53 protein-coding genes and 1 pseudogene (2 of these 54 cut by a window edge) are annotated in these 57671 nt (G+C 63.9%); 22 read left to right on the top strand and 32 right to left on the bottom strand.

Features of this window, described 5'->3' with window-relative positions; genetic code table 11:
• On the top strand, positions 1 to 484 hold the 3' end of the coding sequence (locus tag B5F74_RS07245) for an MFS transporter (protein ID WP_087201230.1). The gene continues 713 nt to the left of window position 1, outside the view; the window shows 484 of its 1197 coding nt (coding positions 714-1197); the start codon falls outside the window, past its left edge; its stop codon occupies positions 482 to 484.
• A 70-nt stretch (positions 485 to 554) separates the two neighbouring features.
• On the opposite strand, the gene B5F74_RS07240 is transcribed toward B5F74_RS07245, so the two are convergent.
• The 5 genes from B5F74_RS07240 to B5F74_RS07225 all read right to left on the bottom strand — a co-directional run bounded on the left by B5F74_RS07240 (position 555) and on the right by B5F74_RS07225 (position 6215).
• Positions 555 to 1178 carry a CatB-related O-acetyltransferase gene (locus B5F74_RS07240; RefSeq protein ID WP_087201228.1) on the bottom strand — a complete coding sequence of 208 codons (624 nt, stop codon included), beginning with the start codon at positions 1176 to 1178 and terminating at the stop codon, positions 555 to 557.
• Positions 1179 to 1313: 135 nt separating this feature from the next.
• Positions 1314 to 1577 carry a CD3324 family protein gene (locus B5F74_RS07235; protein WP_087201226.1) on the bottom strand — a complete coding sequence of 88 codons (264 nt, stop codon included), beginning with the start codon at positions 1575 to 1577 and terminating at the stop codon, positions 1314 to 1316.
• 209 nt (positions 1578 to 1786) lie between these two features.
• A complete protein-coding gene (locus tag B5F74_RS07230; protein ID WP_087201224.1) occupies positions 1787 to 3100 on the bottom strand; it encodes an MATE family efflux transporter in 1314 nt (437 codons plus the stop codon).
• 384 nt (positions 3101 to 3484) lie between these two features.
• Positions 3485 to 3820 (bottom strand): hypothetical protein, encoded by a 336-nt coding sequence (locus B5F74_RS12220; protein WP_143753823.1) that lies wholly within the window; start codon positions 3818 to 3820, stop codon positions 3485 to 3487.
• The gene (locus tag B5F74_RS07225) at positions 3741 to 6215 is read right to left on the bottom strand and encodes a PHP domain-containing protein (protein ID WP_143753822.1); all 2475 of its coding nucleotides are present in this window, start codon (positions 6213 to 6215) and stop codon (positions 3741 to 3743) included. Before B5F74_RS07225 ends, B5F74_RS12220 begins: the two co-directional genes overlap by 80 nt.
• A gap of 133 nt (positions 6216 to 6348) precedes the next feature.
• Between B5F74_RS07225 and B5F74_RS07220 the strand changes: the two genes are divergently transcribed.
• The 6 genes from B5F74_RS07220 to B5F74_RS07195 all read left to right on the top strand — a co-directional run bounded on the left by B5F74_RS07220 (position 6349) and on the right by B5F74_RS07195 (position 11913).
• A complete protein-coding gene (locus B5F74_RS07220) occupies positions 6349 to 6585 on the top strand; it encodes an AbrB/MazE/SpoVT family DNA-binding domain-containing protein (protein ID WP_087201220.1) in 237 nt (78 codons plus the stop codon).
• Between the two features lie 135 nt (positions 6586 to 6720).
• Entirely contained in the window at positions 6721 to 7569 is an 849-nt protein-coding gene (locus B5F74_RS07215) for an ABC transporter ATP-binding protein (protein WP_158095721.1), read from the top strand.
• Positions 7566 to 8225: an ABC-2 transporter permease gene (locus B5F74_RS07210; protein WP_087201216.1), complete on the top strand. Its 660-nt coding sequence runs from the start codon at positions 7566 to 7568 to the stop codon at positions 8223 to 8225. Before B5F74_RS07215 ends, B5F74_RS07210 begins: the two co-directional genes overlap by 4 nt.
• 280 nt (positions 8226 to 8505) lie before the next feature.
• Positions 8506 to 8823: a hypothetical protein gene (locus B5F74_RS07205; RefSeq protein WP_087201214.1), complete on the top strand. Its 318-nt coding sequence runs from the start codon at positions 8506 to 8508 to the stop codon at positions 8821 to 8823.
• Position 8824: 1 nt separating this feature from the next.
• A complete protein-coding gene (locus B5F74_RS07200) occupies positions 8825 to 10531 on the top strand; it encodes a BppU family phage baseplate upper protein (protein WP_087201212.1) in 1707 nt (568 codons plus the stop codon).
• Entirely contained in the window at positions 10531 to 11913 is a 1383-nt protein-coding gene (locus tag B5F74_RS07195; protein WP_087201210.1) for a hypothetical protein, read from the top strand. Before B5F74_RS07200 ends, B5F74_RS07195 begins: the two co-directional genes overlap by 1 nt.
• A gap of 374 nt (positions 11914 to 12287) precedes the next feature.
• Here B5F74_RS07195 and B5F74_RS07185 read toward each other — a convergent pair whose 3' ends face one another.
• Entirely contained in the window at positions 12288 to 12476 is a 189-nt protein-coding gene (locus tag B5F74_RS07185; RefSeq protein WP_143753821.1) for a hypothetical protein, read from the bottom strand.
• Between the two features lie 164 nt (positions 12477 to 12640).
• Here B5F74_RS07185 and B5F74_RS07180 point away from each other — a divergent pair, with 164 nt between their 5' ends.
• From B5F74_RS07180 to B5F74_RS07145, 8 genes and pseudogenes are all read left to right on the top strand, one after another.
• Positions 12641 to 12856 (top strand): hypothetical protein, encoded by a 216-nt coding sequence (locus B5F74_RS07180; RefSeq protein ID WP_087201204.1) that lies wholly within the window; start codon positions 12641 to 12643, stop codon positions 12854 to 12856.
• Positions 12857 to 13084: an alanine racemase gene (locus B5F74_RS07175; protein ID WP_087201202.1), complete on the top strand. Its 228-nt coding sequence runs from the start codon at positions 12857 to 12859 to the stop codon at positions 13082 to 13084.
• Positions 13085 to 13183: 99 nt separating this feature from the next.
• Entirely contained in the window at positions 13184 to 14134 is a 951-nt protein-coding gene (locus tag B5F74_RS07170; RefSeq protein ID WP_087201200.1) for an N-acetylmuramoyl-L-alanine amidase, read from the top strand.
• A 360-nt stretch (positions 14135 to 14494) separates the two neighbouring features.
• Positions 14495 to 17692, top strand: a complete 3198-nt coding sequence (locus B5F74_RS07165) for an S-layer homology domain-containing protein (protein WP_087201198.1) — start codon at positions 14495 to 14497, stop codon at positions 17690 to 17692.
• A gap of 718 nt (positions 17693 to 18410) precedes the next feature.
• Entirely contained in the window at positions 18411 to 18806 is a 396-nt protein-coding gene (gene ssb, locus B5F74_RS07160) for a single-stranded DNA-binding protein (RefSeq protein WP_087201196.1), read from the top strand.
• Positions 18807 to 18965: 159 nt separating this feature from the next.
• Complete coding sequence (locus B5F74_RS07155; RefSeq protein WP_087201194.1) at positions 18966 to 19511, top strand: transposase; 546 nt, start codon at positions 18966 to 18968, stop codon at positions 19509 to 19511.
• 80 nt (positions 19512 to 19591) lie between these two features.
• A pseudogene (locus tag B5F74_RS12650) lies at positions 19592 to 19819 on the top strand (transposase); the annotation flags it as partial.
• Positions 19723 to 20796 (top strand): IS3 family transposase, encoded by a 1074-nt coding sequence (locus B5F74_RS07145; RefSeq protein ID WP_158095720.1) that lies wholly within the window; start codon positions 19723 to 19725, stop codon positions 20794 to 20796. The pseudogene B5F74_RS12650 and the gene B5F74_RS07145, both read left to right, overlap by 97 nt.
• 218 nt (positions 20797 to 21014) lie before the next feature.
• Here B5F74_RS07145 and B5F74_RS12645 read toward each other — a convergent pair whose 3' ends face one another.
• The gene (locus tag B5F74_RS12645; RefSeq protein WP_239283406.1) at positions 21015 to 21368 is read right to left on the bottom strand and encodes a hypothetical protein; all 354 of its coding nucleotides are present in this window, start codon (positions 21366 to 21368) and stop codon (positions 21015 to 21017) included.
• Here B5F74_RS12645 and B5F74_RS12640 point away from each other — a divergent pair.
• Complete coding sequence (locus B5F74_RS12640) at positions 21267 to 21881, top strand: transposase (protein WP_239283404.1); 615 nt, start codon at positions 21267 to 21269, stop codon at positions 21879 to 21881. The genes B5F74_RS12645 and B5F74_RS12640 overlap by 102 nt on opposite strands.
• A gap of 106 nt (positions 21882 to 21987) precedes the next feature.
• Here B5F74_RS12640 and B5F74_RS07135 read toward each other — a convergent pair whose 3' ends face one another.
• Positions 21988 to 22290 carry a hypothetical protein gene (locus tag B5F74_RS07135; RefSeq protein WP_087201188.1) on the bottom strand — a complete coding sequence of 101 codons (303 nt, stop codon included), beginning with the start codon at positions 22288 to 22290 and terminating at the stop codon, positions 21988 to 21990.
• A gap of 209 nt (positions 22291 to 22499) precedes the next feature.
• Positions 22500 to 24098, bottom strand: coding sequence for a glutamine-hydrolyzing GMP synthase (gene guaA, locus B5F74_RS07130; RefSeq protein WP_066830382.1), 1599 nt, complete (start codon positions 24096 to 24098; stop codon positions 22500 to 22502).
• Between the two features lie 354 nt (positions 24099 to 24452).
• Between guaA and B5F74_RS07125 the strand changes: the two genes are divergently transcribed.
• Positions 24453 to 25502, top strand: coding sequence for an asparaginase (locus B5F74_RS07125; RefSeq protein WP_087201186.1), 1050 nt, complete (start codon positions 24453 to 24455; stop codon positions 25500 to 25502).
• A 450-nt stretch (positions 25503 to 25952) separates the two neighbouring features.
• Here the strand turns inward: B5F74_RS07125 and B5F74_RS07120 are convergent, their stop codons facing one another.
• From B5F74_RS07120 to groES, 6 genes are all read right to left on the bottom strand, one after another.
• Positions 25953 to 26351 carry a DUF1648 domain-containing protein gene (locus B5F74_RS07120; protein ID WP_229254176.1) on the bottom strand — a complete coding sequence of 133 codons (399 nt, stop codon included), beginning with the start codon at positions 26349 to 26351 and terminating at the stop codon, positions 25953 to 25955.
• A 63-nt stretch (positions 26352 to 26414) separates the two neighbouring features.
• The gene (gene ychF, locus B5F74_RS07115; RefSeq protein WP_087201184.1) at positions 26415 to 27491 is read right to left on the bottom strand and encodes a redox-regulated ATPase YchF; all 1077 of its coding nucleotides are present in this window, start codon (positions 27489 to 27491) and stop codon (positions 26415 to 26417) included.
• A 144-nt stretch (positions 27492 to 27635) separates the two neighbouring features.
• Positions 27636 to 28901 carry a 4Fe-4S binding protein gene (locus B5F74_RS07110; RefSeq protein ID WP_087201182.1) on the bottom strand — a complete coding sequence of 422 codons (1266 nt, stop codon included), beginning with the start codon at positions 28899 to 28901 and terminating at the stop codon, positions 27636 to 27638.
• A 209-nt stretch (positions 28902 to 29110) separates the two neighbouring features.
• Entirely contained in the window at positions 29111 to 30142 is a 1032-nt protein-coding gene (locus B5F74_RS07105) for a YitT family protein (RefSeq protein ID WP_239283399.1), read from the bottom strand.
• Between the two features lie 261 nt (positions 30143 to 30403).
• Positions 30404 to 32041, bottom strand: a complete 1638-nt coding sequence (gene groL / locus B5F74_RS07100; RefSeq protein WP_066829205.1) for a chaperonin GroEL — start codon at positions 32039 to 32041, stop codon at positions 30404 to 30406.
• Between the two features lie 51 nt (positions 32042 to 32092).
• A complete protein-coding gene (gene groES / locus B5F74_RS07095; protein WP_066829208.1) occupies positions 32093 to 32380 on the bottom strand; it encodes a co-chaperone GroES in 288 nt (95 codons plus the stop codon).
• A gap of 235 nt (positions 32381 to 32615) precedes the next feature.
• Here groES and B5F74_RS07090 point away from each other — a divergent pair, with 235 nt between their 5' ends.
• Positions 32616 to 33848: an amidohydrolase gene (locus B5F74_RS07090; RefSeq protein ID WP_087201180.1), complete on the top strand. Its 1233-nt coding sequence runs from the start codon at positions 32616 to 32618 to the stop codon at positions 33846 to 33848.
• Positions 33849 to 33929: 81 nt separating this feature from the next.
• Here B5F74_RS07090 and B5F74_RS07085 read toward each other — a convergent pair whose 3' ends face one another.
• The 10 genes from B5F74_RS07085 to B5F74_RS07040 form a co-directional block, all read right to left on the bottom strand.
• The gene (locus B5F74_RS07085; RefSeq protein ID WP_087201178.1) at positions 33930 to 34421 is read right to left on the bottom strand and encodes a DUF2752 domain-containing protein; all 492 of its coding nucleotides are present in this window, start codon (positions 34419 to 34421) and stop codon (positions 33930 to 33932) included.
• A gap of 26 nt (positions 34422 to 34447) precedes the next feature.
• Positions 34448 to 35134 (bottom strand): DUF4234 domain-containing protein, encoded by a 687-nt coding sequence (locus B5F74_RS07080; protein WP_087201176.1) that lies wholly within the window; start codon positions 35132 to 35134, stop codon positions 34448 to 34450.
• Between the two features lie 22 nt (positions 35135 to 35156).
• Entirely contained in the window at positions 35157 to 36353 is a 1197-nt protein-coding gene (locus B5F74_RS07075) for a DUF4013 domain-containing protein (protein ID WP_087201175.1), read from the bottom strand.
• Positions 36354 to 36624: 271 nt separating this feature from the next.
• A complete protein-coding gene (locus B5F74_RS07070; protein WP_204212492.1) occupies positions 36625 to 37494 on the bottom strand; it encodes a MetQ/NlpA family ABC transporter substrate-binding protein in 870 nt (289 codons plus the stop codon).
• Between the two features lie 45 nt (positions 37495 to 37539).
• Positions 37540 to 38220, bottom strand: coding sequence for a methionine ABC transporter permease (locus B5F74_RS07065; RefSeq protein ID WP_087201173.1), 681 nt, complete (start codon positions 38218 to 38220; stop codon positions 37540 to 37542).
• Entirely contained in the window at positions 38213 to 38962 is a 750-nt protein-coding gene (locus B5F74_RS07060) for an ATP-binding cassette domain-containing protein (RefSeq protein WP_087201171.1), read from the bottom strand. Before B5F74_RS07060 ends, B5F74_RS07065 begins: the two co-directional genes overlap by 8 nt.
• Positions 38963 to 39288: 326 nt before the next feature.
• Positions 39289 to 39708 carry an Asp23/Gls24 family envelope stress response protein gene (locus tag B5F74_RS07055; RefSeq protein ID WP_239283403.1) on the bottom strand — a complete coding sequence of 140 codons (420 nt, stop codon included), beginning with the start codon at positions 39706 to 39708 and terminating at the stop codon, positions 39289 to 39291.
• A gap of 185 nt (positions 39709 to 39893) precedes the next feature.
• Positions 39894 to 40280 (bottom strand): DUF2273 domain-containing protein, encoded by a 387-nt coding sequence (locus tag B5F74_RS07050; protein WP_239283397.1) that lies wholly within the window; start codon positions 40278 to 40280, stop codon positions 39894 to 39896.
• Between the two features lies 1 nt (position 40281).
• Positions 40282 to 40818 carry a hypothetical protein gene (locus B5F74_RS07045; RefSeq protein ID WP_087201168.1) on the bottom strand — a complete coding sequence of 179 codons (537 nt, stop codon included), beginning with the start codon at positions 40816 to 40818 and terminating at the stop codon, positions 40282 to 40284.
• Positions 40819 to 41032: 214 nt separating this feature from the next.
• Complete coding sequence (locus tag B5F74_RS07040) at positions 41033 to 41839, bottom strand: YebC/PmpR family DNA-binding transcriptional regulator (RefSeq protein WP_066829240.1); 807 nt, start codon at positions 41837 to 41839, stop codon at positions 41033 to 41035.
• 726 nt (positions 41840 to 42565) lie between these two features.
• On the opposite strand from B5F74_RS07040, the gene B5F74_RS07035 reads away from it, so the two are divergent.
• The 3 genes from B5F74_RS07035 (at position 42566) to B5F74_RS07025 (ending at position 46886) form a co-directional block, all read left to right on the top strand.
• The gene (locus B5F74_RS07035; protein WP_087201167.1) at positions 42566 to 45487 is read left to right on the top strand and encodes a cation-transporting P-type ATPase; all 2922 of its coding nucleotides are present in this window, start codon (positions 42566 to 42568) and stop codon (positions 45485 to 45487) included.
• Between the two features lie 77 nt (positions 45488 to 45564).
• Positions 45565 to 46218 carry an NAD-binding protein gene (locus B5F74_RS07030; RefSeq protein ID WP_087201165.1) on the top strand — a complete coding sequence of 218 codons (654 nt, stop codon included), beginning with the start codon at positions 45565 to 45567 and terminating at the stop codon, positions 46216 to 46218.
• Between the two features lie 8 nt (positions 46219 to 46226).
• Positions 46227 to 46886 carry a TrkA family potassium uptake protein gene (locus B5F74_RS07025; RefSeq protein ID WP_087201164.1) on the top strand — a complete coding sequence of 220 codons (660 nt, stop codon included), beginning with the start codon at positions 46227 to 46229 and terminating at the stop codon, positions 46884 to 46886.
• Positions 46887 to 47019: 133 nt separating this feature from the next.
• Here the strand turns inward: B5F74_RS07025 and lgt are convergent, their stop codons facing one another.
• The 3 genes from lgt to B5F74_RS07010 all read right to left on the bottom strand — a co-directional run bounded on the left by lgt (position 47020) and on the right by B5F74_RS07010 (position 50051).
• Positions 47020 to 47832, bottom strand: a complete 813-nt coding sequence (gene lgt, locus B5F74_RS07020; protein ID WP_087201161.1) for a prolipoprotein diacylglyceryl transferase — start codon at positions 47830 to 47832, stop codon at positions 47020 to 47022.
• 117 nt (positions 47833 to 47949) lie between these two features.
• Positions 47950 to 48228, bottom strand: coding sequence for a NifU family protein (locus B5F74_RS07015; protein ID WP_087201160.1), 279 nt, complete (start codon positions 48226 to 48228; stop codon positions 47950 to 47952).
• A gap of 155 nt (positions 48229 to 48383) precedes the next feature.
• Positions 48384 to 50051 carry an OPT/YSL family transporter gene (locus tag B5F74_RS07010; protein ID WP_087201158.1) on the bottom strand — a complete coding sequence of 556 codons (1668 nt, stop codon included), beginning with the start codon at positions 50049 to 50051 and terminating at the stop codon, positions 48384 to 48386.
• A 144-nt stretch (positions 50052 to 50195) separates the two neighbouring features.
• Between B5F74_RS07010 and B5F74_RS07005 the strand changes: the two genes are divergently transcribed.
• Entirely contained in the window at positions 50196 to 50987 is a 792-nt protein-coding gene (locus B5F74_RS07005; protein WP_087201156.1) for a type III pantothenate kinase, read from the top strand.
• 136 nt (positions 50988 to 51123) lie between these two features.
• Here the strand turns inward: B5F74_RS07005 and B5F74_RS07000 are convergent, their stop codons facing one another.
• From B5F74_RS07000 to B5F74_RS06985, 4 genes are all read right to left on the bottom strand, one after another.
• On the bottom strand, positions 51124 to 54489 hold the full coding sequence (locus B5F74_RS07000) for a DEAD/DEAH box helicase family protein (RefSeq protein ID WP_087201258.1): 3366 nt from the start codon (positions 54487 to 54489) through the stop codon (positions 51124 to 51126).
• On the bottom strand, positions 54486 to 55607 hold the full coding sequence (locus tag B5F74_RS06995; RefSeq protein WP_158095718.1) for a restriction endonuclease subunit S: 1122 nt from the start codon (positions 55605 to 55607) through the stop codon (positions 54486 to 54488). Before B5F74_RS06995 ends, B5F74_RS07000 begins: the two co-directional genes overlap by 4 nt.
• A 30-nt stretch (positions 55608 to 55637) precedes the next feature.
• Positions 55638 to 56624, bottom strand: a complete 987-nt coding sequence (xerA, locus tag B5F74_RS06990) for a site-specific tyrosine recombinase/integron integrase (protein ID WP_239283396.1) — start codon at positions 56622 to 56624, stop codon at positions 55638 to 55640.
• A 97-nt stretch (positions 56625 to 56721) separates the two neighbouring features.
• Positions 56722 to 57671 carry the 3' portion of a restriction endonuclease subunit S gene (locus B5F74_RS06985; RefSeq protein WP_087201152.1) on the bottom strand. The gene runs 226 nt beyond the window's last position, so only the last 950 of its 1176 coding nucleotides appear in the window; the start codon falls outside the window, past its right edge; the stop codon is at positions 56722 to 56724.

Below are 57671 nucleotides of genomic sequence, written 5' to 3'. Positions count from 1 at the left end.
CCCCGGCGGCTACCTCGCGGGCCTCTTCGTCAGCCAGGAGTTCGGGGGCGCTTGGTGGAGCCTCGCCGCGGTGGAGATCGTCGGGTTCCTCGGAATGGCCCTCGGCGGGCTCCTCGTCGGAAGGGTCTCCGCGGCGGGGCGGGGCGTCGTCGCGGCGGGCCTCGGCCTGTTCGGCTCCATGTCCATGGCCATGGCCGCGTCCGACTCGCTGCCCCTGCACCTCGCGCTCATGTGCGTCTACGGGATCGCCCTGAGCGTCACCCAGGCGTCGGTGACGACGATGATCCAGAGGGGCGCCGACCCCGCTATGCGCGGAAGGGTGTTCGGCCTGGCGAGCACCATCTATGCCGGCTGCCTTCCCGTCGGTATGCTGGTAATCGGCCCCGCATCCGACCTCGTCCCACTGCGCGCCATCATGGCGGCGACGGGCGCACTGAGCGCGTTCCTGGCAGCCATCCTCTTCCGACATGGGCCTCGAAACTAATCTTGGCGGGAGGGGCCGTCCGTGGGGATTGATCGGTTGGACGGCCCCTCCCATAGGTTGTCGTGCGTCGTTAATCGCACTTCGGCAAGCGCCCAGACTGTATTTCTACGAGACTCTTGCGCACCCTCTCAGCGGGCCAGTCCCACCACTTAATTGCGAGCAAGCGCTCAATCGTCTTCTCGGAGAACCGGTAACGAATTAGCTTTGCGGGAACCCCTCCCACAATCGCGTAAGGAGGAACATCCCGCGTTACCACCGCTCGGGAGCCGATGATCGCCCCATCTCCAATGGTGACGCCTGCCATTACGACCGCCTCGTACCCAATCCAGACGTCGTTGCCGACGACGATGTCGCCCTTGTTGTCCCACGCCTCCGCAACGTTCCCGACATCGAGCCCCCACTCCTCATAGAAGATTGGGAACGCGTATGTCGAGAGCGATCTCAGGGAGTGGTTGGCGCTATTGAAAAGAAACCGAGCTCCGCACGCTATCGAACAGTACTTGCCAATCGTGAGCCGGTCGTGGTTTACGGGATAGTGGTATAGGACATTGTTCTTCTCGAAAAGCCTCGGATCGTTGGCGAAGTCGTTGTAGATTGTGAAGTCGCCAACAGTGATTGTCGGATCTTTTACAACGTTCTTCAGATACACGGTCTCCCGGTCAAGAGACCGCGGGTAAACCAGTTCAGGATTCATGGTGACCACCTTCGAATTACTGCAAGGAACAACCTTCCGAGCAAAATCGTATGTCTGTCACCGCCAGGGCTCTATATACGAAACGGTACAGAACCGTTATGTAGACGGGCGCGCCGTTGCCGGCGCGCCCTGATGTCATCTCGAGTAGAGAATCTTCTTGATAGCGTGGACGCTTAACCCGTAGCGCTCCGACAAATCGCACAGCGACTCGCCGGACGCCCGAGCCTCCACAATCTCGCGATTCCTCGCGTCGAGCTCCATGCGATAGCCACTGCCCTCGCCCCAGCGGACCTTGTTCGATTCCTCTTTGGGAACATAGACGTAGCCACCCTGAATAAAGCTCTGAAGCTCCCTGACCAACGACTCGGGAAGCAAGTCGCGGGCATTCATGTATTTCATGCAGGCTTCCTCCTTGGTTAGAAACTCACAAGCAGCAAAGCCAGCATCTCCATCACGACGTTATCTACTCCATGCAGGCGTCGTCCCATGCTGGCCCTGCATGGAGAAGGCCTTCGTTGCGCTTCGTCGCACTCACCCCCGTCAGCTCTGTCGCATCAGCATCGAACGCATGATACAGCAGCAGGTGATGGAGAGCCGCTATGTAAGCGTCAGCTGCTTGCGTCCCTAGAAAAGCGCTCCAGGTACGCTACGCCCACAGCACACGGCAGCACAGGGGAGAGCGCCTGGGCGGCGAGGATTCCCGGGTAGCCGAGGGCCGGGACGAGCAGGGTGGCGAGGCCCACGCGAACCACGACGGCGTCGAGCAGGGCGTTCACCGCCGCGAGCCGCGGCGCGCCCGTCGCCTGGGCGAAGGAGTCGAGCGCATACATGGCGGCGTAGACCAGGCTGTTGGCGGAGCAGCAGGCGCGCAGGTAGAGCGCGCCCGCGGCCACGGCCTCCGGGTCATCGGCGAAGAGGCCCACGAGCCGCGGGGCGGACGCCTGCACGAGCAGGACCACGAGCGCCGTGGCCCCCACCGAGACGGCGATGCCGGCCCGGGCGTAGGCGAGCGCGCGCTTCCGGTCGCCGGCCCCCTCGCAGCGCGCCGCGGCGGCCGACACCGCCTGGCCGACCGACCAGACGGGCATCCCCGCGAGCGTGTTGGCCTTGGTGGCCGCCCCCGCGCCGGCGACGACCGCCGTGCCGAAGGCGTTGGTCATGGACGTGATGGCGAGGTACGAGAGGTTCACGACGACCTGCTGGAAGGCCGCCGGCGCGGCGACGCGGGCGAGCGCCGCGAGGTCGCGCGCGACCGGCCGGGCGGGCAGCGCCGAGCCGCGCCTCCCGGCGAGCACCGCCAGGGAGAGCGCCGCGGCGAGCGAGGAGGCCGCCGTCGAGGACCACGCCGTCCCGGCGACGCCGAGCGCGGGCACGAGCGCGACGCCGCCCGCGCAGTTCACCGCGGCGACGGCTACTGCGAGCCACATCGGGGTGCGGGCGTCGCCGCGGGCGCGCATGACGGCGCCGGCGGCGAAGAGCAGGAAGGCGCCGGGCAGCCCCGCCGCCCAGACCCGCGTGTACGCCGCGGCGTCCGCGAGCGCGTCTGCCGGGACGCCGAGCGCGCCGTAGAGCGAGCCGGCGAGGAGCGCGCAGGGCAGCGCGACGGCGGCAGAGAGCGCGAGCGCCGCGAGGAGCGCCGCCCCCTCCGCACGGGAGGCGCCGCGGGGGTCGCCCGCCCCGAGGCGGCGCGAGACGAGCACCGTGGCGCCCACGGAAAGGCCGAGCGAGAGCGAGTTGGCCACGAAGCCGACCATCGTGGCGTTGGCGAGCGCGGCGAGCCCCCGCTCGCCGACGAACGCCCCCACGACGAGCATGTCCACGACCTGGTCGGCGGACTGCAGGAGGTTGGCGCCGAGCGCGGGCAGCGCGAAGCGCGCGAGGTTCGCGGCCGGGCGGCCGCGGAGGAAGTCTATTTCCTTCATCACATGTTCCTTTGCACGATCGAGACAAAAAGGGCCGCGGCAGCAAAGCCGCGGCCCTCGGGCTCGAACCGTGCGCGCACGATAGAATGAGCCGGCGTCTACCAGACGTCGTCATAGCCGTGCGCAGGTTGTGCCGTCAGCTCCTCGCGACTTCCTGCCGAAGATCACGGGGAGCGGTTCCAATCTGGAACTCACCAATCTCGAGGTACAAAGGAGATTCCCTCCATCAATAAGGATACGCGTGCATTCTACTCTCGCGAAGTCCCAAAGACAACGTGCTGGGAATCCCCGCGGAGAGCAATCGGCTGGATGGATGCATCCACCGTAGTCAACCCTTCCGTACGGAGGATAGGGCGGCACCGCGAGACCCCAAAACAAGAAGGGTTAAGGAATCGAATCCTCGCCAACCGTCTCGCTGTCGGTGGGGAAATCGACAGAATCGCATATCGTTTTCGATGCAGTCTCGACTAGTGCCTTAAGGTCCTTGTAGTACTCCACAGCCTTAGGAATCTTCATTATCTCAGGCGAGGATTCTACAGTTAAGGATGTGGGTACCTCGATTGGAGCAAATACAGCGTCATACAAATCGCCCAGTCTCAGCTCTGGATTCTCTAAATCAATAGAGAAGCCCTCCACTCCATCAAATGTGATTTTCCCGTTGCTGAGGACGACGCGAAGTGTCCTGTGCTCCGTAGCGCTTGAGGCGCCTTCTGACGACATCAGCTCCTCCTTCCACCGTATCGGCAACGATTCCGAGAATCGAGTAATCCGCGCACTCGTACTCCAGCGCGCCACTTCTGACCGAAATCCTCCCTGCTCCATCTCTCCCCAGAGCGATGACATTGTCTGCATCGAGGTTCACAACAAACTGGGGATTATGAGTGACAATGATGACCTGTCTCTTCTGTCTCATCTTGGAGAACGCCCGGATGACGTCGTTTCGGATTGCAGTCTGTGATATCTGGTCCTCCGGCTGGTCTACGAGATAGATACCCTGCTTTTCGTCTCCCGCCATCAGGTCGAAATAAATTCGACCATACAACCCGGCAGACGGCTCACTGTCAAGGCCAATCTTCTCGTTCGTTATCTTCCCTCGCTCCGAGATCAAATCAACTGCGGCGTCCAGCTGTCTCTTCATCTCCTGAGCCCACCTTTCGGAGGGAGGCTTGTTCACAGAGAAGCTAGACGCAACCTTTTCCGAGGTGAGGTCCGTCTCGCCCTCGATACCTCTGACAATTATGGGAAGTGGCGTCTTGTTGAAAATACCCCCTAGGAGCGAAATGCAGTAGTCTCGATCGATCTGTTTTATGTTGAGCTCTGAAACAAACTCGAGGTCTCCGACCGGAGTCCTTCCGATTCTCACATTGACGCCCTCGGGGTTCATCGGCTGCGCCTTTCTGTGCAAGCGCAAGGCAACCGCCCTTGCGACCTGGGCAGCCGCCACGTCAAGCTGCTCCCTGTAGGCGTCTCTCGAGTTCTCTTCGTCGGTCTTTTCCTGTTGGAGACGGCCTTTAAGTTCATTGGCGATGCGACGGACAACCCCTCTTTTCTCGTTGTCAAACTTACGGCATGCCATCTCTCCTTGGCCGAGCGCCAGAAGACGATTAAGTGCTTCCACGGCGTCGTCGAGGTCCTTCTCCGCGTCAGGTCCGAGCTTCGAGAGAACCGCTCTATGATTGGTTTTGATAGCAGCAACCTGGTCTCTGACGGATTCAACGGCACCGTTGAAGCCCTCCACATCCTTCGTCTGCTTTGCGCGGAGCGAGCCGGCGACGGCCATTCGATCGGAGACCTCGTGAACCTCGAGCGGAATTATCGTCTCTTTGAGTCGGCCCATGAAGTCGTTGTACTCGACCTTCGAGGCGAGGGCATCCACGCACGATTCGAGATGCCGCTTCAAAGCTCCCTTGACTACGTCGAGATTCACGTGCTCCTGAAAGTAGCGGTCGAATCTGCTGCCCTCTGTCCCCTCGTGTAGCTCCTCAAGTGCCCCACGGATGCTGCCTTGGTCATCGAACCAAAACAGCTGAGAAGGACTAATCCTGCTTTTTACCTCTATCTTTTCGCGCCTGCAGTATTCGCTATATCCCTCTTTGAGGCGCCTGGCATCCTCCCCGTCGCCGTAGAGGCCGGTCAAAACGTGGAGGATCATCGACTTGCCGATCGAGTTGTCCCCGATGACGACGTTGACCCCAGCAGACATGGGAATCGAGCAGGGCTCCCCGTCGATGACGAGGTCGAGGCTGTCCAACTTCGGCGCAGCAGGATTGAAGAACGAAGCGTTTCCGACCTTGATGCGCGATGGGTCGGTAATGGACATGACAAGACCCTCGAACGTCGGGAGGCATTTCAGGGAGCAGAACCCAACCTCGTCCTCCCTCCCGCGAAAGCCGGCTGAGGAGAGCGGGTAGGCGTCCCAGTCATGGCAGTCGCTCCCCAAGACGAACGGGACGTCCGGCTTCGTGTACCGCTCAACCAGGTTCCGCATGTCGACCTCGTTCCGCCTGTTACGGATTTCTACCGCGTCGATGAACTCGGTGAGCACGATCTCGTCGGCACGCTCGGCCCCTAGGCTGCTAACGTCGTTCCTTTGCTCCCTTCCCACGGACTTCTCGTGCCCGATGAGCACCGTGCTCAGGCCGATGTCGCTGAGAATTTGAGAAAAACGTTGCGAAGAAAAGGCGCTCTTGTCCTTGTTGTCGTACTCCGGCCTTCCCCCTGCTGTCTTAGGGATATGGCTGTCTAGAGCCTCGATCAGGTCGTCTGGACCTCGATCGTCGAAGATCGCGACTACGTGAATCGGAGTCGGCCGATCCATGTCGTCCGGGAGGGCGACGGTGAACTCAACGCCCGGAAGGACCTTCCTTAGCGCCCCATGCCCCTCTTTCGACTTCAAGGCGCGGTACATCTCGACGTCGAAGCAATCGTGGTCCGTAATTGCACACATGTTGATGGAGAGCTTGGGATCGCTCATCTTCTCCACGAGCGTTTCGACCCTGTCGGGCGTGCAGCGGGCGAGCGCCTCGTTTCCCGCATCCCGGGTGCGCACACTCGCCGCCGAGTGGATGTGAAAGTCGACGCGTGCCGGCCTTGTCACAATCTTTGGGTCGTCCATGGGCATGTCCCCCGTATGCTCTTGCGCCGTAACTCGGTATTCAGTTTTATTCCCCGAACATTCACGCCCGAATCGGGCAATGAGCCCCCCTATGGTATAATTTGTATTACTTTGACTACCAGAAGGAGCGAACATGCAGCACCGCGCGAGCGAGGAGGACGGGCGCTTCACCGCGCTGACCGCGAAGGTCGGGCCGAAGGGCCAGATCGTGATCCCCAAGGACATCCGCGACACCTTCGGCATCGAGCCGGGCGACACCGTGCTCGTGCTCTCCGACTCCGAGCAGGGAATCGCCCTGAAGCCCGTGAAGGGCAACGAGGAGATGTTCCGGAGGCTGTTCGGCGGGGCGCTCTCGCTGGGAGAGGCCTAGGGCCGGGCGGTCTTCCCGAAGGGGCCACGGCCTCTTTTTTCTTTTGCCGCATAGGTATTACTTGTATTACTGGTTATACCTATGCTATCCTCACGGTACAACAAGTATAACTTGTGCTACCGAAAGGAGGCAGCGATGGAACTGACGGGAGGGGGCGGCGCGCCGCTCCTGAGGGTGGCGGGGCTCCGCAAGCGCTACCCGTCCTTCGAGCTGAGGGACGTGTCGCTGGAGGTGCCCGCGGGCAGGATCGTGGGGTTCGTGGGGCGCAACGGCGCCGGGAAGACCACGACGCTCAGGTGCGTTGCCGGGGCGGCGCGCGCGGACGCCGGGACCGTCGAGGTACTGGGGAGGAGCGCCGAGGGCGACTGGGCCCGCGCCAGGGGGCTCATGGGAATCGTGCTCGGCGGGGCGCTCTACTACGAGACGAAGACGCTCGCCGCGATCGCGGGCGTGTCGTCGCGGATCTTCGACTCGTGGGACGCACGGACCTTCGACGCCCTCGCAAGGCGCTTCTCGCTCGACACGGGCAAGCGCGTGCGCGAGCTCAGCCAGGGGATGCGCGTCAAGTTCGCGCTGGCGCTCGCGCTCTCCCACGGTGCCCGCCTGCTCGTCCTCGACGAGCCCACGAGCGGTCTCGACCCGCTCTCGCGCGACGAGCTGCTCGACCTGCTCCTCGACCTGGTCGCGAGCGGCGAGCGCGGCGTCCTCTTCTCGACGCACATCACCTCTGACCTCGACAAGTGCGCCGACGACATCGTCCACATAAGGCGCGGGCGCGTGGAGGCCGCCTGCCCGCTCGCCGAGTATCGGACGCGCTACCGTGTGGCACCAGCGGAGGAGGCGCGGAGCGCGGGCGCCCGTGTCCTGGGGACGAGGCGAACCGCGTCCGGCGAGACCGCGCTCGTCCCCGCCACGGCGGGGATCGGCGAGGCTGCCGACCTCGAGCAGATCATGACCCACCTGGACAGAGAGGATGGCAGATGAGAAGCAAGGTCCCCGCGCTCGTGGCGAAGGAAATCCGCCTCGTCATGCACCCGATGACGCTCGTGGTGCTCGGACTCTCCGCGCTCGTGCTCGTGCCAAACTGGCCCTACGCCGTCATCCTGCTCTACGCGTGCCTGTGCCCCTACTTCAACGCTCAGAGCGCCCGCGAGCAGCGCGACCTGGACTACGTGGCCACGCTGCCGGTCTCGCGTCGCGAGGTGGCCGCGGCGCGCGTCGCCGCCACGGCGCTCGCGGACGCCGCGTGCGTGGCTCTCATGGGGGCCTTCTCGCTCCTGCGCCCGCTCGTCGGGACGCCCGGGGCGGTCGTCGGCATGCCCCCGAACCTCGCCTTCCTGGGCTTCTCGCTTCTCACCTTCGCGGTCTTCGACCTCGTCTACTACGCGCTCTACTTCCGCGACCCCTCCAGGGTCGGCGTGCCGCTCGTCGCGGCGAGCGTGCCGGCACTCGCGGTGATGCTCGGCTTCGAGGCGGCGCCGTACCTCTCGCCCGCCTTCGCGGAGCTCCTCGCCCAGCCGGGGCTCTCGAACCCCGGGGCGCAGCTCGCGGTGCTCGCCGCCGGCGCGGTCGCGTTCGTCGCGGGGCACCTCCTCGCCGCCCGGCTCGCCGGGAGGGCGTTCGAGCGGGTTGACATCTAGCCGTCGACTGGAGGACATGGGCCGGGGCCCAACCGATCAATCCCCACGGGCTCCGGTCCGCCAGAAATTGAAGACGCCTCGCCGAGGTAGCTCACAGGAACCTTGGCGAGGCGTTCGTCATGACGATATGTCAGGCGGTCATCCTATTTCGAAGCCCTGTCCCTCCGGTCAGCGTTGCCCGCCGCCACGCAGCACGCGTAGGCGACGAGCGTGACCGTCGAGGAGAGGACCGCGGCGACGGCGCAGGCGATCACGGTCTCCATCGCTTCCCTCCCCTCGCATGGGCCTTGGGGCGGCGGGGTCCGAGCAGGGCCGCGCCGGCCCCGGCGCGGCGGCGGGAGCCGAGGGCGATCACGACGTTGCCGTCGTCGACTCGTCGCGCTCTCCCGCGTGGCACCTCAAGGCGCGCTGCGTGCGGCGCGTGCGCGAGCTCGGCGAGGGCGCGCCGGCGGTGCGGCTCACGCTGGGCTCGGTCGAGCGCACGACGTGGGCGGCGTCGGCCGACGTTGCGGCGCGCGTGACGGCGGTCGAGGAGACGGCGGCCGCGGCCTCCGACACGGTGGCGTCCTACGAGGACCTGGGGAGCGAGGAGTTCTGACATGGCTGAGACGAGCACGTTCGCGCTCGCGGGCGACGGCCTGCGGCAGGTGACGTGGGACGAGTGCGACGCGCCGCTGGGCGGCCGCTTCACGGCGTCGCCTGCCGACGCGGAGGGGCGCGGGCTCGCGCTCACGGTGGCGCGCGGCGGCGAGGCGGTGGACCTCACGGGCGCCACGGTGTACCTGCTGTGGCGGCACCGGGAGCGGCGCGTGCGCGGTTGCGAGCCCTTCGAGGCGGTGGACGCGGAAGCCGGCAGCTTCCGAGTCTTCTGGCCCGCCGCGATGGCGTGCGCCGAGGGCACGGTGGACGCGCAGGTGATGGTCTGCCAGGACGGCGAGGCGATATCCACGCTTCCCTTCTCCGTGCGCGTGGCGCAGGCGCTCACGGGCACGGGCGAGGGCGGCGACGACGGGTACTCGCTGTTCCTGGAGGCAATCGAGAAGTTCGAGGGCGCGGACGCCCTCATCTCCGACGCGGTGGCGAAGGCGCAGCAGGCGGCGGACGTCGCCGCCGAGGCGCTGGAGGACGCGCAGGGGGCGTCGGGCGCGGTGGCCGCGGCGAACGCGGCCGCGAGCGCGGCGAACGCCGCCAAGGAGGGGCTGCTCGCCGCAGCCGAGCGCGGTGACTTCGACGGGGAGCCCGGCGCCCCGGGCGCAGACGGCGAGGACGGAGCCCCGGGCTCGGACGGGCAGGACGGCGCCGACGGCATGAGCCCGACCGCGAAGGTCGAGCAGACCGAGGCGGGCGCGGTCGTCACCGTGACCGACGCCACGGGCACCACCACGGCGACGCTCACCCACGGCTCCAAGGGCGACAAGGGGGACGACGGCGAGAAGGGCGACAAGGGGGACCCGTTCACCTACGCCGACTTCACGGCCGAGCAGCTGGCGGCGCTCAAGGGCCCGAAGGGCGACCCCGGCGAGGACGGGGCGGACGGCGCCGACGGCCAGGACGGGGCTCCCGGTGCCGACGGGCAGGACGGCGTGAGCGTCACCCACTCGTGGAGCGGCACGGTGCTCACGGTCGTGAGCGCGAGCGGCACGAGCTCGGCCGACCTCAAGGGAGAGCAGGGCGAGAAGGGCGACCCCTTCCTGTACTCCGACTTCACCGAGGGGCAGCTCGAGGCGCTGCGCGGCCCGCAGGGCGTCCAGGGCGCGCCGGGCGCGGACGGCGCGGACGGCGTTGATGGCCAGGACGGCGCGCCGGGCGCTGACGGCCAGGACGGTGTGAGCTGCACGCACTCGTGGTCGGACTCCGTGCTGACCGTGACGAGCGCGAGCGGGACGAGCTCGGCCGACCTGCGCGGCCCCAAGGGCGACCCATTCGAGTACTCCGACTTCACATCCGGGCAGCTTGAGACGCTGCGCGGCCCACAGGGCGCGCCCGGGCAGGACGGGCTGGACGGCCTGGACGGCGAGGACGCGCAGATCGTCGGGGCGACCGCGACGGTTGACGCCTCCACGGGCGCGCCCTCCGTCACCGTGACGCTCGGCGGCACGCCGGGCGCGCGCACCTTCGCGTTCGCCTTCTCCGGCCTCAAGGGCGAGACGGGAGAGCAGGGGCAGAAGGGCAACCCCGGCGAGGACGGTCAGGACGGCGCAGACGGCGCGCCGGGGGCGACGCCCGACCTCTCGGCGTACGCGACGAAGGAGTACGTGGCGCAGCAGATCGCGGCGCTCGACGACCTCTCGGAGGTTGAGTTCTGATGGCCATGGGGACGATCGGCAAGGACGTATTCACCGACATCGCCAACGCCATCCGCGCCCAGAACGGCGAGACGGACACCTACCTGCCCTCCGAGATGGCGGCGGCGGTGCTCGCGCTCGACGGAACGAGGGATGGCGCGCCGTTCCAGGCGGCGGGCTCCACGGGCACGGGGGTGATCTCCGACTCCGTGTTCGACGCCATAGCCGGCGCGATTCGCGCGCAGAACGGGCTTACCGAGACGTACAGGCCGAGCGAGATGGCGCCGGCAATCCTCGCGCTGACATGGGACGTGGGCGTGAAGATGCGCGCGATACTGCTCGCCGACGGAACGCTCGAGTTCAACTACCGCGACGGGCGCTCCTCCGACGTGCCCGGCGCGGTCATCTTGGATGCCTGGGAGGTTGATGCCGCCGGGTACTCCTCCGCGAGCGCGCGACCTTGGGACGACGTGAAGCTGGACGTCACGCGGGTGGGGTTCGACTCCGACTTCTCACAGGGCGGGCTCACGAACGGGAACCACTTTTTCTCAGGGTTCGGGAGCCTGGTCGAGGTCGAGGGCTTCGAGGAGATGCAGGGCGTCGGGAGCTTCAACCAGGCGTTCTCGGGGTGCGCGTCGCTCGAGACGATCTACGCGACCGAGTGGGCTCCGAGCTCGAACCCGTCGGGCAGCCTGCCGTTCTACAGCTGCGGGCGGCTGGTGGGCGGCGGGGGCTACGTCCCCGACTCGACGGCAAGCGTCTCGCACCTCACCCTAAACGAGAACGGCGTGCTGACAGATCCCGCTGCGGACGCGCGCGACTGGTTCAACTGCTACCTCTACGACGATGGGGAGCTGGTCCTCACCGCCTCCGCCACGCCCGCGACGGGGCGCACGCTGGTCACGGGCGGTCACCTGTGTGCCCAGGCGCGCTACGACTCGGTCGGGTACCAGCCGTGGTACGACCATCGCGACGACGTGGAGGCGGTCGCGATTGCGGCCGACATGGGCACCTTCGACGAGGTGAACACGAACTACTGGCTCTACGGCCACCAGTCGGTCGCCGAGGTCTCGGGCATGGGGAACCTCGGCGGTGTGCGCCAGATGCACCACACCTTCAACAGCTGCGACGCCCTGACCGAGATCGGCCTCTCGGGCTTCGACCCGTCCTCGCTCGAGAGCCTGGACTACACCTTCGGCGGCTGCAGCGCGCTCGTGACGATCTGGGCGGACGCCGACTGGGCGCTACCGGCAGGCGTCTCGGGCTTCCAGACCTTCTACCAGTGCACCTCGCTCGTGGGCGGGGCGGGGACGACGTACGCGAGCTCGCGAGCGGGCTACCAGTACATGCGGATCGACGGGGTCGGGGGCGCCGGGTACCTGACGGTGAAGGCAGCCACTTAGCCCGGCACCCCTCCGGCGCGTGCGGCGCCTGCGCCGCATGTGCCGGAGGGGTGGACGCGCCGCCGGATTCCGCTGGGGATGAGCCCGCCTTGCGGGCGGCGCGAGGGGCGGGGCTTTTCGAGTTGGCTATTCGTCCTCTTGGCCCCAGTATTCTTCGTGCGAGTCATAGATGTTCGCTGAGGAGATGCTGTTCTTATGCCCGCACTCCGTGCATTTCCATATGTACCTGTGGTCATCGAATCCTGGTTGGGTGTTGAGGTACGCACCGCATCGATCGCAGTACCAGTCGACGTCTGGGAATCTATCGCTCATCCATGCCCTCCTCTTTTCGTTGTGCCTTCTTACGGACATCTATTTCCTGGATGTGGTGCTAATTAGTCTCCGTAACGCTCGTTCCAGCAATCGATACACATCGTCCTGCCGTCTTGCTCGGTTATAAACGTTGCAAGGTATTCTCCTCCGCATATAGGGCATGTGTAGAACACCGCGTCTCCCGAGTCCTCGTAGGTGTGCTGTTCAAGGGCATCGTAATTAACATTCTCGTCGTAGATCACATCGTCCATCGCATCCTCCAAACCGAGTTTCTTTGTCCCATATTCTTCTGAGCACCTTTTTGAAGTGCCTGCCATTTGATTATTCATTCATTTTACCTGCTAAATGATGCATTTGTGACCGTAGCGGATACTCCTTTCCAGACGGGACGAGCCTGTCTGGAAAGGGGGTGCGTATGGAGTCGGTAATCGCTGCGCTGGTGACAGGCGTCCTCACTCTGATCGGCGTGCTCGTGTCTAACTCGCGCAGCCGCGCGGTCATGGAGGTGAAGATCGACAACCTCACGAGGCAGGTCGAGAAGCACAACTGCCTGATCGAGCGCACCTACGCCCTGGAGCAGGACGTCGCCGTCGTGAAGACGGAGATCGAGAACCTGAGGAAGGTGAAGTGAGTGAGCGAGTTCCTGACGAGCAACGAGTGGCCGTGGCGGCTGGCGCGCACGATCGTCCAGGGCGTCCTGGGCGTCATCGTCGCGAACGTGGACATGCTGGTGGGCTGCGCGGTGCTGGAGCCCGCGTGGCGCGCCGTGGCGGTGGCGCTGGTGATGGCGGTGCTGTCGCCTGTGATGGCGGAGCTGGGCGCGGGAGGCAACGAGGGGAAGGAGCCCTCCGATGAGTGACGAGGCGACCATGGAGCCGACGGCCGAGCAGCTGGCGGCGATCGAGCAGGGCCCCGAGGGGGCGCCGGACGACTTCGAGGCGGAGGGCGGTGAGGGGCTGTGAACATCGTCGAGTTCATCCAGGCGAGCGGCGCGAACTACACGGCGGGGCGCGGCGGCCGCGCCATAGACGGCATGGCGGTCCACTACACCGCGACCTCGGCGAGCGCGCACAACAACCTGGTGTACTTCTCGCGCCCCGGAGCGGGGGCCTCGGCGCACCTCTTCGTGGACAAGGACGGCGCCATCCGCCAGTCGGTGCGCCTCGAAGACACCGCCTGGGCGGTCGGCGACTTCGCCGAGAACCAGCGGACGGTCTCGGTGGAGGTCGTCTCCGCCGGGGAGGACTTCACCGACGCGCAGGTGGCCGCGCTGGCGGAGATCTACGCCTACCTGCGCGCGACCTACGGCATCACGCGCGTCATCCGCCACTACGACGTGACGGGCAAGCGCTGCCCGGCACCCTACGTGGACGCCGGCAAGTGGGCGGCGCTCAGGGCGCGCATCACGGGCGGCGGCTTCGGCGCTGCCGCCGGCGGCGGGAACGGCGGCTCTGCGCCGTCGGGCTCGGTCGCCGAGCTCGCGCAGGCGGTCATCCGGGGCGACTACGGCAACGGGGACGCGCGGCGCGGCGCGCTGGGTAGCCGCTACGACGAGGTGCAGGCGGAGGTGAACCGCATCCTGGGCGGGGGCTCCGCCTCGGGAGGCTCCTCCTCGGGCGGCTCAGGGGCCGACATCGAGGCGCTTGCACAGGCGGTGATCCGCGGCGACTACGGAAACGGGGACGCACGACGCGCCGCGCTGGGTGCGAGCTACGACGCCGTCCAGGCGCGCGTGAACGAGATCCTGGGCGCTGGCGGCTCCTCCTCCGGGGGCTCCGGCGGCGCCGACATCGAGGCGCTCGCGCAGGCCGTCATCCGCGGCGAGTACGGCAACGGCGATGAGCGCAGGCACCGGCTGGGCTCGCTCTACGACGCCGTGCAGGCTCGTGTGAACGAGATTCTGTTGTGACGCGGGAAGACGTCGCCTGGGGCGTGGCTACGGCGCTGGCGATGCTGCTGTGTCTGTGCGTGCTGCCGTTCCTGCCGCTGCTCTGGCTGGTCGGCAGGCTCGATTCGTAACGTTCTGTCACTTCACAAAGGTGTTCACAAAAGACGGGGCCGTACCAGAATCGACTTCTGATACAGCCCCTTTTTCTCGCCCCGCTCGCCGCCAGGGGCTTCCCAGCACGCGTGACCTCCCTGTATAATGGTTTCGTGAAGAGGCTGTGAAGCCTATCGGACATCAGCATGCGAAGGGCCCGAGGCGACGTCCTTCCTGCCTTTCGCGAGGCGCGGCGCGCTGCCGCCGCGCCATGACGGGAGGCACCAAATGAAACAGCGAATCGTATCCATCCTGCTCACCCTGGCCATGTGCCTGTCCCTGCTCCCCGCCACGGCGTTTGCGGCGGAGGGCGATAAAACCATTATGCTGGGGACAAGTGGGATCAGCGGCTATGACAGCACAAACGGCTACGACTATATCTATTACGGCAACTGGTCTGCGCCGGACAACTACACCACTTCCGGCCCTATCAAATGGCGGGTTTTGGACGACCAGACCAACACAGGGGAAACCGGCCTTTTCCTGCTCTCCGACGGACTGCTTGGAACAGGCTATTATGGCGGTGTATATTTCGATAACACAAGCCCGTATAGCAACACATGGCAGGGCAGCGACGCGCAGGCGTGGTGCAATACCTTTGCAAGCAGTAATTTTTCCACAGGCGAACAGGGCGCGGTAATTGCAACCACGAAAAGCGACGAGGCGTTTACAAGCAGCACAAAGAGCGTTCCGTTTGCAGCGTCTGAAAATATCCTGAACGAGGACAAGGTGTTTTTCCTCTCGGCGCAGGAAGCGGAAAACGGCGCATACGGTTTTGCCAATGATAACGCACGTATTGCCAATTATGGCGGCAGCGCCTGTGCGTGGTGGCTCCGCTCGCCTTACGCCGGCTATACGGACGGTGCGGGCGCGGTCTACGGCTATGGGTATGTGGACTTCATCACCGTGAACGATGACTGGGCTGCTCGTCCCGCTTTTAATTTAGATCTGACATCTGTCCTCTTCACATCTGCCGCCGCAGGCGGCAAAATCCCCGCCGCTTCCAGCGGCGGTAATCAAGGCGGCGAAGCCGGCGACGCGATTTTTGAAATTGGCGATTATGACGGCAGCGAATGGAAACTGACGCTTTTGGATAATAGCCGCAATTTTGCCGTAACGGAAGAAGCCGCCAGCGGCAAGCCCGGCGATACCATTACGCTCAATTACACCGGGGCGACCACCGGAACAAATGAATATATCTCCGTTATCATTGCGGATAGCAGCGGCGCACAGTATTATGGCAGAGTGGCGCAGCCGGCCGAAGCAAGCGGCACGGCGGAGGTCACCATTCCCGCCGGCCTCGCGGCGGGAACCTATACCCTGTATGTGTTCAGCGAGCAGTACAACGGCGGCGAACAAGACGATACCAAACTGACTGATTACGCCAGCGCGTTTGAAACGGTTGCACTTACCGTTTCCAGCGATACCACCGCGCCCACGCTGACACCGGGCAGCGCGACCCGCAACAGCGACACCACCGCTACGGTGAAGTTTACCAGTAGCGAAGCTGGCACCTATTACTATGCAGTCGTGGAAAGCGGCGATACCGCCCCGACCATAGACACCACCGGGGAGGGAACTTCCTGCATCAGCGGTGAGCAGACCATTTCCCTTACAAGCCTTTCGGGTGCGGGCGCAAAGGATATTTACATTGTGGCGAAAGACGCGGCGGGGAATGTCAGCCAACCGCTGAAAATCACCATACCCGCCTATATCGCACCCAGCTACGGCATTTCCGCGTCCCCGGCTGCGCTGAACTTTGGCAGTAAAACGGTAGACTATACGGAAGCCCCCGCCGCGCAGACGGTAACGCTCACAAATACGGGAAACCAAAATGTAACGGTTGATCTGCCTACCAGCACGAACTACATTATTACAGCGGGAGAGGGCTTTACGAATGATACCGCCACCCTTGCCTCAAATGGTACGGCTGCCTTTACCGTCCAGCCTAAAACCGGGCTTGGCGCGGGCGACTATTCCGAAACGCTTACCATTTCCGGCAGCAACGGCACCAACGCAAATGTGCAGCTTTCCTTTGCCGTAACGGAAACTGCCCCTGTTACTTATACCCTTACGGTTGAGTTAAAGGGCGGCAGCGGCAGCACAACAGGCGGCGAGTATGCCGAGGGCGCAGTTATCCATATCGACGCAGGAAGCCGCAGCAATTACCGCTTTGACAGGTGGACTTCCTCAAACGGCGGCAGTTTTGCCAGCGCTTCCAGCGCAAGCACCACCTTTACCATGCCCGCAGTCGACACAACGATTACGGCAAATTGGCGGTACATCGGCGGCGGGACGACACCCAGCAATCCCACCAAGACCCCCAGCCAGCAGGCCGTGGACAAGATCGAGGACGCCAAGGACGGCGACACCGTGGAGATCGCCCTCCCCGCCGGCCAGACCACGCTGGACAAGGAGGTGTTCGAGACGCTGGCGGGCAGGGACGTGACCCTGGAGGTCAGCGTGCCCGGCGGCGCCGTTTGGACGGTGCACGGGACGGACATCCCCGAGAACGCCGCCCTGGTCGACATCGGCATGGGCGTGTCCATGGGCACCAGCACCATCCCGGTCGACCTGATCAACGCCGTCACCGGCGAGGTCGGCACGGTGCAGCTCACCCTCCAGCACGACGGGCCGTTCGGCTTCACCATGACGCTGACCGCCCCCGTGGGCGCGGAGAACGCGGGGCTCTGGGCGAACCTCTACCATTACGACGAGGACGCCGGGAGGATGGCCTACCGGTCCTCCGCCGTGGTGGGCGCCGACGGCAACGCGTCCCTGCCCTTCGACCACGCCGGCCAGTACGCCCTCGTGCTCGACGACAAGAGCCACGAGCTGCCCTTCACCGACCTCGAGGACGGGGCGTGGTACCTGGACGCCGTGGGTTACGCCTACCGCCACGACCTGATGGGAGGCTACGGCGGCACGTCGCTCTTCGGGCCGGACGACGGCCTTCTGCGCGAGCAGGCGGCGCAGGTCGTGTGGAACCTCATGGGTGAAGGCGACGGGTCCAGGCCCGCCGCGCCGCACGCCGACGTCGCCCAAGGCCAATGGTACTCCCCGGCGGTCAACTGGGCGGTGGACGCGAAGGTCATGGACGGCTACGACGCCGACACGTTCGGCGTGGGCGACGCGCTCACCCGCGAGCAGTTCGCCGCCGTGGTCGCGAAGGCGGCCGGCGCCGACGTCTCCGCCGCGGACGCCGCATCGCTCGACGTGTTCTCCGACGCGGAGGACGTCAGCGGCTGGGCCGTCCAGACGATGGCGTGGGCCGTGGAGGCCGGCGTGATCGAAGGCGTCGAGGGCGAGGACGGATCCCGCTCGCTCGACGCGACGCGCGCGCTCACCCGTGCCGAGATGGCGGCCATGGTGATGAACGCCGTCGACAAAGGCGTCTTGGCCTTGCCCTCCAAGCAGAACGCCTGAAGCAGCTCGCCTATGGTGCCGCTCTGAGGGGTCGTCCGCGGCACCATAGGCACCCCTTCCCATTCGCCGCCCGCGCACGCCGCTGCGGTTGCGTAGCGGGCGGCGCTTTGCGACGCGCAACCGCGATTGCGGCGGCGCTTCCCGGATGTTCATCTCGTCGTTCGCAGCGTTTCCTTTCATCGTCGTCGCGGCGTCGTCGTGCGCGTGCCTTCACGTCTGCAGCGTCCAGCGTGGTCTTGCCCTCGACGGCCATGCCCTTTTGTCTTCGCCTGCCGAGCGCGAGGCCGTGCCCTTCGACGACCGAGCCTGGTCGCTTTCCCATTCGCCAGCCTTGTGCCCGCGTCGGGTCGAGGGCGAGACGCCTTCGACGTCGTCCCCTCCGCGCTCTGCGCTCGGAAGCGTGATGGCGCCTGGGTGGGCTCCGCGATGGACGAAGACCTCCTTCCCTCGAAGGCGTGCAGCCAATCGATCTGACGTTTGGACGCTACAGCACGAAGCTGTCTCCGCGCGGCGTATCTTGGGAACTTTTCCAACCGGACGTTCCGTATTCGCTGCGCTTCCCGTTTCGAAAACTTCTACGCCGCCAACGATACGGACAGCTCTGCGCGAGCTGACCGATATCGACCAGCCCAAGATGCTTGCACTGCGTCGCTCTCGCACTGTCCGGACGCGCCCGTCAGATGAACGGCAGCAAGCCATCCAAGAAAAGGAGATCGAAATGTCCATCAACCGCGTCAACCTCACCGGCAACCTGACCCGCAACCCCGAACTGCTCAAGACCGCAGGCGGCACGTCGGTCCTCGAAATCGGCATCGCCGTCAACGATCGTCGTCACAACGCCCAGACAGGCGAATGGGAAGACTACCCGAACTTCATCGACGTCAAAGTCTTCGGCCTCCGCGCCGAGGGTCTGGCGAAGATCTTGGCCAAGGGCATGAAGATCGCCCTCGAAGGCAAAATCCGTTGGAGCCAGTGGGAGCACGAAGGCCAGAAGCGCAGCAAGATCGACGTCATCGCCGACGAGATCGAGCTGATGTCCCGCCGCGGCACCGACGCCGTCGCAGACGAGGCGCCTATCGACAATCCGCTGGCACCCGAGGACATCCCGTTCTAAGCCCCGCATCGAAGGGGCTGTATCAGAAGTCGATTCTGGCACGGCCCCCTTTCTTATGCCCCGAGTCTCCCCAGCCATATCGAGACGAAGCGATATTTGGGCATCTACCTGCGGGTATGGTATAACTGACCCAGCATTACGCCGAGGTCTGGAGGCCCCATGAGCGAGCCGAGGTTCAAACCCTGCATGCAGCGTCAGCCGATGCTGCTCCCGCCCGACGTCTCGGACCTGATCCCCGGGAACTCCATGGTGAGGATCGTCGACGCGATCGTCGACGGGATGGACCGCCGCACCCTCGAGTCCGTCTACCCCGGCGGCGGCGCTCCCGCGTACGACCCCGCCATGACGCTGAAGGTCGTCCTCTACGCCTACGCGTCGGGCGTCTACTCGAGCCGCCGGATAGCCCGGGCCGCCTCCGAGAACATCTGCTTCATGTGGCTGACCGGCATGCGCCCCCTCTCGCACAGCACCGTCAACCGCTTCCGGAGCGAGAGGATCCGCCCCGTCTTCGAGGAGGTCTTCTCCGAGGTCGTCTCCGTCCTGGCCGAGGCCGGGCACATCACGCTCGACACCTGCTTCCTCGACGGGACCAAGATCGAGGCCAACGCCAACAAGTACTCGTTCGTGCGGAAGAAGTCGACGGACCGGTACCAGGTCGCCCTGAGGGAGAGGGCCCACGCCCACCTGAGGGCGGTCGACGAGTGAGCTGTACTCTTTTTCCGGACACGGGGACCTCAGGGGCCCGGTGTAAGCTTTATTCACTTCCGGAAAGAGAGGATGGGGACATGGGGCAGAACCCAGCATCCAAGTACACCCCCGAGTTCAGGCGCGAGACCGCCGACTACGTTATCTCGTCGGGCAGGCCGATCACCGAGTGCTGCCGGGAGCTCGGCCTCAACTCCAAGACCGTGAACAAGTGGGTCGTCGAGCGCAGGCGCGAGCTCGCCGGGGAGCCCGGCCCGAAGGCCCCGGACCCCGAGCTGAGAAGGCTGCAGAAGCGGGTGCGCGAGCTCGAGATGGAGAACGAGTTCCTGAAAAAAGCGGCTGCCTTCTTCGCCCGGACGCAGGGGTAGCCGAGCGCTACCTGCTGATGGAGGCGGAGAGGGCGAGCTTCCCGGTCAAGATGATGGCCCGGCTGCTCGGGGTGAGCCGGTCGGGCTTCTACGAGTGGCTGAAGAGGACCGTGCCGCCCGACCCGTGGTCCGCCGGGCGCGAGGCCGTGGAGCGCGCCTGGCTGCGCTCGAGGGGCCGCTTCGGGGCCCGGCTCGTGAGGGCGGAGCTCATGCGGGAGGGCGTCCGCCTCACGCTCTACCGCGTGCGGAAGATCATGTCGGAGCTGGGCATACGCGGCGTGGTGAAAAACGCCCGCAAGGCCACCACCGTGGCCGACCCGGGCGCGCCCGCCAGGCCGGACCTGGTCAGACGCAATTTCCGCCCGGCCGTGCCGACGACCGTGCTCGTCGGCGACATCACCTACCTCAGGACCGGCGAGGGGTGGCTCTACCTGGCCGTAGTCATCGACCTGTGCACCCGCATGGTGGTCGGCTGGTCGATGTCCGAGCGCATGACGGCCGACCTGGTGGTGTCGGCGCTCGACATGGCCAAGGGGGCCGGCTACGTTGCCGGCGGGGCCATATTCCACAGCGACCGCGGCTCCCAGTACACCAGCCGCCTGCTCGCCGACTGGGCCCGCGCCAGCGATGTGAGGCTCTCAGTGGGCCGCACGGGCAGCTGCCACGACAACGCCGTGGCCGAGTCCTTCTTCGCCACGCTCAAGAACGAGATGTACTCGCTGCGCGGCTGGGCGACGCGCGCCGAGGCCCGCGCGGCGGTGTACGGGTTCATCGAGGGCTACTACAACCGCTCCAGGCCCCACTCCTCGATCGGATACGAGGTGCCGGCCGAGCGGATGGCGGCCTTCATGGCCCGGTGCGACGCCGCCTTCGCCGAGCCCGAGGAATCCCTTGAGCCGCTGCCGCTCGCCGCGTGATTCCCGCCGTTCCCGTGTCCGAAATCTTGAAACAGATCAGAGCTCGAGGAAGAGGAGGAGCGCCTCGCCCCGGCGGAGCCCGAAGAGGTCGACAGCGCCGCGATCGCCGAGGCCGCGCGCAGGATCGACGAGCGCCTCGCGGCGAAGAGGGAGAGGGGCGAGGGCGGGGGCGAGGCGGCCCGCGCGCTCAAGCGGGCCTCGCGCGCCATCGAGAAGGACTACCTCCCGCGCATGGAGAGGCACGAGGGGCAGCAGGCCACCTTCGATGGCAGGGGCAGCTTCTCGAAGACGGACCCGGACGCCACGTTCATGCGCATGAAGGACGACCACATGGGCAACGGCCAGCTGAAGGCGGCGCACAACGTCCAGGCCGGCACGGAGAACCAGTTCGTCGTGGACACCACGGTCCACCGGCGCCCCGGCGACACCGCCTGCGCCATACCCCACCTCGAGCACGTCAAGGCGAGGGGCTGGGCGCGCTCCCGGGCAGCATCGTCACCGACGCGGGCTACGGGAGCGAGGAGAACTACTCCTATCTCGAGGCCGAGGGCGTCGAGGCGTTCGTGAAGCACAGCGAGTTCTACGGGGAGCGCAGGAACAGGGCCTGGCGCGAGGACGAGATGCGGCCGGCCAACTGGGAGTACGACGAGGAGGCCGACTCGTACACGTGCCCCGAGGGCAGGGCGCTGCCGTTCACCGGCACCCGCAGGAAGCGGTCCGAGCTGGGTTTCGAGAGCGTGGCGAGGCTGTACACGTGCGGGGACTGCGGGGGCTGCCCGCGGCGGGGAGACTGCATGAGGTCGAAGGACCCCGAGGCGCGCAGGCAGGTCGCCGCGAACCCGAGGCTGGCCGAGTACAGGCGGCGGGCCAGCGCCCTGCTCCACACGGAGAGGGGCTCGGCGCTCAGGAAGAGGCGGGGCGTGGACGTGGAGACCGCGTTCGGCGACATCAAGAGGAACCTGGGGTTCACCAGGTTCACGCTGAGGGGGCTCGAGAAGGTCGAGCTCGAGTGGAGGCTGGTCGCGACGGGCCACAACATACGGAAGATGTTCCTCGCCCGGACGGGGGCGGAGGCGGGGGCGTAGGCCCTCGGCCGCCTCCTTCTCGCCCCGGGTCACCGAACATTCTGAACGGGGGGCAAACGAAGAGGGGCCGTACCAGAATCGACTTCTGATACAGCCCTGTTGGCGTCTAGATGGTCGGGAACTCCCTGTGCCTTGGCCCGTCCAAAAGCATGCGGCACCACCAGTCGCGATCCTTGTATCCGCTCTCTCCCAGCATGTCGAGAAGGCGCGTCTGCTCCACCTCCCCGAGGGCCGCGAAGCTCTCCCTCATGTCGTCCTCCATGGCGACCTTGCTTCTGATCATGTCTCCCAGAATCTCCTTGAGCTCGTCGAGCGTGAAGCTCTCGGGGGAGATCTCCACGAGGTCCGCCCGGAAGTGCGCGAAGTCCTCGAGTTCTATCATTTCCTTAAGTTCCGTCTCGTTCAGCATGGGCTTCTCCGTTCTACATTCGATGGGTTGTCGCCCTGCCTCCGCGTCTCCTAAGCCCTCTTCCATGGAAGAATTCGTGGAAGAATCGTCCTGAAGGGAGCGTTTCCAAGTGATAGAAAGGGTTCTTCTCGAATCGAGAAAAACCCTTTTCTACCTGCGAAAACGTTGTTATGTGTCAGAACCTGTCGAAAAGTGTTTTATGGGGAAAATCACTCCCACTCGATCGTCGCGGGGGGCTTCGACGTGATGTCGTACGCCACGCGGTTCACGCCGGGAACCTCGGCCACGATGCGGCTCGAGATCTTGCCGAGCACCTCGTAGGGCAGCTTCGCCCAGTCTGCGGTCATGGCGTCGCTCGACTCGACGGCGCGGATGATGACCGGGCGCTGGTAGGTGCGCTCATCGCCCATGACGCCCACGCTCTTGATGTCGGGCAGGACCGCGAAGTACTGCCAGCAGCTGTGCTCGGAGTTGCGCTCGCCGGTCGCCTCGAACAGGCGCGCGTTGTAGGCGTCCAGCTCCTCGCGCACGATGGCGTCGGCGTTCTTCAGGATCTCGAGCTTCTCGGGGCTCACCGCGCCGATGATGCGGATGGCGAGACCGGGACCCGGGAACGGCTGGCGGTACACGATGTGCTCGGGCAGGCCGAGCGCCAGACCCAGCTCGCGCACCTCGTCCTTAAAGAAGTGGTCGAGCGGCTCGATGAGGTCGAAGTGCACGCCCTCGGGGAACGGGATCAGGTTGTGGTGGCTCTTGATGGTCGAGGCCTTGCCGCCGGTCTTGCGCGCGCCGGACTCGATGATGTCGGGGTAGATGGTGCCCTGGGCCAGGTACTTCACGCCGTCGAGCTGCTGGGCCACGGCGAAGAACTCCTTCCAGAACTGCGTGCCGATGATGCGGCGCTTCTCCTCCGGCTCGGTCACGCCGTCGAGCAGCGCGGCATAGCGGTCCTCGGCGTGCACGTGGATGAAGTCCACGTCGAACTGCTTGGTGAACACCTCTTCGACCTGCTCGGGCTCGCCCTTGCGCAGAAGGCCGTGGTTGATGAACACGCAGGTCATCTGGCGGCCGATGGCACGCGCGCCGAGCGCGGCCACGACCGACGAGTCCACGCCGCCGGACAGCGCCAGGATCACGCGGTCGTCGCCGACCTTCTCGCGGATCTCGCGGCTCATGGTCTCGACGAGGTTGTCCATGGTCCACGTCGGCTCGATGCCGCAGATGTTGAACAGGAAATTCGACAGGATCTGCTGGCCGTACTCGGTGTGGCGCACCTCGGGATGGAACTGGGTGGAATACAGCTTGCGCTCCGGGCACTCCATGGAGGCGACGGGGCACACATCGGTAGAGGAGGTGACCACGAAGCCCTCGGGGGCGCGGCTCACGGAATCGCGATGGCTCATCCAGACCGTCTGCTCGATCGGCGTCGCGTTGAAAAGCGCGCTCTCGCGGTCGCGCTCGATCGTGGCGGGGCCGTACTCGCCGATATCGGAATGGGAGACCTCGCCGCCGAGCACCGCGGCCATGGTCTGATGGCCGTAGCAGAAACCGAGCACCGGCAGACCGAGATTCAGGACCTCGGGGTCGATAGTGGGCGCGTCCTCGGCGTAAACGGATGCAGGGCCGCCGGACAGGATCAGCGCCGCCGGATTCATGGCGCGAACCTCGTCGGCCGTGATGTCGCACGGAACGATCTCGGAGTACACGTGCAGGTCGCGCACGCGGCGGGCGATAAGCTGGCCGTACTGCGCACCGAAGTCGAATACGAGGACCTTGCTCCCCGTCTGATTGGAAGAAGCCTGAGCCATAGAACTCCCCTTCTGCATGTTTCGCAAGACGACGCCTCGCCGTCCCCTCTCACAAACGTCATCATGATACACACTCGCGACCAGCACATATGACAAAACAGGCCATCTGAAGGAGAACTGCGCAACATCGAAATCCGGCGCAGCGGCAGATCGGACCTAAAGCGGCCGGAAATGCCCATTCTGCTGTATCTAGCACCCTTCTTATCAGGCTGACCGAGCGCGAATCGAGCGAAAAGGCCGTCCCGACGCCGCTTGGGAGCGCCAGCAATCTTTGGCCCGAAGCGGGCGACGGTGAGAAAATGGGTCACAATACTGTCGACGAAACCATCCCGAGCTTGCCACGAGGAAGCGCCCATGAAGAACATCTTGCTCATCGCAACAGGCGGCACCATCGCATCTGCCGAAGACGGCAACGGTCTTTCGCCCTCGCTGACCGGCGAGCAGCTCGCCGAGGCGGTGCCGGAGATCGCCTCGCTCGCGCATATCGGCATCCTCCAGCTCATGAACATCGACAGCACCAACATGCGCCCGCGCGACTGGCTGCGCATCAGCTCCGCCATCGTCGAGGCCTACGACGCATACGACGGATTCGTCGTGCTGCACGGCACCGACACCATGGCATATACCGCAGCCGCGCTGTCCTACCTCATCCAGGACAGCCCCAAGCCGATCGTGCTCACCGGCTCGCAGAAGCCCATGTGCGACTCGTTCACCGACGCCAAGCTCAACCTGTACCAAAGCCTGCTGTATGCGACCGATGAGCGCAGCCGCGATGTCGTCATCGTGTTCAACGGGGCGGTCATCGCCGGCACGCGCGGCCGCAAGCAGCGGACCATGAGCTTCAACGCCTTCAAGAGCGTCAACTACCCCTCGATCGCCTACGTGCGCAACGACCGCATCATCCGCAGTGGAGACGCCCTCGCTCGCGCGCAGGGCCTCGCCGCGAGCAATCTGGCGCCCACGACCACGCCGCGCTTCTTCACCACGCTCGACGAACGCGTCTTCGTGCTCAAGCTCACCCCGGGCATCGACCCGTCCATCTTCGGGCTGCTCGAATCCAACTACGACGCGGTCATCCTCGAGACCTTCGGCATCGGCGGCATCCCCGAGTACGAAGGCGCGACATCGGGCTCCCCTTCGTTCAGGCAGGCCATCTTCGACTGGGTCGATTCGGGGCGCACGGCGGTCGTGACCACGCAGGTCCCCGAGGAGGGGCTCGATCTTGGGGTCTACGAGGTCGGGCGCGCATACGCCGACCATCCCGGCATCCTCAAGGGCGACGACATGACCACCGAGGCGCTCGTCGCCAAGACGATGTGGGCGCGCGGCCAGTCCTCCGACCCCGACGAGATCAAAAGGCTCTTCTATCGTCCGGTCAACTTCGACCGCCTGCCGCCGCTATAGAAAAGCGCGCCGAGAAGGCTCGGCGCGCCCCATGCGGCATGCGTGCATCTCGCTAGGAAGCGCCGATCGGCTGCCCGCGGGCTCAGTGTTTCCGGCATCCACAGAAAACTGCATATTATCACTATAATATGCGCAAAAATGCATAGACCCGCCCACTTCACAGGGAGGCGATTCGGGCGGGGTCGAGTTTGTCACTGTTTTTGAGGCACCTTTGCTCAGCCGGCGGATAACCTTCGATATTTCCGCAGGATTCAACTGGGCAAACTCCGAGGGCTGCGGCACCTATGGAAAAACGGCATCGAAAAACAGTGACAAACTCGCATGCACGTTTTTGCACGGCCCGACGAAGGACCGGTCGAAGACGATCCGCTCCCGCGCGACCCTGCCACAGGGCCCCGCATCCGCCCGGCACGGGGCCGACCGGAGCGGAATGAATTGATCGGTGTTTCCCTAGAACACCAAGGGGTTCGTCCCCGACAAGGTGACGTAGAGCAGGTAGAAATTGGCCACGTTGATGACCGCGGTCGTGATCACGCCGCTACGCAGGAAGCGCTCGGCCGTGCTCACCGCCATGATCATGGAATCCTTGGCGTGCTCGGCCGCCTTGCGCATCGTCTGCACGTAGATGCCGAACCCGAACGCGATGGCCATCACCGGCGGAATCAGCATCTCGTAGCGGCTGCCCCAGCGAATCACCTCGCCCGCGGAATCCCAGCGCATGGGCACCTGGTCGGGCAGGCCGGGAATGACCGCGAGCGCGATCACGGTCGGTACGAGCGCCAAGACGATCGTGGCGACACCCAGGTATCCGGCCTTCTTGCCGTACTTGAACATAGAGAACTTGGACATGAGAGCTCCTCGCGAAAACGGGATGACACCGCAGCCGAGCGCGCGGGCGCGACAGGGCGCGCGCTACACGTTGAAGCGGAAATGCACCACGTCGCCGTCGGCCATGACGTACTCCTTGCCTTCCATGCGCAGCTTGCCGGCCGCCTTGGCGCCCTGCTCGCCGCCGAGCTCGATGTAGTCGTCGTAGGAGATGACCTCGGCCTTGATGAAACCGCGCTCGAAGTCGGAGTGGATCACGCCGGCGGCCTGGGGCGCGGTGGCGCCGATGCGCACCGTCCACGCCTTGACCTCCATCTCGCCCGCCGTGAAGAACGACTGCAGGCCGAGCAGCTTGTAGGCCGCCTGCGCGAGCACCTCCAGACCCGGGCGCTCGAGTCCGAGCGTCTCCAGGTACTCGGCCGCCTCCTCGGGATCGAGCTCGGACAGCTCGGCCTCGACCTTGGCGCAGATGGGAATGGGCGTGACACCGTCGATGGGATCGAGCTCCTCACCGAGCATGTCCTCGTCGACGTTGGCCACATACAGGATCGGCTTCATGGTGAGCAGGAACAGACCCTTGGCGGCAGCGCGCTCCTCGTCGGTCATGTCCAGCGTCGCGGCGCGGTTGCCCTCGTTCAGCCACTCGACCAGGCGCTTGGCCACGTCCAGCTTCGGCATGAGGTCGTGGTCGCGCTTGGCCTCCTTCTCCAGCTTGGGAAGCTGCTTGTCGAGCGTCTGGATGTCGGCGAGGATGAGCTCGGTCATGATGGTGTCGGCGTCACCCGCCGGATCGACGAAGTCACCGGTACGGCCGACCTCGCGCATGACGTTGGGATCCTTGAAGTAGCGCACAACCTCGCAGATGGCATCGGTCTCGCGGATGTTGGCCAAAAACTGGTTGCCGAGGCCCTCGCCCTCGTTGGCGCCCTTCACCAGGCCGGCGATGTCGACGAACTCGACCGTCGCGGGGACGATGCGGCCGGGGTGCACGATATCGGCGAGCTTCTGGAGACGGTCGTCGGGCACGTCCACGATGCCGACGTTGGGGTCGATGGTGGCGAACGGATAGTTGGCGGCCAGACCGCCCTTCTTGGTCAGCGCGGTGAACAGCGTCGACTTGCCGACGTTGGGCAGACCGACGATTCCGATAGACAGGGCCACGGTGTACCTTCTCTCAAACGAAAGCGCCCCGCCGGCAAGCAGCAGGGCGCCTGAACCTTCCGGAGTATCATACTAGCGCAACGTCGCACGGTACAAGGGCGCAGCGGTCAAGTCCCCATCCATGCGCGACACGGGCGCGCTGGGTCAGTCGGCCATCTTCTCCACCGAGTCGAGGACCTTGGTTAGGGTCTTCTTGGCCTGAGCCTTGGTCTTCTCGACCTCGGCATGGGTCTTGGCCGCCTCCGCCGCGCGGCGCTCGGACTCGGGATCGGGAACGACCAGATCGCTCGCATCATGCTGCACCATCGTAAGCGCGTGCTCCTCGCACACCTCCGCGCACAGCCCGCAGCCGACGCAAAACGTCGGCTCGACGGTGAAGCGGCCGGCGCCGACCAGGTCGGTCGCGTGCGTGGGGCAGATGCGCACGCACTCGCCGCACAGCGTGCACTTGGAGAAATCGCACTCGGGCGTGCTCACCTGGATGTTCTGGGCGAGCTCGGGATGCTCCTGCAGGGTGGACAGCACGAGCTGGCGCCCCTGCGTCAGCACGCGGCGACGCTTGGCGGTCGTGGTGCCGCAGGCCTCCTTGAGTGCCTTTTCGAGCGCGGAGATCTTTTTCGTATGGTCGCGCAGGCGCTGCGCCACCGATGTCACGGCGGCCGTGGCGGGATTCAGCTTGCTCACCGCGAGGCCCGTGGTCTTCATGATGTTGTCCATGAACTCCTTGCGCTCATACTCGCGACGCTTCTCGCACTTGAGGCGCTTGGGATCGACCTCCAGCCCGAGGCCTGTGCCCGCCCACTCCTCGGCGGTGGCGATGGCGTCGCCCAAGATCTCCTCACCCGTCGTGTTCTTGCAGTTCGTGCAGATGTCGAGCGGCAGGTACACGCTCACGTTGGGATAGTCAGCCATGATCGAGAACCACACCTCGGGCTTGACGTCCCCGATGCAGGCGACGACCACCTCATTCTCACGCGGGACGCGGCGCAGGGCGCGCGTGCACGTCACGTACGCCGTCTTGTAGGCGGCCGCGGCGCCGGCGATGGCGTCGTACAGGCGCTTGGGCTGCAGGCGCTTCGCGGAGATGGCCTCTGTGGGGCACACCGACGTGCACAGGCCGCATTTGCGGCACATGTCCTTGATGTCGATGCTGAACTCCTCGATATCGATCGCCTTCACCGGGCACGCGTCGATGCACGCGCGGCAGCTGCTCTTCTCGTAATTGCACAGCAGGCACGGGATCGAGTTGCCGCGCGGCTTCTCCTTGTAATCGGCAGGGTTCCACTGGGGTGCCTCCTGCTCCCCCGTCCCCATGATGGCGTCAGTGACGCCGCCGAGCGGATTTTTCAGGGCGCTGATGCCCTTGCTGATATCGATAATGTCATCGAACAGATCGTGCTGCTCTGCCATGCGAATCTCCCCTGTGCTCTGCAGATGGGCCCTCGGGCCACAGTACACAATTGCCTCATTGTACCGTGCCCGACGGCCTTGCGACCGATAAGGGAACAACTCCATGTCGAAGATGCCCCGCGAGGCAGACGCGGCATACGCGAGGGGCGCCCCGCTCGCTCGTCTCGAACGGGGCGCTCCTGAACGGAAGGCCATCGCTATCGCGGCACCTAATCCACCGGGCCGCGATAGAACCTGCCGAAGAAGTCCTCCGAGCGGAACACGTTGATCACCGCGTGGTCGTCATGCGCCCGCACGAGCGCGACGATCTCGCCCACCTCGTAGGACGACACGACCGTCTCGATGATCCAATACGTCTTGCGGCTGTAGCCTCCGATCACCTCGAAGCACGAGGAGCCGTGGCGGAACTTCTCCGTGTACGCCTCGAGAACCTCGTCGGGCTTCTTGGTGGTGATGCGCAGGGTCATGCGGTCGTAACGGTGGTAGAACGTCTCGATGGTCTTGGTCGAGATGAACTGGAAGATGATCGAGAACGCCGCCGAGGTCCAGCCGAACAGGTATCCGAAGATGAGCAGCATGACGCAGTTGCCCGCAAAGATGAATCCCCAGATGGACTTGCCCGTCTTGTTGGACACCATGAGCGAGATGAAGTCGGTGCCCGCCGTGGACGCGCCGCCGCGCAGGGCGATCGCGATGGCGAGGCCGTAGATAAAGCCGCCGAACACCACGAGCAGGACCGGCTCGCGCAGCATGGGGTCGAAGTCCATGAAGCGCAGAAGCGTCGAGGACAGGAATACCTGGATCATCGAGAAGACGACGAAGCGCTTGCTGATGCTTTTCCAGCACAGGATGGCGACGGGGATGTTGAAGACGATCATGCCGACCGACGTGGGGAAGCTGAACCCGAACATCGAGGTGATGCGGTCGACCAGGATCGCCAGGCCCGTGAAGCCGCTTGAAAGCAGGCCGGCCGGCTGCACGAACACCTGGATGGCATAGGCCTGCAGAAACGCGGAGACGATCACGGAGCACAGCGTGATGACGCGGCGGACGATCGCGCGGCGCCTCAGGCTCTTCAGGCGCTCGAGCTCCTTTTTGGCGTCCACGACAACGGGGGCGTTCCCGATGCGCTTTTTGCCCTGGCGCATCTCGCGCTCGTGAGCGCGGTCCTTGATGCGCGCGCGGGCGTCCGCATCGCGCACGTAGGTGCCGCCGTCGGACCTATCCCAATCCTCAGCCATCTCTACCCTCCGGCAAGACAAGACAAAGCTGGTCACTTCCGCCGCACCATGATAGCCGAAAGCCCCCGGCAGGCACCGGAAGACCGCCGACCGACCCCTATTTCCGCCAAGCGGCGCATGGCCGAGCCGCCTGAATGGGTCATTTGGGGACGGGTTCGTTCCAACCCAGCCTCCAAGAGCGCCGTCACGGGCCCGAACGCGAAAAGGCTCCGGGAGGATTCCCGGAGCCTTTTCGATCGATATGCTCGAGCCTATTTCGGCTTAGTACATACCGCCGCCCTGCGCGTTGGCGGTAGCGGCAGCGATAGCATCCTCAAGCTGCGTGTTCTTCGGCACGTCGGTGACGGTGGCCTCGGTGATGAGGATCAGGCTGGCGACAGAGGCGGCGTTCTGCAGGGTGGTGCGGGTGACCTTGACGGGGTCGAGCACGCCCATCTCGATCATGTTGCCCCACTCGCCGCTCGCGGAGTTCAGGCCCTCGCCCGCAGGCAGAGAAGCGACCTTGTCGACGACGACAGCGCCCTCGTAGCCGGCGTTCTTGGCGATGGTGGCGACAGGAGCGGTCAGCGCCTTCTTGATGATGTCGATGCCGATCTGCTCCTCGGGGTCGGAGATCTCGATGCCCTCGAGCGCCGGGATGGCGTCCATGAAGGCCACGCCGCCGCCGGCGACGATGCCCTCCTCGACAGCAGCGCGGGTCGCCTGCAGGGCGTCCTCGACGCGGTGCTTGATCTCCTTGAGCTCGGTCTCGGTGGCAGCACCGACCTTGATGACGGCGACGCCGCCGGAGAGCTTGGCCAGACGCTCCTGGAGCTTCTCGCGGTCGAACTCGGAGTCGGTGTGCTCCAGCTCGCCCTTGATCTGGGCGACGCGGTTGGCGATGGCCTCCTTGGTGCCGGCGCCACCGACGATGGTGGTGTTGTCCTTGGAGACGGTGACGGACTTGGCGGTACCGAGCATGTCGGCGGTGATGTCGGCGATCTTGATGCCGAGCTCGTCGAGCGCGGCCTGGCCGCCGGTCAGGCAGGCGATGTCCTCGAGCATGCGCTTACGACGGTCGCCGTAGCCGGGGGCCTTGACGGCGCAGACGTTGAGGGCGCCGCGGATCTTGTTGAGCACGAGGGTCGGCAGGGCCTCGCCGTCGATGTCCTCGGCGATGATCAGCAGGCTCTTGCCGGCGCGGGAGACGGCCTCGAGCACGGGCATGATGTCCTGGACGTTGGAGATCTTCTGATCGGTGATGAGGATGTAGGGATCCTTGAGGCTGGCCTCCATGCGATCGTTGTCGGTCACGAAGTACGCGGAGACGTAGCCCTTGTCGAACTGCATGCCCTCGACGGTGTCGATGGTGATGTCGAAGGTCTGGCCGTCCTCGACGGTGATGACGCCGTCCTTGCCCACGACGTCCATGGCGTCGGAGATCTTGGCGCCGACCTCGGGGTCGCCGGCGGAGATGGTGCCGACAGACGCGATCTGCTCCTTGGTCTCGACCGGCTGGGCCTGCTTCTTCATCTCGGCGACGACGGCGTTGACGGCCTTGTCGATGCCGCGACGGATGGCCAGCGGGTTTGCGCCGGCGGCGACGTTGCGCAGACCGTCGTTCACGATGGCCTGGGCGAGCAGGGTCGCGGTGGTGGTGCCGTCACCCACGGTGTCGTTGGTCTTGGTGGCGACCTCCTTCACCAGCTGGGCGCCCATGTTCTCGATGTTGTCCTCGAGCTCGATCTCCTTGGCGACGGAAACGCCGTCGTTGGTGATGGTCGGAGCGCCGTAGGAGCGCTGCAGGGCGACGTAGCGGCCCTTGGGGCCCATGGTGACGGTGACGGCGTCAGCCAGCGTGTTGACACCCTTGGCGAGCTTGGCGCGCGCGGTGGTGTCGAACGTAATATTCTTAGCCATGTTCTATTCCTCCAAGTGATGATTCAAATGAGAAAGCGAATGCGACTTGTGCTACTCGACCACAGCGTAGATGTCGTCGGCACGCATGAGGAGGTAGTCCTCGCCGTCGACCTTGATCTCGTTGCCGCCGAACTTGCCGTAGATGACCTTGTCGCCGACCTTGACGTCCATCGGCACGCGCTCGCCCTTGTCGTTGAGCTTGCCGGCGCCCACGGCGATGATCTCGCCGCGCTGCGGCTTCTCCTGCGCGTTGCTTGCGATGTACAGACCAGAGGCGGTCTTCTGCTCAGCTGCATCCGGCTTGATAAGAACGCGGTCTCCAAGCGGCTTCAGGCTCATGCTGATTCCTCCTTAGTGCGCTGGCGAGCTCTTTTTGCCCAGCTCGTACCAGCCTTGCCTTACGTACGCCATGAATAATACCCACCTGACCCGACTTATACAACGCAAAGTCAAAAAATCTTAAGTATCGGCACTTAGATTTCTTCAGTGCTCAAACATGCGGTTGCATAATCACGGCCTTTCGCCGCGTTCGGCATATACTGGTGCCAACCCGCACCCACGGAAGGATCGAAGCATGGAAACGCACGCCGCGCATACGCCCGAGCAGATCACGAGCACCATCCAAAGCCTTGCCGCCCAGATCGAGCCCTATGTCATCGAGCAGAGGCGGTATTTCCACGCCCACCCCGAGCTCAGCCTGCAGGAGTTCCAGACCACCGAGGCAATCGCCCGCGAGCTCGACGCCATGGGCATCCCCTACACCCGTCCGCTCGATACGGGGCTCGTGGCGACCCTTGCGGGCACGGCGCCCGACGCCTACGCGGCAGACGGCACCCCGCGCCGGCGCATCCTGCTGCGCGCCGACATCGACGCCCTGCCCGTCACCGAGCGCACCGGAGAGGAGTTCGCGAGCGTGAACGACGGCGTCATGCATGCCTGCGGCCACGACTGCCACATCGCGATGATGCTCGGCGCTCTGCGCATCCTGAGCGCCATGACCGACGACATCCACGGCGAGATCCGTATCGTCTTCCAGCCGTCGGAGGAAAACGGCTCCGGCGCCAAGTTGATGATCGGGGCGGGCGCCTGCGACGGGGTGGACGGTGCCTTCGCCATGCATATCTGGAGCGAGGTCGACGCGGGCACCATCAGCTGCGAGCCGGGCCCGCGCATGGCGAACACCGACTGGTTCCGCATCGACATCGAGGGCACGTCGTGCCACGGCGCCATGCCCCAGCGCGGAGCCGACGCCATCATCGCCGCGGCGGAAATCGTGAACGCGCTCCAGACGATCGTCAGCCGCGACCTCAACCCCTACGAGCCGGCGGTGGTCACCATCGGGGAGATCCACGGTGGCACGGCGCGCAACGTCATCGCCGGGTCCGCATACCTGACGGGCACGGTGCGCACCTACAGCGACGCCGCCCATGACCTCATGCCCGGCCTGATCGAGCGCATCTGCACGCACACGGCGATGGCGCTCGGCGCCGAGGCGAGGCTCACCGACTACACCATCGCCAACTACAAGGTCGAAAACGACGACGAGGCGAGCGCGCGGTGCCGCGAGGCCGTGACCAAGGTGCTCGGCCGGGCGGGCATCGGATCGTATCGCGGAACGCTCTCGGGCGAGGACTTCTCCGAGTACCTGCGCCGCGTGCCCGGCGTGCTCGCGTTCGTGGGAACCCGCAACCCCCAGATTGGCGCCACGTGGGCGCAGCATTCCTGCTATTACAAGGTCGACGAATCGGTCCTGGTGCAAGGCAGCATGCTCGCCGCGCAATACGCCCTCGACTTCCTCGCGGAATAGCCGGCAGGGCGCCCGAAGCGGCGCCCTGCCCAGGATGCAAAGAACCGCGCCGAGCGCCCGGCGGACCGATATCCATCCCCCTCATCCCAGCCAGCGCGGGGAAGACAGGAAGACGACATCCGCCTCCATCCCGGACGGCGGCACCTCGGAAAAGAGCAGGCCGGCGTCGCAGGGGTCGGCCAGGCGCACGAGCCAGACCGCCAAAAACGCGCACGCGATCAAAGCAAGAAGCGCCACGCAGGCGCGCCATGCTGCCCGCAGCAACGCATGCCGAGCGCACCGGGCGCCCCCGGTCGCGACGAGCATCGAGGACAGCGCGCCTTGCGCCGCCGCCAGAAGGCCCGCGATCGGAACCATCCAGAACAGCGGATGGTATGCGAGCGCGCAAGCGACGTCACCGCTCAGAAACGCGAGGTATGCCCTCGTCATGCCGCAGCCCGGGCAGGGGACGCCCGTCGCGAAGCGAAAGACGCAGCCGATGCCGGAGACCGTCAACGCGCCCACGGCCAGAACGGCCGCCCCGCACGCGGAAAGGGCCCGGCGGCACGCATCCGCGCCGCCGGGCCCGCGCATGTCGGCCAACCGTCTGACAACGCCCATCATGATTGATAGACGACGCCCGCCCGCGCGTTATACGCGGCGGCGAGCGCATTCGCGTTCTTCACGATGATGCTCATCGCGACGATGGGCCCCGCGCAGCACAGCAGGCATCCGGCGTAGTTCCACACCAGCAGGGTCGTCCCGTTCTCCTTGAACGAAAGGCCGTAGCGCGGGGCGTTTCTCTGCAGGCGGTTGCCGATCTTGTAGTACCACCAGGCCGTATACAGGCCGCCGGTCAAAAGCGACAGGACGATGAACACGGCCATGCCCGGCGTCTCCTCGCGATCACCTCCGCACGTGATATTGGTGTCCTCGGCGATCTCGTGGAGTGCGATGTACCAGTAGACGCCGCACGTCACGATATTGAGCAGCAGGACCATCAGGGTGCTGCGTCTATCGTTCAGGGCCCGAGCGCTACCCATGGGTGCGGGAGGCGCGAACCCTCCCGAGGCAGCATATCCTTCCGCACCCCCGGAAAACGGAGCTCCCCCATAGCCTTGCTGCTGATACCCCTGCTGGTAGGACGGCTGCTGGTAGGACTGTGCGTACGCTTGCCCCGCCTCCCCCTGGTACGGCGCGATGTCCGTCGCGCCCGCCTGGGCCTGCGGGGTGGTCGCCGGCATGCCGCACACCGGGCAGTACGCGGAATCTTCAGGTACGGGGGAGCCGCAATTCGGACAGATCATGAGCGTTTCCTTTCCACGTGGTTCAGATTCTCAGCGTCGTGGCGAACCGATGCGCGAAGGGCAGCACGCAGTCATGCTCGGTCTCGTCCTTCCACGACGGGGCGAAACGCTGCGCCCAGTACCCGACGGCCCGGTATCGGACGATCGAGCCGCACGAGACGCAAAACGCCGCGAGGCCGACGAGTGCCGCCAAGACGACGTTGGCGCCAAAGCCGCCGATGGGGTCGAACAGGCCCGTCCCCACCATGCCGAACGGAAGCACGTCGAGGGCATCCGATACGAGCGACAACGCCAGGTTGCCCACCATGACCGCCGCGATGGCGGCCAGACCGGGGACCACGGACGCGCAGAACAGCTTCCCCGGCTCCTTGCGGAAGACGGCGAGCACCCCCGCGAGCGAGAACGCGGATTCGAGCCTTCCGGTCACCACCAGATGCATCGTCATCGCGTCGGTGAACATGGTGAGCACCACCGCCAAGCCGATGGCGAGGACATGGAGTGCGATCGAGATGACCCCTGCTATCAGCGAAACAACCGTCCCGAGTACCGAGAACCCCACGCCGTAGGAGTCCCAAAGCAACGTCGCCCCCAAGCCGATGCCCAGAAAGCTCAGCGCCCAGGCGATCAGACCGGGGATGGCGCTCACCACCACCGCGACAAGGTGCAGCGCCCCGCCGAAAAAGCCGAGCGACAGCAATGAGGTGCGCGCGACGGGGGCATCGGCGTCAAAGCCGTGCGGCGCGGAGAGCTCGCGCCCCCAGGCCACCCCGTAGCCGCCGCAGCACGAAAGCAAGACGACAGAGCATGCGAGCCCCACCGGGCCGATGACGGTCCCGGCCACCGGCAGCGAAGAAGCGAGAACCGAGGCGGCGGCGACCGCGGTGGGAAACAGCGCGCTCCGAACGATGCGGCGCAGGCGGCAGGCGCCGCCCACCGCGTCGTCGATCGCCTGGGCAAGACAGCCTTTCGCGCGAGAGGCGGGCGCCGCCGCCGAGCAGTTCCACCCGGGCATCGACGTCGCCTGCGCCCCGTATCCGCCGGCGAATGCGGCAGACGGGCCTTGCGGGGATGCGCCTCGATTCCGCCCCGCAGGGCCCGGCGGCGGCACCGTATGCTCGTTACATCCCCCGTTCGCATCAGCCGCGACGTTGCCCGATCCGCACACGGGGCAAAACCTGTTGCCGTCCGCCACGTACGATCCGCATGCGTTGCACCTCATACCGGTCCCCTTTCGTCTCGTCGGTCCCGCATGTAGGTGCTCAGTATATGTTCTGATTATTTAATTTTGTGTACTATTGCTATTTTGCAGCTAATATCGCGTTTCTTAACGATATCCGACAAACATCCGACACCCATGCAAGCCGGGGGACGCACCTCCCGCGTGCAAAAATGCACGCGGGAGGTACGTCCCCCGGCTTGCATGCAAAAGCCCCGGCGGCAGTTCAGGTCCTGCCGCCGGGGCTTGTCGGATTCACGAATAGGCAGATGGCTTAGAACGCCGCCTGGACGGAGTCGCCGAACGTGTCGGCCAGGTACTCCTTGAACTCATCGGTCGTCAGCACGTCGACCAGCGCCTTGATGCGCTCATCGTCCTCAAGCTCGGGCCTCGTCACGATGACGTTGGCGTACTCGTTCTTGATGACGTCGGAGTCGGCGCTCTCCTGGGCCACGGCGTCCGCCAGCGTCAGGCCGGCGTCGATGGCGTAGTTGCCGTTGATGACCGCGAAGTCCACGTCGGCGAGCGTGGAGGGCAGCATGGCGGCCTCCTGCTCGAGAATCTCGACGTTGTGCGGATTGTCCACGATGTCGTTGGGCGTCGCGGTGATGCCGGCGGACTCGGAGAGCGTGATGACGCCGTGCTCCTGCAGAAGCAGCAGCGCGCGGCCCTCGTTGGTGGCGTCGTTGGGAACCGAGATGGTCGCGCCGTCGGCGATGTTGGCGAGGTCGTCCGACTTGCCGGCGAACACGCCCATCGGCTCGAAGTGGATCTTGCCCACGTTCACCAGGTCGGTGCCGTTCTCCTCGTTGTAGTTGTTGAGGTAGTTGATGTGCTGGAAGTAGTTGCAGTCGATCTCGCCGGCGGACACGTCTTGGTTGGGAAGGATGTAGTCGGTGTACTCCTTCACCTCGAGCGTGATGCCCTGCTCGGCGAGCTTGTCGGCAGCGAAGTCGTTCAGGATCTCGGCGTGCGGGCTCGGGCTGGCGGCGACGGTCAGCGTCTGCGAGCTGCCCTCGGCAGAAGAGCCGCCGGCAGCCGACGTGTCACCGGAGGTGCCGCACGCGGCCAGAGATCCGACGCCGACGACAGCTGCCGCGGCGGCGATCAGGGAACGACGGGAGAGAGCGATGTTGTTCAACATGGTAAATACCTTTCTTGATTGAGATTGTTGGAGAAGCGGTCGTCGCTAGACGCCGCGGTGGTCGACCTTGCGCGCGGCGATGTCGCACACGCTCTGGATGACCTGCACGATCACCACGAGGATGATGACGGCGACGATCATGACCTCGTCGACGCGACGGTAGTATCCGTAGCGCACGGCGATGTCGCCCAGGCCGCCCGCGCCGATGGCGCCGGCCATGGCGGTGTAGCCCAGCACGGAGATGAGCACGACGGCGACGCCGCGCACGATGGAGGGCAGGGCCTCGGGCAAAAGCGCCGAGAACACGATGCGCGCCGTGCTCGCCCCGCACGCCTCGACGGCCTCGACGGACTCACGCGGCACCTCGGCGAGCGACTGCTCGATCATGCGCGCGATGAAGGGCGACGCGGACAGCACGAGCGGCGGGATGGTGCCCAGGATGCCCGACCCCGTGCCCATGATGAGGCGCGTGAACGGGATGATGAACACCATGAGCACGATGAAGGGGAACGAGCGCAGGATGTTGACGACCCAGCCCAGCACCGCGTTGAGCGCGGGCGCGGGGCGCAAGGAGCCCGGAGCGGTGAGGTAGAGCACCACGCCGAGCGCGATGCCGATGATATATGAGATCAGCGTGGGCACGAGCACCATGACGATCGTGCTTCCCGTGCCCTCGACAAGAAGCTCGCCGTACTCGGCGATGAAGGCGTTCGCGGCATCAAGCATCCCAATCAACCCTTTCGAGCAGCACCTTCGCGGCCTGAGAGGTGGGGTTGGCGAACACGTCGGCCACGCTCCCCTTCTCGACCACGCGGCCGTGCTCCAACACGACGACATTGCGGCAGATCTTCTCGACGACGCTCATCGCATGCGTGATGACGATGACCGTGACGCCCGTTTTACGGTTGATCTCGCGCAGCAGCTTCAAAATCGTGTTGGTGCTCGCCGGGTCCAGCGCGCTGGTGGCCTCGTCGCACAGGATGTACTCGGGGTCGCACGCGAGCGCGCGGGCGATGGCGACGCGCTGCTGCTGGCCACCGGACAGCTGCGAGGGGTAGGACGGCGCCTTCTCGCGCAGGCCGACCATGTCGAGCAGGTCGAGGGCATACGCGCGGTTCTCGGCCGTCACCTTGCCCGTCGCGGCGAGGAACGGGAAGCACACGTTGTCGAGCACGGTCTTTTGGGACAGCAGGCCGAAGTTCTGGAAAATCATGGCCACGCGGCGGCGATAGCTGCGAAGCTCCGCGCCGGACAGGCTCGTCACGTCCTGCCCGTCGACGACGATCTGGCCCGACGAGGGGCGCTCCAACAGATTGATGCAGCGCACGAGCGTGGACTTGCCGGCACCGCTCATGCCGATGATGCCCATGATGTCGCCGTCGGCGATATCGATGTTGATGTCATCGAGAGCATGCGCGACGCCCGAGGCGCCATCGAACTCTTTGCACAGATGTTTGATTTGAATCACGAGAAAAACTCCGCCCGATGATGGTTCGCGAACTGAGGCGGGCCGTCTTCTGCCAAAGACGACCTAATGAAGGCGCCCGGTCTCCCCATGCCGGCGGGTTGCGCGCGGCATAGCAAAGTGCCCGGGCGAGGGCATCATCATAACCATCATCATATGTGCGGCATTCGTAAACATGCAAACTACAGTAACAGGGCTACATGTCCGATGCAAGCGCGAAACGGCTGTGAAACAAGAGGACGTGACAGCGAGATAGAGCAGCCGGCACCCCGGGACGGATCGCCGCCCCGGGGTGCCGGCTGCTCTATCGTGCTGTCACGCGCGCGGCGCTACTCCGCCGCGGCCTCCTGGGCGCGCTTGTGGCTCGCCGCGTACTCCTCGCGGGTCATGACGTCCTCGATGCGCAGGTTGATGCCCGCCACCTCGAGCCCCGTCATGGCAGCCAGGCGCTCGGTGACGCGCTCCTTGACGTCCTCGAAGATCGCGGGCGCGTACGCGCCGTACTCGATGATGACCGAGATGTTCACGATCACGCGGTTGTCGTCGGTGACCTCGACGGACACGCCCTTCGTCAGGTTCTCGGCGCCCAGCGTCTCCTGCACGAAGTGCATGAGGTTGCCCTTCATGCCGAGCACGTGGGCAGCCTCGCGCGTGGCGATGGCGACGATCTTCTCGATCACGCCGTTGGAGTAGGTCAGCGAATCCTCGGAATCGAGCTCATCGTCGTCGAACTCCCCGTCGTCGGCCATATCGTCGTCCGCCGGCTCCTGCGCGTCGGCGACGACGACGCCCGCCGTTTCGGCAACGTCGATCTCGGCCGCCTCCGGCTCACCCGTCTCCACAGCAACCTTGAGCTCGTCGGTCATGGGTGCTCCCCTTTCTGCTTGCGCGGACGCGCCGCGATCCTGCTACGTTCCGTACGCAAAAGGCAGGCCTAGCGCTTTCCGCCGAACAGCCTGCTGAAGAAGTTGACGATGCCGTTGTCGCCATCGCGGATCTGGCCCAGCGTGGCGCCCACGCCGGCGAAGATGGCGATGACGATAGTCGACCACAGTCCGATCGTCAGGATGAGGACGGCGAGCACGAACCCGATGAAGCCGTACAGCACCGTGTAATGGTGCGTGTCGGCGTATGCCCACAGCGATGCGCCCAGCCCCTTGATGAAGCCGACGGCCTGGTCGCCGAGGGCGCTTCGCGCGTGCGCGGCCTGCTCGGATGATGCATCGGATGCCGGCGCCGCCTGATCGTCGGCCATCGGCTCCTGCTCGATCGTCAGCTTGGGCGCCGCCTTCTTGGCGCCGGAGTGTACGGTATCGCTCACGCTAGACCTCCTTGGTCACGATCGTGGTCTTGCTCGGCAAAAAGCGGATGCGGGCGACGACGCCGGGCGTGCCGAGCAGCGCCTCGCATGCGGTCTCGACACGGCGCTGCATGCGCCGGGCCAACGCGTCGAGCCCCTGGTCGGTAAAGGCGATGGCCTCGACGGTCAAACGGACCTCGTCGCGGCCCTTTCCGGCAACGCGTCCCTCGACCGACTCGATGAGCACGTCGTCCTCGCCCGGCGCGGCGCGGCGCGCGGCCGAGGCCAGGGCGGTGAGGCTCACCTCGATATCGGGATTGCCCGCCGGATGCACGCAGGTGATCTCGGGCCGCTCGGCGAGCGTCATGATCGCGACAACCAGGATCCCGAGACCCGCGATCGCCGCGCACGCGAGCGACGCGACATGTCCCGCGGGCGTGTCGAGCACGCGGTCGATGTGGCCCAACGGCACGCCGGCGCGCTCGGCGGCGAACACGCCGCACACCACGATGCCGGCCATGAGGAACAGGACCGCAAGGACCTTCCTGAACGCGCGCATGCGCCAGCCCCCTTCCGAGAGATCGAACGTGAGAACAGCTTAGCAGACGACAAACGCCTCGTGCGATCCGAGTTGCGCCGAGGCGCGCAGCCGTCCCGCTCGTTTTCGTATACCCGAAGGCGCGCTTCCGCCGCGCTCGATCGCGGAATACGCAAAAGCCGGGCCGCGATGCGCGGACCCGGCTTTCATCATCCACGACGTGGACGAGCGTGCGCTACTCCTCCTCGAGGGCGGCGACGACCTCGTCGGTCATGTTCATGGTGTGGTAGACGTCCTGGACGTCGTCGAGCTCCTCGAGACGGTCGACGAGGCGCTGGACCTTCTTGGCATCGGTGGGCGTGACATCGGTCGGGGTGGTCGGAACCATGGTGAGCTCGGAACCCTTGACCTCGATGCCCTGCTCCTCGAGACCCTTGGAGACGGCCATGAGGTCGCCCGGGGCGGTCCACACGACCCACTCCTCGCCGGCGTCCTCGTAGTCGTCGCCACCGGCCTCGGCGACGGCCATCATGAACTCCTCCTCGTCGCCCGCGGCGCCGTTGGCCATCATGTTCTCTTTCTTATCGTTGGGGTCGACGATCTCCTTGGCGACGATGACCTGGCCCTTGCGCTCGAACTGGAAGGCGACCGAGCCGCTGGTGCCGAGGTTGCCGCCCGCGTGGCTGAACGCGGAGCGGACGTCGGCGGCGGTGCGGTTGCGGTTGTCGGTCAGGCACTCGACGTAGACGGCGACACCCGCGGGACCGTAGCCCTCGTAGACGATGTTCTCGTACACGGCGGCGTCGGCGCCGGTGCCGAACGCCTTGTCGATAGCGCTCTTGATCTTGTCCTTGGGCATGGACTGAGCCTTGGCCTTGGCGACAGCGGCGGCAAGGGAGGCGTTGTTATCGGGATTGGGGTCGTTGCCCAGGCGGGCGGCGACGGTGATGTTACGGGAAAGCTTGGAGAAGAGCGCGGAGCGCTTAGCGTCCTGCGCGCCCTTGCGGTGCTTGGTGGTGGCCCACTTAGAATGTCCGGACATGCGAGACTCCTTCGTACTTACGCGAGCCGGCGACGCGCGGTGCGCAGGGCCGACCTTTAGAAACACACGGACGGTATGATATACCGAATGGCGGACGCGAAAAAGCCCCCTTGCCCATGGCCACGCAATGAGCACGCAAGCACATGCACATCGGGGACGTACCTCCCGTATGCAAACTCGGGGACGTACCTTCCGCGTGCACTTTTGCAAATCGGGGACGTACCTTCAGCTTGCACGCTTGCGCTGAGGGAGACGGCTCCGTAAAAACCGCTTCGAAGAGGATGCTGGCTCCTGCCGGCTTTTTTCACGGTCGAAAACTGGCTACATGACCTCTTCCGACGTCCCCTCACCCGTTTTAGGGGATCGCGCATCATTTTGAGAGGGCCCCTCCCCCGGAATCCGCCGCGAACATACAAGCCGATACGGTGAAGGCCTGTCCCCCTCGAGCAAAAGTGCAAGCCGAAGGTACGTCCCCGAATTTGCAAAAGTGCAAGCGGAAGGTACGTCCCCGATTTGCATTTTGAACGTAAGCTTTGCGGTCTCATTTTTGCCCTGCTACATGGTAAAACGTTGCTTGCAAAATTTTGAAAAAAGACCCTTGCATCTCGCTGGGCACATGGATATGATGCAGTGCCATCCACAGGGGCATGCGCGAGCCCCCGTGGCCCTAGTTTTTGTTTTTCTCGCCAAAAGCACCAGCTTTTGACCGTGGGAAGGATGGGGATTATGGGAACGCAGAACCCCGCGTCGCCGCAAGAAGCGGCAGGCACGGATTCGGGCCCGCACCTAGAGCCCGGACGTGCACACCGAGCCGGAGACGAATCCGGCAATCTTATCGAAACAATCAGAACATCGACAATCGACCAGACGCTCGCCATGCTCGGCGTCGGCGCCGGCGGCCTCCCGTCCACGGAGGCGACGGCACGCCAGCAGCGCTACGGCAAGAATCTGATCGAATCCGGCAAGAAACGCTCGCCCATCATCGCATTTCTGTCCAACTTCACCCACCTCATGGCCATATTGCTGTGGGTGGCGGGCATCATCGCGTTCATCGCGGGCCTGCCCGAGCTGGGCGTTGCCGTATGGCTCGTCAACATCATCAACGGCGTCTTCAGCTTCTGGCAGGAATATCGCGCAAGCCAGGCGACCGAAGCGCTCAAGAAGATGCTGCCCGCCTACACCAACGTCATCCGCGACGGACAGGAGCAGAAGGTGCTCGCGGAGGACCTCGTCCCCGGCGACATCATGCTTCTGGCGGAAGGCGACAAGATCTCGGCCGACGCCCGCGTGATCGCGAGCTCGGATCTGCAGGTGAACCAATCCACGTTGAACGGCGAGTCCAACCCTTCGCGCAAAACCTCGGACGCCGTCCTCGAGGAAGGGCTCTCCGCAGCCGAGATCCCCAACCTCGTCTTTGCCGGCACGAGCGTGTCGGAGGGCAACGGCCGCGCCGTGGTGATCCGCATCGGCATGGACACCGAGTTCGGCAAGATCGCGAGCCTGACCCAGAACATGGAGGACGCCGAGAGCCCGCTGCAGCGCGACCTCGACCGCCTCACCAAGCAGGTCACCGTCTTCGCCATGTGCATGGGCATCATCTTCTTCTCCCTCTCCATGTTCGTCGTGCATGAACCCTTCGCGCAGTCGTTCATCTTCGCGCTCGGCATGGTCGTCGCCTTCATCCCGGAAGGCCTGCTGCCCACCGTGACGCTGTCGCTCGCCATGGCGGTGCAGCGCATGAGCCGCCGCAACGCCCTCGTCAAGAAGCTCAGCTCCGTCGAGGCGCTGGGCTCCACAAGCGTCATCTGCACGGACAAGACCGGCACGCTCACCCAAAACGAGATGACGGTCAACCACCTGTGGACCGCGTCGCGCGAGTACGAGATCACCGGCGTTGGCTATGCGCCCGAAGGCGCCATCGAAGCGGGCGGAACGACGTATCGCGCCGTCGACGACCCCGATCTGGAGCTTTTGCTGGAAGGCGGGCTTCTGTGCGGCAACGCGCGCCTGCACGCCCCCGAAGAGGAGGGCAAGCGCTACGAGGTCTACGGGGACCCGACCGAGGCCTGCCTGATCGTGTCCGCCCAGAAGGGCGGCATCGACCCCGCTGAGCTGGAGAGCCGCATGCCGCGCGTGAAGGAGCTGCCCTTCGAGAGCCGCCGCAAGCGCATGACGACCATCCACAGCCTGGAGGACCCCATCGACGGGGCGACGCGCATCGCCTTCACGAAGGGCGCCCCCAACGAGGTCGTGCGCCTGGCGGACAAGATCCGCGTGGACGGGCGCGTCGTGCCCATGACCGACGAGCTGCGCGCCCGCATCATGGACGCCAACGACTCCTATGCCGCCGACGGCCTGCGCGTGCTCGCCGTGGCCTATCGTCCCCTCGGCGCCGAGGCGGAGCGCCAGGGCGTGCCCGCGTCCATGAGCGCCTATACGCCCGAGACCATCGAGCGCCACCTCACCTTCGTGGGCCTCGAGGTCATGATGGACCCGCCGCGCCCCGAGGTCGCCGCGGCCGTCGCCGAATGCCGCCGCGCCGGCATCCGCATCGTCATGATCACCGGCGACTACGGCCTGACCGCCGCGAGCATCGCCCGGCGCATCGGCATCGTCGACGGGGGCGACCTGTCGGTCATCTCGGGTTTCGAGCTCTCGAAGATGAGCGACGACGAGCTGAAGGAAAAGCTCGCCGGACAGGTGGTCTTCGCCCGCATGGCGCCCGAGCAGAAGCTTCGCGTCGTCACCGCCCTGCAGGAGATGGGCGAGATCGTGGCCGTCACCGGCGACGGCGTGAACGATGCGCCGGCGCTCAAGAAGGCCGACATCGGCGTCGCCATGGGCGTGGCCGGCACGGACGTGGCCAAGGAGGCCGCGGACATGATCCTGACCGACGACAACTTCGCCTCGATCGTGGCCGCCATCGAGGAGGGTCGCGCGGTGTACAGCAACATCCGCAAGTTCCTCCTCTATATCTTGAACTCCAACGCGCCCGAGGCCGTGCCGAACGCCGTGTACCTGCTGTCTGGCGGCGCCGTGCCCCTGCCGCTGACCACCATGCAGATCCTGACCATCGACCTGGGCACCGATATGCTGCCCGCGCTGGGTCTTGGCACCGAGCCCCCCGAGGGCACCGTCATGGACCAGCCCCCGCGCGACCCCAACGAGCGCCTGCTCAACCCGCGCGTGCTCGTGAAGGCCTTCCTGTGGTACGGCCTCATGGGGTCGATCGCGGCGATGATCGGCTACTTCCTGGTCAACATCCTGAACGGCTGGCCCGCCGTGCCGCTCGCCGGCATCGGCAACGACGCCGACCCGGTCTACATCCAGGCGACGACCATGACGCTCGCGGGCATCGTGTTCGCCCAGATCGGCCAGGTCATGAACTGCCGCACCGAGAAGACCTCGGTGTTCAAGATCGGGCTGCTCGCCAACCGCCAGATCGTCATCGGCATCGTGTTCGAGGTCGCCCTCATCGTGTTTTTGACGGTGTTCCCGCCGCTCCAGAGCGTGTTCCATACCGCTCCGCTCGCCTGGCAGGACTATGTCTTCCTCTGCTGCATCCCGCCGGTGGTCATCGCCATCGAGGAGGCGCGCAAGGCCTGGCTTCGCCGCCGCGACGCCCGGCGCGCCGCGCGGCAGGCGTAGAGGCGCACCCGGTTTTCGGGTTTTCCCTTATGCAACGCGGGGAGCGCGCACTCCCCGTCTTTTGAAAGGTGATTAAGATGAACGTGATCGTTGTAGGAGTCGGGTTTCTGGGCTCCGGCCTGGCCGAGCGCCTGTCTCGCCAGGGCTTCGAGGTGACCGTCGTCGACCGCGACCGGGCGGCACTCGACGCGCTCAGCCCCTCGTTTACCGGCAAGAAGGTCTGCGGCGTGGGCTTCGACCGCAGCGTGCTCGAGGAGGCCGGCATCATGCGCACGAGCGCGCTGGTCTCGTGCATGGGCTCCGACGAGGCCAATATCGTGGTCGCCCATGTGGCGCGCAGCATGTTCCGCGTGCCCCGCGTCATCGCGCGCCTGCACGACCTGTCCAAGGCCGAGACCTACCGCAGGCTCGATATCCAGACCATCTCCCCGAACGACTGGGGCATCTCGCGCATCTGCGAGCTGCTGACCTACCAGCAGCTCGACGGCGTCTACGACATCGGCTCGGGCGACGTGCGCCTGGTGCGCGCGGACATCCCGGCGCTGCTCGACGGCTCCACCGTCCGCGAGCTCACCGCCATAGGCGAGGTCCAGATCGTCGGCATCTCGCGCAACAACGAGACATTCATACCGACCCAAGGCACCGTGCTCGCCAACGGCGACATCATCTACGCCGCCGTCACGTCCTCGGCGAGCCGCAAGTTCAAGCAGATGCTCGGCATCGGAGAGTAGGCGATACTATGCAGATCATCATTGCGGGCGGCGGAAAGATCGGCGCCCACCTGGCATCTCAGCTGTGCGCCGACGGCGAGACCGTCACGATCATCGAGCAGCGCGCCGAGGCGGTGGAGCGCCTGCGCCGCTCCTGCCCCGATTGCACCATCATCGAGCAGAGCGCCTCGAACCCGCGCACGCTCGAGCGCGCCGGCGTGCACATGGCCGACGTCGTCGCCGCGGTCACCGGCCAAGACGAGGTCAACCTCGTGGTCTCCATGCTGGCCAAGATGGAGTTCTCGGTGCCGCGCGTCGTCGCGCGCGTCAACGACCCGGCAAACGCCTGGATGTTCACGCCGGTCAACGGCGTGGATGTCGGGGTGAACCAGGCCGAGATCATCACCCGCTTCATTCGCGAGGGCATGAGCCTGCGCGACATGCTCACCCTGATGAAGCTCGGCCGCGACGAGCACAGCATCGTGCAGACCACGGTCAAGCCCGGCTCGAAGGTGGAGGGCATGCCGCTTTCCCAGATCACCTTCCCCGATCAGACGATCGTGGTCGCCGTCGACCATGGCGGCGACCTGATCGTGCCGAACGGGCGCACCGTCCTGCGCGCGGGCGACGAGACCGTGCTGTTCTGCAGCCGCGAAGGGCGCGACGAGATCCGACGCATGTTCGCGTAGCGTAGCCGCTGGCCGCAAAAAAGCGGCGGCGCGTTTTGGGGTCCGTCCCAAAACGCGCCGCCGCATCTCCTGTTTACGGGTCGTTTGGGGATGGGTTGGAACGAACCCGTCCCCAAACGACCCGTTCAGCGTTCTAGACGTAGGAGCGCTGCGGGCGCTTGGCGCGCAGCGCGTAGACCAGCAGCACGACGCCCGCGACCACCAGCGGCAAACTCAGCAGCTGCCCCATCGTGATCACACCGCCGAAGAGGTAGCCCAGCTGCGCATCGGGCACGCGCACGAACTCGACGAGGATGCGCGCGACGCCGTACCACGTGATGAACACGCCCATGAAGGTACCCTGCGGCAGCAACGGCTTCTTGCGCGAGAGCACCTGCATGAAAATGAACAGCAGCACACCCTCGAGCATCGCCTCGTAGAGTTGCGACGGATGGCGCGCGACGTCTCCCCCGCTCTCGAAGACCACACCCCAGGGCAGGTCGGTCGGCTTGCCCCACAGCTCGCCGTTGACGAAGTTGGCGCAGCGGCCCAAACACAGGGCGATCGGCGCGCCGATGACGGCGAGGTCGGCGATGGTCCATGCGGAGAGCTTGCACAGACGGCAGCCGATGATGCCGCCGATGATGCCGCCGACAAGGCCTCCGTGGAAGCTCATGCCGCCATGGTTGGTCGCCAGGATCTCGAGCGGGTGCTCGAAATAATATCCTTCGCCGTAAAACACGATGTAGAACAGGCGGGCGCCGATCAGAAGACCGAACACCACGCCGATGACAACGGTCATCAGGTCGTCGACGGAGATATCGAACCCCCAGCGCTTCTGCGTGCGGTACATGACGATACCCGTCAGAATCGCCCCGAACACATAGGCGAGGCCGTACCAGTAGATGGTGATCGGACCGGCGGAAAACGCGATGGGGTTGAGGCTGTGGTACAGCTCGTTGAGCACGATGCCCCTCCTGAAGGTCGCAAACGGTAGATAGGACTGCCGCCGGGGCGGATGCGCGCCCCAGACAGCAAGAGGGCCGCGCGCGGCGGCCCCGGGATTGCTGCGATGCGCGCTCGATTAGAACGGCGCGTACTCGTCGTAGATGTCGGACATGCCCGGCATCTCGTTGACGGCGACCACGCGCGTCACGCCCGGCACATGCTCCTTCAGGATGCGCTCGATGCCCATGGAGAGCGTGAGCTGGCTCATCGGGCAGCCGGCGCAATGGCCGGTGAGCTCGAGCGAGACCACGCCGTCCTCGTCGACGCCGTGATATTCCATATCGCCGCCGTCAGCCTGAAGGTTGGGGCGGATCTCCTCGAGCACGGCAAGCAGCAGCTTCTCATTAACAGCCACAGGGGGCTCCTTTCATAACATGTACATGCGAGGTTATGGTACTACAAGCTCTTACCCAACGGCGCCTCTGTACAAACTCAACGCGGAGCACGGCTGCTGCTTTTTAGGGCGGGGCCGTTTCTACTCATGACGGCCCCGCCCAAAACGTGCCGGCTTTAGCCCATAAGGCCCGTGGCGACCGTGGCCAGGGCGACGATGACGCCCACGATGGACTCGCCTCCCAAGATGCCCGATGCCACCACGACGCCCGTCTCCTCGGCAGCCTCGTCGTCGGCCCCGCGCGCCGCGCAGACCCGGTCGTAGACCCAGCGCACCACCGCGCCGAGCACCGTGGAGATGGACATGTAGAACGGCAGGTAGACGCCCAGGCCGATCATCATCGACGGAATGCCCGCGACGTAAAGGACGGCGCCCGCCGCAAGCCCGATGACGAACGCCGGCACGCTCGGGATGCCCGAGACCATCGTCGCGACCACGTTGGCCTGCGCGGACACGAACAGCGCATCGGCCCCGAACGCCTCGGGGCCGTAGGCGGTGACGAGCGCGACCATGACCGCGACCGCCACGAACGTGCCCAGCACGGCGCCGATCGCCTGGCCGAACCACATGGAGCGCGGACTCGTGCCGATGATCTGGCCGGTCTTGAAATCGCTCATGACATCGCCCGCAAGGCCGCACGCGACCGCGATGACGCCGGCGACGAAAAAGAGCTGCACCTCGGTCGCCTCGGAGAAGGCGGCCACGAACAGCAAGACGATGAGGCCGAAGATCTCCATGGGATCGATGCCGGACTGGCCGACCGACTGCGCGCTCATGATGGCGCACACGAAGGAGAGTAGCACGACAACCATGGCGACCAGCGGGCTCAGCCCCAGCACGAAGCATGCGACGAGCGCGGCGGAGGCGGCCATGAGGGCGAGGACGCCCGCGTCGTAGCGCGAGATGAGGCGGGAGATGAAGCCGTCCCCGCGCGCGCTGCGGCCGCTGCCGGACGCGCGGGCGCCGCGCACGAGCGGCAGCGCGATGTCGCGCACGACCACGCCCGCGCCCGATCCCATCATGAGGCCCATGCCTAGGCTGCTCACGATGCCCTGGGCGGTCGGGATGTCCCACACGCCCAGCATGCTGCCGCCCGTCACGATGCCGAACCAGCCCACGACCGCGCCGACAGCCCAGTAGATGATCGAGCGCCGACCGGCCAAAAACCCGACGGCCCAGCGCATGGGCGACATCTGGATGCCGAACGCCACGCCCGGAACCGGCAGCTGCGCCACCAGCGACGGCATGAGGCCGAGCACGTCGCGCACGACGCACCATGCCCCCGCGATCGCCATGGACCCGAACAGCTTCTTACCCGTCGAGCCGCCGGCGCGGCTCGCGAGCAGCGTCTCGGCCGCTGCCACGCCGATGGGGTACTCCAGGTCGGACTCCTCGACGAAATGACGCTGGATAAGAGCCGTGCACACCAGGCCGAGCAAGGTGCCGGCAAGCGCCACGGCGAGCATCTCGACCCAGCTCACCTCGTCGACGAGCCCCAGCATCCAGGCACCGGGAATGGTGAACGCCAGACCGCCGGCGACCATGGAGCCCGCCGACATGATGACCTGCGTGATATTCGCTTCGTTCAGACTGGTGCGCCCCACCGCGCGCAACAGCACCAGCGCGGTGATGGACGTGAAGATCGTCGGCCACGGAAGCGACCCCATCTTGAGTGCCGTGTAGACCGATGAGGCCGTGATGATGACGCAGCCGACGCAGCCGATCAGGATGCCGGCCAGCGACAATTGCCCGCGCAGACCAGCGCGGTCGCTCGTAGAGCTCATGTTGTTCTCCTTCGTATATCCGCTCCCCCTCGTGCCGGGAAGTCGGGTTACGGCTCGGACGCATGAATTATACAATGGTGCAGCAGAAACGGAAGTCCCGCCCGTGCACTTCGGCGGGCCGCCATACATGAGCAAAGGAGCGCCATGGATACCGTGCTGACCGTCGATGTGGGCAATACGACCACGCGGTTCGGGCTGTTCGCCATCGAGGGGGGCGACGAGGCGCTCGAGCTGCTCGGCTCCTGCGAGCTCACCACCCAGCAGCCGCTCACCTTCGACGAGGCGCGCATCCAGATCGCCCATGCGCTGTCGCTGCTGCCGGATCGCGCCCCGACCGGCTCGATTCTCTCCTGCGTGGTCCCCGCGCTGCAGGACACCTGGCGCCGCGCGCTGGGGGCCGACGGACGCGCGCGGCCGCTCGTGGTCGGCCCCGGCCTGAAATCCGGCGTGCGCATGAACTACGACGACCCCTCCGAGATCGGACCCGATCGCGTGGCCGACGTGGTCGCCGCGCGCGCCGCCTACGGCGCGCCCGCCATCGTCATCGACCTGGGAACGACGACGAACTTCGAGGCGATCGACGAGGGCGGCGCGTTCGTCGGCGGCATCATCGCGCCGGGCGTGGCCCTCGGCGCCCGCTCGCTCACGCAGGCCGCCGCGCGCCTGCCCATGATCGAGCTGCGCGCGCCCAAGCGGGTCGTCGGCCGCAACACGCGCTCGGCCATGCAGTCGGGCGTCGTACTCGGCGAGGTCGCGCGCATCGACGGCCTGCTCGACGCCATGATCGCCGAGCTCGGGCTGTCAGATGAGGCGACCCTCGTCATCACCGGCGACGGCGCCGAGACAATCGCGGCGCTGCTGCGCCATCGGACGGTCGTGGACGACACGCTCACCCTGCGCGGCCTCGCGCTGCTGTGGGTCGCGAACCGTAAGTAGAACAGGGGCCCCACAGGCCACCTTCGGGAGATGCGAGATGGAACGGTCGCCGCGCCCAGCACCATCCATGCACTCGGCACGGCGACATCAAGCGTGGAATGAATCAAGCTGCGTCTCCCGGAGAGCACAAAAACCGTCATGCGGCGCAGGTCGCATTCGCGTTGACATCTTCGATCGCCCGTCTCAAGCGCGCAATCGTCTCAAGGTCGAAAAGGTCCACAATACTGCCACGTGCATCGAAGGGCGCCCCCTGTAGAACACTCAGATCCTTCATCATGCCGTGCTTGACGACATAGCGAACGATCTCCTCGATGAAAAACATCTGGTCGACGCTCAAGCTCGAATCGTTGATAAAGTCAGAGAACGCATCATTCGCCGCCTTCTGATCGAGGCCGACAATCGACCGCACCAGCTCGCCAAGCGGCTCCTCACCATACGTATCCGCATACTCGTCTTTCGTTCCCAACTCAGACCAAAGCAGGCGCTCGAGTTTTCTGAGGTCGTAGTTCGAAAGAGGGAGATTCTCGTGAATCTTGCTGATGACCTCGTCATCCATATGTTGCCTGACATAGTAGGCAACGCGCTCGCGATAATTGCCCAAATCGACCCCCGCACTCGTGGTGTCCGATGCATAGCGAGAAGCCTCGATAACTTCGTCTTCAAACGAAGTGAACACGACCTTTTGGGCCGACGGGGAAATGAGCGGAACAAGCTCTCGAACGATCTTTCTTGCATGCTCCCAGTCAAGCACGCCATAGTGTTCAAGCGCCTCACCACTCATCAGCTCCTGCAGCAAGGCTCCCGCGCGCTCGACGGATGGAACGGTCCCGCAGTCTTGAGAAAGCGTCGCCGCTATCGCCTTGACCTTGCCGGCATAATACGACGTGCGCCTCCTATCTTGGGAAAGGACGGCAGCTTCGAGACCGTACACGAGAGCATCGAATCGCAGGGAACGCCCGTCGCCCGCAAGAGGCGGGACGATAGGAGCGACCTCCCTGGCAAGATCCTCCACATCGTTATCGCCAAGAACGGTGAATGCACCTCGCACCGAGAATCTCTCAATGTACTTGTAGTGCAGGCGCACCGCCATTGAGGGCTCATTGCCCGAAGCAGGGCGAAGGGCACCAACGCTGCCAAGCACATCGTCAACGAGGGTTCGGCGAAACTCCTTTAGGCCATCGGTCTGAAACGCCACATCCTGCAATTGCTTCGTGATGTTTACCTTGAGCTCAAAGATGCGCTGCTGAACCGACTTCGCGGCGGCGTCATCGGAGCCCTTCTTGCCCCCACCGAAGAACTTGAAATTGCCTCCCCAATCGAAAATGAGGAACTGACGCTTATCTTCTCCGTCCATCAGACCTTTACACAGACGAGTTCCGCGTCCGATCATCTGGTTGAACTTCGCCTTGCTCTTCACCGGTTTAAAGAATACGAGGTTAAGCAGCGAGGGAACGTCGATGCCGGTGTCGAGCATATCAACGGATACCGCGATACGGGGCAATCCATCGGCTTCCGAAAGCTCATCGATCAACGCCTGTGCATACTTGACGTGGTTGTCGACAACCGCGCAATAGCCGTCAGGATAGTATGGATACCGTCTTCCCCACACCTCGCGTATCGCCTCGGCATGGGCATGACTCCGCGCAAAGATGATCGTTTTGCCTATATTCTGTCCATAATCGACTTTTAGGCCCTTGTCCATCAGGGCGTCAAGGACTTTACCGATCGTCTCCGAGTTGAAAAGCCATCGATTCACCGCGCTCGCGCTGATCGATTCGGGCATCTCCCCTTCAAAATCGACGAACTGCTCTTCGTATGCCTCTTTCTCGGAATCGGACAGCTCCGCATAGGTGATACCGCGATCCATGATCTTCGTTGTAGCATCTTCGACTTCGTAATCGACGAGATAGCCATCTTCCACAGCCTGTTTGAGCTCGTAGCCATATGTCGGATCGCCCTCGGCGAGGCCAAACTCCGCATAGGTGTTATGACTTATCTCGTCTTTCGGCGTCGCAGTGAGTCCAACTACATACGCATCGAAATAATCGAAAATATCGCGATACTTGTTATAAATTGAACGGTGTGCCTCGTCGACTACGATCAGGTCGAAATGTCCCGGGGTAAACATGCGAGCGCCATCATCCAAGTGCGTCTCATCGACGCAGTTGATGATCGTCTGATAGGTGCTAAACACCCCGCGCGCATAGGGGTCGCGATCCTTGGAGCACATGTTTGTAACAGGGAGACTCGGAAGATTCACGACGAAAGCACGATATGCTTGGACAACCAGGCTGGTACGGTCGGCCAGGAAGAGCATGTTTTTGATCCAGCCGTGGCGTGACAGCACGTCCACGAGCGAAATGACCGTTCGCGTCTTCCCGCTACCGGTCGCCATCACCAGCAACGCTTTCCGCTGCCTATCCCGATCGAACGATTCGCAGACCGCCTTGATAGCCTCTTTTTGATAATAGCGTCCGCTAATATTGTCATCGATCGTTATGCTTGCCAGTGAGGCGCGCGAAGCCCGAAGATTGAAGAGCTTTTCTAGATCGCGCTTGGAATAGATTCCGGAAACGGAGCGTTCCGGATAGTCCCCATCGATAATGCGCGTATCGAATCCATTGGTGAGAAAGATGACCGGACGTCGACCGTACTGCCCCTCGAGGATATCGGCATAAAGCTTTGCCTGTTGGCGGCCCACAGCAGGATCAACACATGTCTTCTTAGCCTCTACAACAGCCAGAGGCCTACCGTCGTCACCGTACAGGACGTAGTCCGCAAACCCAATCCCGGCAGCGTTTGGCATCCCCTTGAGCTCAACTTCGTTGCGCCAATCTTCCCCTTCCGTCCATCCCGCGGATGCCAAGTTCACATCGATGTAGAGTTTTCGCGTCTCAAACTCAGATGGATCTGTGGGTTTGGGGGTGTAGGTGGTTTCGCGCTCCTTGCGTCGCTGGGTAAGCTCATCGGCAAGCTGGCAGTTCTCCCGCTCAAGCTCCTCAAGAGGTTTGGTCTCGCTTGTCGCAGACACCTCGATCGTGGATGCCGCAACAGAAGCGACGCTTTTGGGCCTTTGAATGAAACCGGCATCGAAATCCTGCTTATGATATGACGTTGGATTCATATAGCAATATGCAACGAAATCCAGGACGTAGAACAGGTTCTCGAGACAGAGCACCGCGCCTTTAGCAGCAATCTTCTTTTGGTTGTCATGAGCTGCGATGTTTCCCGCCTTACGGATAAAGGCAATCCTTACGTCCATGCCTTGCGGGAGCATGCGCTTAAATCCGGGCGTACTGACAAGCGTGGCAAGGTTGTCTTTCCACGGTCGCTCAAGGCTTTTGTCTACTGAATAGATCCATTTGACAGCAACTTCGAGTGCACGGCGACATGCCAGTACACACAGCTCAGGTGCAACCGAGAACGCATCCTCCGCGGTCTTGGCAGCCCGTGCGATATCGTCAAATCGCTCGTCGTATGTCAGAAACTCAAAGTTGCTCATGCCCATATTGTATACAGGCTTTTCGCCAAGAAGTTCAACAGCTCGCGGCTAACCCGCCGAGCGGCTTCTTGCGATTTGTCGACCGACTCGGCGAAGGCGGCGAACTCGCGTTGGAGGGAAAGAGGGGGAGTAGGAATAATCAGATGCGAAAGATGGGTTTTTGAAATATTACTCATGGACTTTTGTGCGCCATGAGCCAGCTTCTTGATTTCCTTTGAAAATGGAGATGACCCGAGCAGGTTCACTAAGTAGACTGCATCGACATCATCACGGGCATGCATCCGGAACACAATATCCGGAAACATCATGCTCCCTTCGGTTCTATCTACAAGCACGCATGACCCCACAAGTTCTGGAGTATTCTTTCTTGCCATCAAAATATCTCCAGTTCGCACCTCTTTCTCTGGCGAAAATGCCAGCTGAGATCCAATTGCCTTGTTCTCTTTCTCAAGGTATCTACCACTCGATAAAGCGCTCAACTTCAGAACCGCCGGCATATCGGGAGCAGAACGGGGACAACCTTCGCAAACTGGACTTTTTCCTGTCTCTATTCCATGCACGCAAGCTCCCAATGGACGGCAATCCCAGCGACTCCTCATCTCTGCACAGTGGTCCCCAAACATCTCGATAAACCGGGACTGCACCAATCGGTAAAGCCCGTTTCTTTGTCCGCATCTCTTTTCGATTAACAGTTCAATTTGCCTCAAACTATCGGCTATTGCCTTTTGATGGTCTTTCGAATAATAAGGAACTAATTTATGGCTATATTTGTTAAAATAAATATGCGGAATGGTCGCCCCTGACCTTTCTGATCCTAAGCGCAAGGATTTAACAAGGTATAGCAGATACCTGCAGTCGACGTTACCTTTTGGAATAAGCGCTTGCATCGTACCGAGAATTGAAGAACCTCCTTCTGCAACGAACGCGCGCCCAACCCCTGCACCATCTTTTACCACCACAACATATGGCTTAGGATGCAACTCACGCTGGGAAAAACCAACGATTCCGGATGCCCCGTAAACAGGGTGTTCTCCCTTAACCAAAAGATCTTTCTGCCGAATTCCGGTTGTCTTGCCAATGCACAGATCCTTTAGCTGACACAGCTTAGGAGCTTTCACGCTGCCACCCCCTGAAACCGGGATTGGCAACTACGCTATGTACCGACGATGCGAATTCCGCACGTTCCGCTGGTCGACCATGGCGTACTGCAGGGTGGTGTCTATTTTCTGATGCCCCAAAAGGACCTGCACCTGTTCAATAGGCATCCCCTTATCTATCGCACGCGTTGCGAGCGTTCTCCTAAACTTATGCGGATGCACTTTGTTGATGTCGAGCCGTCTCCCCAATTCGCGTAGCCTGATCTCAACACCGCTAATCTGGAGACGCCGGAACGGTTTGCATAGGGAGATAAACAGGGCTGGGTTATCGTCATCTCGAGATTCAAGATACGCCTGTAAATGCAACTTCGTGCGCGCGTCGAAATAAACCCTTCGCTCTTTATCGCCTTTGCCAAGCACGATGCATTCGCGCGCTTCAAAGTCCACGTCATCTCGATTGAGCCTTACCAGCTCGCCAACGCGCATACCCGTCGAAGCAAGCATGTCGACTATCGCCAAATCGCGCAACTCCCGGCAACCGTCCCGCATGCGCTCAAGAGCCTCGTCGGTGTATGTTTCCTTTACAGTCTTCGTTGACTTTATTTTTCGGATTCTCCGGACAGGGCTCTTGAGAATATAGTCCTCGACTTCAAGCCATGAGAAGAAACTGGACAGGATGCGCCGGACGTTGTCAATTGTCGTTTTCCCCGCTCTGCTCGTAAGCTGATAGCTGGAGAGATAGGCTCGGAGATCATCTGTCGTAACCCTGGTGACCACCTTGTTAACATTAACAAAGAACCGCTGAATGGTAGCCGAGTAGTACCTCAGCGATTTCTCTGAGCAACCCTCGAGGCGCTTTGCAGAGACAAAACGCTCGAGGTACTCATCGTTCGAAAGATGCGCACGTTCTAGTGGCAAGTTCTCGACATCGAAAAGACAGTACTCCAGAACTGCGTGCAGCCTCTCCATCTGCGCATTGTCAAGAACTTGAACCATAAGTCGCTCGATATCGAGCATGAGTGACTGCTTACCCTGCATGACTGGCCTCCTTTTATCAACGTGAGACCAGTGTAGAAAGAGATACGCCCTATGCACCCCACCGCCAAAAACAGGCGGCGGGGCGCCGCATCAACTCTCAACCGAAGTACTCCTGCATGAGCGCCTTTTTGAGCGTTTCAAGCTTCTTGATCTCTCGCTTTATCGCAACTTGCGATTTGTCGACCGACTCGGCGAAGGCGGCGAACTCGCGTTGGAGGGAAAGAGGGGGCACAACAACCTCAACCATTCCAAGTGATGCTTGGTTTATTTTGTAGGTGCCGTTCGTGGTTTTCGCTGAAGACTCAATCTGTTCGCGAACTCTTGCCTGCTTCCACGCGATACGTAAATAGGGAAGAAGGACCTTTTCCTGGTCGATCCTTACCGCAATCATTGTGTCGGGATAAACCAGGTCATCCATGGCTGCTGGCGCGTATTCCCCTACACCAACAAGGCTTTTATTTCCATTACCACGGCAGACATAGAAGCACCCATCGGCAACACGCTTACCGGCAGGGGGATCATCTTTGAAAAGGCCCTCTTTCCAAGCACTCACGTCAAAATTCCCCTGCGTAATTGCGGACAGGGTTAGAACCTTCTCATGATGGTCGCCATTCTTTGATGGGGAAAGGCCGTTCTGCATCGTGGTGGATAATTCGGAAAGGGGGTGCGGAGGATAGCCTTTATCCCCGAACATATCGATAAACCGGGATTTGGCTATTTCGCCGAACATATCGAGCTGATGGCTGCGCATCTCTATCAATCTAGCAATCAACTCGAATCTTTTAGCGAGCAGATTTTGACATGTAACTGTGGGCAAGGGAATTAAGAAATCCTCTAACTGCTTCTTTGTAACTGCCTTGAATGTGCTACCCGTCCCCAGTGCTTCAAGTGCATCCCTCCTAGCGCGAAGCAAATTCTTCAAATATACGACATCCAGCGCGCCCGACTTCGGCCGTAGTGCAGCAATACCCCTCCCTATACAACACTTACATGATGCAGTATTCACGGCACCAATCGGAGCTCGCACGCTCAAAAGAATATCGCCCG

The sequence above is a fragment of the Collinsella sp. An271 genome, assembly GCF_002159695.1.
Taxonomy (GTDB): Bacteria; Actinomycetota; Coriobacteriia; order Coriobacteriales; family Coriobacteriaceae; genus Collinsella; species Collinsella ihumii.
This window is presented reverse-complemented; position numbering and strand designations above follow the sequence as displayed.

Coding starts and splice junctions, on each gene's coding strand:
- B5F74_RS07045 (WP_087201168.1), bottom strand. CDS start 40,818: ATGCGCGCGTTCAGGAAGGTCCTTGCGGTCCTGTTCCTCATGGCCGGC.
- B5F74_RS07195 (WP_087201210.1), top strand. CDS start 10,531: ATGGCCATGGGGACGATCGGCAAGGACGTATTCACCGACATCGCCAAC.
- B5F74_RS07135 (WP_087201188.1), bottom strand. CDS start 22,290: ATGCTGAACGAGACGGAACTTAAGGAAATGATAGAACTCGAGGACTTC.
- B5F74_RS07230 (WP_087201224.1), bottom strand. CDS start 3,100: ATGAAGGAAATAGACTTCCTCCGCGGCCGCCCGGCCGCGAACCTCGCG.
- B5F74_RS07125 (WP_087201186.1), top strand. CDS start 24,453: ATGAAGAACATCTTGCTCATCGCAACAGGCGGCACCATCGCATCTGCC.
- B5F74_RS07075 (WP_087201175.1), bottom strand. CDS start 36,353: ATGAGGTGCAACGCATGCGGATCGTACGTGGCGGACGGCAACAGGTTT.
- B5F74_RS07090 (WP_087201180.1), top strand. CDS start 32,616: ATGGAAACGCACGCCGCGCATACGCCCGAGCAGATCACGAGCACCATC.
- B5F74_RS07030 (WP_087201165.1), top strand. CDS start 45,565: ATGAACGTGATCGTTGTAGGAGTCGGGTTTCTGGGCTCCGGCCTGGCC.
- B5F74_RS07105 (WP_239283399.1), bottom strand. CDS start 30,142: ATGGCTGAGGATTGGGATAGGTCCGACGGCGGCACCTACGTGCGCGAT.
- B5F74_RS07000 (WP_087201258.1), bottom strand. CDS start 54,489: ATGAGCAACTTTGAGTTTCTGACATACGACGAGCGATTTGACGATATC.
- B5F74_RS07070 (WP_204212492.1), bottom strand. CDS start 37,494: ATGTTGAACAACATCGCTCTCTCCCGTCGTTCCCTGATCGCCGCCGCG.
- B5F74_RS07205 (WP_087201214.1), top strand. CDS start 8,506: ATGGGCCTTGGGGCGGCGGGGTCCGAGCAGGGCCGCGCCGGCCCCGGC.
- B5F74_RS07225 (WP_143753822.1), bottom strand. CDS start 6,215: ATGGACGACCCAAAGATTGTGACAAGGCCGGCACGCGTCGACTTTCAC.
- B5F74_RS07080 (WP_087201176.1), bottom strand. CDS start 35,134: ATGATCTGTCCGAATTGCGGCTCCCCCGTACCTGAAGATTCCGCGTAC.
- B5F74_RS07215 (WP_158095721.1), top strand. CDS start 6,721: ATGGAACTGACGGGAGGGGGCGGCGCGCCGCTCCTGAGGGTGGCGGGG.
- B5F74_RS07120 (WP_229254176.1), bottom strand. CDS start 26,351: ATGTCCAAGTTCTCTATGTTCAAGTACGGCAAGAAGGCCGGATACCTG.
- ssb (WP_087201196.1), top strand. CDS start 18,411: ATGTCCATCAACCGCGTCAACCTCACCGGCAACCTGACCCGCAACCCC.
- B5F74_RS07235 (WP_087201226.1), bottom strand. CDS start 1,577: ATGAAATACATGAATGCCCGCGACTTGCTTCCCGAGTCGTTGGTCAGG.
- B5F74_RS07165 (WP_087201198.1), top strand. CDS start 14,495: ATGAAACAGCGAATCGTATCCATCCTGCTCACCCTGGCCATGTGCCTG.
- B5F74_RS07240 (WP_087201228.1), bottom strand. CDS start 1,178: ATGAATCCTGAACTGGTTTACCCGCGGTCTCTTGACCGGGAGACCGTG.
- B5F74_RS07200 (WP_087201212.1), top strand. CDS start 8,825: ATGGCTGAGACGAGCACGTTCGCGCTCGCGGGCGACGGCCTGCGGCAG.
- B5F74_RS07180 (WP_087201204.1), top strand. CDS start 12,641: ATGGAGTCGGTAATCGCTGCGCTGGTGACAGGCGTCCTCACTCTGATC.
- B5F74_RS07085 (WP_087201178.1), bottom strand. CDS start 34,421: ATGCGCGGGCCCGGCGGCGCGGATGCGTGCCGCCGGGCCCTTTCCGCG.
- B5F74_RS07065 (WP_087201173.1), bottom strand. CDS start 38,220: ATGCTTGATGCCGCGAACGCCTTCATCGCCGAGTACGGCGAGCTTCTT.
- B5F74_RS07035 (WP_087201167.1), top strand. CDS start 42,566: ATGGGAACGCAGAACCCCGCGTCGCCGCAAGAAGCGGCAGGCACGGAT.
- groL (WP_066829205.1), bottom strand. CDS start 32,041: ATGGCTAAGAATATTACGTTCGACACCACCGCGCGCGCCAAGCTCGCC.
- B5F74_RS07210 (WP_087201216.1), top strand. CDS start 7,566: ATGAGAAGCAAGGTCCCCGCGCTCGTGGCGAAGGAAATCCGCCTCGTC.
- B5F74_RS07040 (WP_066829240.1), bottom strand. CDS start 41,839: ATGTCCGGACATTCTAAGTGGGCCACCACCAAGCACCGCAAGGGCGCG.
- B5F74_RS07220 (WP_087201220.1), top strand. CDS start 6,349: ATGCAGCACCGCGCGAGCGAGGAGGACGGGCGCTTCACCGCGCTGACC.
- B5F74_RS07185 (WP_143753821.1), bottom strand. CDS start 12,476: ATGGACGATGTGATCTACGACGAGAATGTTAATTACGATGCCCTTGAA.
- B5F74_RS07055 (WP_239283403.1), bottom strand. CDS start 39,708: ATGGCCGACGACGGGGAGTTCGACGACGATGAGCTCGATTCCGAGGAT.
- B5F74_RS12220 (WP_143753823.1), bottom strand. CDS start 3,820: ATGTCGTCAGAAGGCGCCTCAAGCGCTACGGAGCACAGGACACTTCGC.
- B5F74_RS07005 (WP_087201156.1), top strand. CDS start 50,196: ATGGATACCGTGCTGACCGTCGATGTGGGCAATACGACCACGCGGTTC.
- B5F74_RS07110 (WP_087201182.1), bottom strand. CDS start 28,901: ATGGCAGAGCAGCACGATCTGTTCGATGACATTATCGATATCAGCAAG.
- guaA (WP_066830382.1), bottom strand. CDS start 24,098: ATGGCTCAGGCTTCTTCCAATCAGACGGGGAGCAAGGTCCTCGTATTC.
- xerA (WP_239283396.1), bottom strand. CDS start 56,624: ATGCAGGGTAAGCAGTCACTCATGCTCGATATCGAGCGACTTATGGTT.
- B5F74_RS07010 (WP_087201158.1), bottom strand. CDS start 50,051: ATGAGCTCTACGAGCGACCGCGCTGGTCTGCGCGGGCAATTGTCGCTG.
- B5F74_RS07025 (WP_087201164.1), top strand. CDS start 46,227: ATGCAGATCATCATTGCGGGCGGCGGAAAGATCGGCGCCCACCTGGCA.
- groES (WP_066829208.1), bottom strand. CDS start 32,380: ATGAGCCTGAAGCCGCTTGGAGACCGCGTTCTTATCAAGCCGGATGCA.
- B5F74_RS07155 (WP_087201194.1), top strand. CDS start 18,966: ATGAGCGAGCCGAGGTTCAAACCCTGCATGCAGCGTCAGCCGATGCTG.